The 52,017-nt window shown below is 34.4% G+C and carries 36 protein-coding genes, 1 tRNA gene and 2 other annotated features; of the genes, 32 read left to right on the forward strand and 5 right to left on the reverse strand.

Annotation, left to right across the window (positions count from 1 at the left end):
• Nucleotides 1–63 precede the first annotated feature (63 nt).
• The 5 genes from ACW2QF_RS00585 (at nucleotide 64) to ACW2QF_RS00605 (ending at nucleotide 9,941) form a co-directional block, all read left to right on the forward strand.
• Nucleotides 64–939 carry a carbohydrate ABC transporter permease gene (locus ACW2QF_RS00585; protein ID WP_455714044.1) on the forward strand — a complete coding sequence of 292 codons (876 nt, stop codon included), beginning with the start codon at nucleotides 64–66 and terminating at the stop codon, nucleotides 937–939.
• Between the two features lie 17 nt (nucleotides 940–956).
• Entirely contained in the window at nucleotides 957–3,320 is a 2,364-nt protein-coding gene (locus tag ACW2QF_RS00590; RefSeq protein WP_455714045.1) for a TIM-barrel domain-containing protein, read from the forward strand.
• 37 nt (nucleotides 3,321–3,357) lie between these two features.
• Entirely contained in the window at nucleotides 3,358–5,253 is a 1,896-nt protein-coding gene (locus tag ACW2QF_RS00595; protein WP_455714046.1) for an alpha-amylase family glycosyl hydrolase, read from the forward strand.
• Nucleotides 5,254–5,389: 136 nt separating this feature from the next.
• Nucleotides 5,390–5,639: a binding site (T-box leader), on the forward strand.
• Nucleotides 5,640–6,222: 583 nt separating this feature from the next.
• A complete protein-coding gene (gene thrS / locus ACW2QF_RS00600) occupies nucleotides 6,223–8,202 on the forward strand; it encodes a threonine--tRNA ligase (protein WP_455714047.1) in 1,980 nt (659 codons plus the stop codon).
• 149 nt (nucleotides 8,203–8,351) lie between these two features.
• Nucleotides 8,352–9,941, forward strand: a complete 1,590-nt coding sequence (locus ACW2QF_RS00605; protein WP_455714048.1) for a peptide chain release factor 3 — start codon at nucleotides 8,352–8,354, stop codon at nucleotides 9,939–9,941.
• Between the two features lie 122 nt (nucleotides 9,942–10,063).
• On the opposite strand, the gene ACW2QF_RS00610 is transcribed toward ACW2QF_RS00605, so the two are convergent.
• A complete protein-coding gene (locus ACW2QF_RS00610; RefSeq protein ID WP_455714049.1) occupies nucleotides 10,064–11,851 on the reverse strand; it encodes a methyl-accepting chemotaxis protein in 1,788 nt (595 codons plus the stop codon).
• Nucleotides 11,852–12,263: 412 nt separating this feature from the next.
• Here ACW2QF_RS00610 and infC point away from each other — a divergent pair, with 412 nt between their 5' ends.
• The 4 genes from infC (at nucleotide 12,264) to ACW2QF_RS00630 (ending at nucleotide 14,171) form a co-directional block, all read left to right on the forward strand.
• On the forward strand, nucleotides 12,264–12,758 hold the full coding sequence (gene infC / locus ACW2QF_RS00615) for a translation initiation factor IF-3 (RefSeq protein WP_455714050.1): 495 nt from the start codon (nucleotides 12,264–12,266) through the stop codon (nucleotides 12,756–12,758).
• A 209-nt stretch (nucleotides 12,759–12,967) separates the two neighbouring features.
• Nucleotides 12,968–13,165 carry a 50S ribosomal protein L35 gene (gene rpmI, locus ACW2QF_RS00620; protein ID WP_455714051.1) on the forward strand — a complete coding sequence of 66 codons (198 nt, stop codon included), beginning with the start codon at nucleotides 12,968–12,970 and terminating at the stop codon, nucleotides 13,163–13,165.
• Between the two features lie 22 nt (nucleotides 13,166–13,187).
• Nucleotides 13,188–13,544, forward strand: a complete 357-nt coding sequence (rplT, locus tag ACW2QF_RS00625) for a 50S ribosomal protein L20 (protein ID WP_455714052.1) — start codon at nucleotides 13,188–13,190, stop codon at nucleotides 13,542–13,544.
• Between the two features lie 555 nt (nucleotides 13,545–14,099).
• Nucleotides 14,100–14,171 (forward strand) — tRNA-Asn (locus tag ACW2QF_RS00630).
• A 138-nt stretch (nucleotides 14,172–14,309) separates the two neighbouring features.
• Here the strand turns inward: ACW2QF_RS00630 and ACW2QF_RS00635 are convergent.
• Nucleotides 14,310–15,143 carry a YihY/virulence factor BrkB family protein gene (locus ACW2QF_RS00635; protein ID WP_455714053.1) on the reverse strand — a complete coding sequence of 278 codons (834 nt, stop codon included), beginning with the start codon at nucleotides 15,141–15,143 and terminating at the stop codon, nucleotides 14,310–14,312.
• Nucleotides 15,144–15,347: 204 nt separating this feature from the next.
• Here ACW2QF_RS00635 and ACW2QF_RS00640 point away from each other — a divergent pair, with 204 nt between their 5' ends.
• The 12 genes from ACW2QF_RS00640 to ACW2QF_RS00695 all read left to right on the forward strand — a co-directional run bounded on the left by ACW2QF_RS00640 (nucleotide 15,348) and on the right by ACW2QF_RS00695 (nucleotide 32,269).
• Entirely contained in the window at nucleotides 15,348–15,968 is a 621-nt protein-coding gene (locus tag ACW2QF_RS00640) for a zinc-ribbon domain-containing protein (protein WP_455714054.1), read from the forward strand.
• Between the two features lie 66 nt (nucleotides 15,969–16,034).
• Nucleotides 16,035–16,283 (forward strand) — a binding site (T-box leader).
• Between the two features lie 136 nt (nucleotides 16,284–16,419).
• On the forward strand, nucleotides 16,420–17,451 hold the full coding sequence (gene pheS, locus ACW2QF_RS00645) for a phenylalanine--tRNA ligase subunit alpha (protein WP_455714055.1): 1,032 nt from the start codon (nucleotides 16,420–16,422) through the stop codon (nucleotides 17,449–17,451).
• 12 nt (nucleotides 17,452–17,463) lie between these two features.
• Entirely contained in the window at nucleotides 17,464–19,902 is a 2,439-nt protein-coding gene (gene pheT / locus ACW2QF_RS00650) for a phenylalanine--tRNA ligase subunit beta (RefSeq protein WP_455714056.1), read from the forward strand.
• 158 nt (nucleotides 19,903–20,060) lie between these two features.
• Nucleotides 20,061–22,598 carry an Ig-like domain-containing protein gene (locus ACW2QF_RS00655; RefSeq protein WP_455714057.1) on the forward strand — a complete coding sequence of 846 codons (2,538 nt, stop codon included), beginning with the start codon at nucleotides 20,061–20,063 and terminating at the stop codon, nucleotides 22,596–22,598.
• A gap of 10 nt (nucleotides 22,599–22,608) precedes the next feature.
• On the forward strand, nucleotides 22,609–25,143 hold the full coding sequence (locus ACW2QF_RS00660; protein WP_455714058.1) for an Ig-like domain-containing protein: 2,535 nt from the start codon (nucleotides 22,609–22,611) through the stop codon (nucleotides 25,141–25,143).
• Nucleotides 25,144–25,322: 179 nt separating this feature from the next.
• Nucleotides 25,323–25,796 carry a VanZ family protein gene (locus tag ACW2QF_RS00665; protein WP_455714059.1) on the forward strand — a complete coding sequence of 158 codons (474 nt, stop codon included), beginning with the start codon at nucleotides 25,323–25,325 and terminating at the stop codon, nucleotides 25,794–25,796.
• Nucleotides 25,793–26,113 (forward strand): DUF6142 family protein, encoded by a 321-nt coding sequence (locus ACW2QF_RS00670; protein WP_455714060.1) that lies wholly within the window; start codon nucleotides 25,793–25,795, stop codon nucleotides 26,111–26,113. Before ACW2QF_RS00665 ends, ACW2QF_RS00670 begins: the two co-directional genes overlap by 4 nt.
• A gap of 158 nt (nucleotides 26,114–26,271) precedes the next feature.
• A complete protein-coding gene (locus ACW2QF_RS00675; RefSeq protein ID WP_455714079.1) occupies nucleotides 26,272–26,967 on the forward strand; it encodes a response regulator transcription factor in 696 nt (231 codons plus the stop codon).
• Nucleotides 26,891–28,171, forward strand: coding sequence for a sensor histidine kinase (locus ACW2QF_RS00680; RefSeq protein WP_455714061.1), 1,281 nt, complete (start codon nucleotides 26,891–26,893; stop codon nucleotides 28,169–28,171). Before ACW2QF_RS00675 ends, ACW2QF_RS00680 begins: the two co-directional genes overlap by 77 nt.
• 34 nt (nucleotides 28,172–28,205) lie before the next feature.
• Nucleotides 28,206–30,464 (forward strand): hypothetical protein, encoded by a 2,259-nt coding sequence (locus ACW2QF_RS00685; RefSeq protein ID WP_455714062.1) that lies wholly within the window; start codon nucleotides 28,206–28,208, stop codon nucleotides 30,462–30,464.
• Between the two features lies 1 nt (nucleotide 30,465).
• Nucleotides 30,466–31,386 carry an ABC transporter ATP-binding protein gene (locus ACW2QF_RS00690; RefSeq protein WP_455714063.1) on the forward strand — a complete coding sequence of 307 codons (921 nt, stop codon included), beginning with the start codon at nucleotides 30,466–30,468 and terminating at the stop codon, nucleotides 31,384–31,386.
• 4 nt (nucleotides 31,387–31,390) lie between these two features.
• Nucleotides 31,391–32,269 (forward strand): ABC transporter permease, encoded by an 879-nt coding sequence (locus tag ACW2QF_RS00695; RefSeq protein WP_455714064.1) that lies wholly within the window; start codon nucleotides 31,391–31,393, stop codon nucleotides 32,267–32,269.
• Between the two features lie 164 nt (nucleotides 32,270–32,433).
• Here ACW2QF_RS00695 and ACW2QF_RS00700 read toward each other — a convergent pair whose 3' ends face one another.
• On the reverse strand, nucleotides 32,434–33,264 hold the full coding sequence (locus ACW2QF_RS00700) for a hypothetical protein (RefSeq protein ID WP_455714065.1): 831 nt from the start codon (nucleotides 33,262–33,264) through the stop codon (nucleotides 32,434–32,436).
• A 486-nt stretch (nucleotides 33,265–33,750) separates the two neighbouring features.
• On the opposite strand from ACW2QF_RS00700, the gene ACW2QF_RS00705 reads away from it, so the two are divergent.
• The 5 genes from ACW2QF_RS00705 to ACW2QF_RS00725 all read left to right on the forward strand — a co-directional run bounded on the left by ACW2QF_RS00705 (nucleotide 33,751) and on the right by ACW2QF_RS00725 (nucleotide 41,423).
• Complete coding sequence (locus tag ACW2QF_RS00705; protein ID WP_455714066.1) at nucleotides 33,751–34,731, forward strand: cell wall hydrolase; 981 nt, start codon at nucleotides 33,751–33,753, stop codon at nucleotides 34,729–34,731.
• A gap of 206 nt (nucleotides 34,732–34,937) precedes the next feature.
• Nucleotides 34,938–36,431 (forward strand): threonine synthase, encoded by a 1,494-nt coding sequence (gene thrC, locus ACW2QF_RS00710; protein WP_455714067.1) that lies wholly within the window; start codon nucleotides 34,938–34,940, stop codon nucleotides 36,429–36,431.
• Between the two features lie 530 nt (nucleotides 36,432–36,961).
• Nucleotides 36,962–37,930, forward strand: a complete 969-nt coding sequence (locus ACW2QF_RS00715) for a hypothetical protein (protein ID WP_455714068.1) — start codon at nucleotides 36,962–36,964, stop codon at nucleotides 37,928–37,930.
• A gap of 417 nt (nucleotides 37,931–38,347) precedes the next feature.
• Nucleotides 38,348–39,394 carry a hypothetical protein gene (locus ACW2QF_RS00720; RefSeq protein ID WP_455714069.1) on the forward strand — a complete coding sequence of 349 codons (1,047 nt, stop codon included), beginning with the start codon at nucleotides 38,348–38,350 and terminating at the stop codon, nucleotides 39,392–39,394.
• 190 nt (nucleotides 39,395–39,584) lie between these two features.
• Complete coding sequence (locus ACW2QF_RS00725; protein ID WP_455714070.1) at nucleotides 39,585–41,423, forward strand: O-antigen ligase family protein; 1,839 nt, start codon at nucleotides 39,585–39,587, stop codon at nucleotides 41,421–41,423.
• Nucleotides 41,424–41,750: 327 nt separating this feature from the next.
• Here ACW2QF_RS00725 and ACW2QF_RS00730 read toward each other — a convergent pair whose 3' ends face one another.
• Together ACW2QF_RS00730 and ACW2QF_RS00735 are read right to left on the reverse strand one after the other, a co-directional pair.
• Nucleotides 41,751–44,186 (reverse strand): hypothetical protein, encoded by a 2,436-nt coding sequence (locus ACW2QF_RS00730; protein WP_455714071.1) that lies wholly within the window; start codon nucleotides 44,184–44,186, stop codon nucleotides 41,751–41,753.
• Nucleotides 44,187–44,552: 366 nt separating this feature from the next.
• Nucleotides 44,553–45,788 (reverse strand): tyrosine-type recombinase/integrase, encoded by a 1,236-nt coding sequence (locus ACW2QF_RS00735; RefSeq protein WP_455714072.1) that lies wholly within the window; start codon nucleotides 45,786–45,788, stop codon nucleotides 44,553–44,555.
• Nucleotides 45,789–46,053: 265 nt separating this feature from the next.
• On the opposite strand from ACW2QF_RS00735, the gene ACW2QF_RS00740 reads away from it, so the two are divergent.
• From ACW2QF_RS00740 to ACW2QF_RS00765, 6 genes are all read left to right on the forward strand, one after another.
• Complete coding sequence (locus ACW2QF_RS00740) at nucleotides 46,054–46,749, forward strand: ABC transporter ATP-binding protein (protein ID WP_455714073.1); 696 nt, start codon at nucleotides 46,054–46,056, stop codon at nucleotides 46,747–46,749.
• Nucleotides 46,749–48,314, forward strand: coding sequence for a putative ABC exporter domain-containing protein (locus tag ACW2QF_RS00745; protein ID WP_455714074.1), 1,566 nt, complete (start codon nucleotides 46,749–46,751; stop codon nucleotides 48,312–48,314). The genes ACW2QF_RS00740 and ACW2QF_RS00745 overlap by 1 nt, the downstream gene beginning before the upstream one ends.
• Before the next feature lie 158 nt (nucleotides 48,315–48,472).
• A complete protein-coding gene (locus ACW2QF_RS00750; RefSeq protein ID WP_455714075.1) occupies nucleotides 48,473–49,153 on the forward strand; it encodes a sugar transferase in 681 nt (226 codons plus the stop codon).
• 14 nt (nucleotides 49,154–49,167) lie between these two features.
• Entirely contained in the window at nucleotides 49,168–49,971 is an 804-nt protein-coding gene (locus ACW2QF_RS00755) for an NAD-dependent epimerase/dehydratase family protein (protein WP_455714076.1), read from the forward strand.
• Nucleotides 49,964–51,112: a glycosyltransferase family 4 protein gene (locus ACW2QF_RS00760; protein WP_455714077.1), complete on the forward strand. Its 1,149-nt coding sequence runs from the start codon at nucleotides 49,964–49,966 to the stop codon at nucleotides 51,110–51,112. The genes ACW2QF_RS00755 and ACW2QF_RS00760 overlap by 8 nt, the downstream gene beginning before the upstream one ends.
• Nucleotides 51,113–51,202: 90 nt before the next feature.
• Nucleotides 51,203–52,017, forward strand: an 815-nt coding sequence (locus ACW2QF_RS00765) for a glycosyltransferase family 2 protein (protein ID WP_455714078.1), incomplete at its 3' end; no start/stop codon positions are given.

A 52,017-nucleotide genomic window follows, 5' to 3' on the forward strand; every position in this document is an offset into this window, starting at 1 on the left:
TAGAGGATGCACAGTTTTGGAGATCCTTTATAATCTCTGTAATAAGGGTTGTACTATATTACTATGCATAAAAAAGTAAAAGTATCCGATGTCATAATATTTCTAGTGGTGCTATTGTTAGGATTATCTTGTTTACTTCCTTTACTTAATGTTGTTGCTGTCTCTCTTAGTGATAGTGCTTCTGCCACTGCCAATCGAGTATCGTTTTTACCAGTTAATTTTAATCTGAATGCATATAAGAAGATATTAGAGGATGCACAGTTTTGGAGATCCTTTATAATCTCTGTAATAAGGGTTGTACTTGGTACGGGAATCAATATGCTCCTTACTATTCTTATGGCATATCCTTTGTCAAAGAGCAAGAGAGAATTCCGTGCACAAGGAATTTATATGAAGTTGGCAATATTTACAATGCTATTTCCAGCAGGTATGATTCCGTTATTCATGGTAGTAAAGCAAGTAGGTTTGATGGATAGTATCTGGTCACTAATCATACCAGCGGCAGTGCCAATTGGTAATGTAATTCTTTTGATGAACTTTTTTAGAGCAGTACCAAAATCCTTAGAGGAGGCAGCAGAAATTGATGGGGCCTCTCCATTCAAGATTTTATGGAAGGTTATGATTCCAATGTCCCTACCTTGTTTAGCTACCTTATCCTTGTTTTGTATTGTAGGTCATTGGAATGACTATTTTACAGCAATATTATATATCAACAGAACGGTTAATTATCCACTGCAAACCTATATCAGACAGGTTACCGCATCCTTTGATATGTCGAAGATTAATAATATTGAGCTATTACGACAGTATCTCCAAGTATCATCAAGAAATCTAAACTGTGCGAAAATCGTTGTATCTGTAATACCATTAATTATCATCTATCCATTTCTTCAGCGGTATTTTGTATCTGGTATTGTAATGGGGGCTGTTAAAGAATAAGAAAAGAGTGTGAGACGATGAAAGAACAAGCAAAAGTAAGGGAAAATCAGATTATTGGTCCTTCCTATCGAATAACTATGATTACGCCACGCATGGTTCGATTGGAATATCAACAAGATGGAAAGTTTCAAGACGAATTAACACAAGTGGTAAGAAATCGAGAGTTTTCTACCTGTGAATTTCGTCTCATAGAAAAAGAAGAACAACTAGAAATAATAACAGACTATATTCATGTAATATATAATAAGAAAGAATTCTCAAATCAAGGTTTGTCAATCAAAGTAAGAGGAAATCTTACTGTATATCATAGTACTTGGAATTATGGAGATTCAATAGAAGATTTGAGAGGAACGGCTAGGACTCTAGATTTAGCAGACGGTGAGGTAGAGATTGATCAGGGAATTCTATCTTGGAATGGATTTTCCGTATTAGATGATAGCCATTCCTTTGGTGTTGACAAAGAAGGAAGGCTTACGCCCCCAGTGAAAAATTATATAGATTTCTACTTTTTTGGTTATGGAAGAGAATACATAGATGCACTTAAAGATTATTATCACTTAACAGGAAATACACCGTTATTACCTCGTTATGCATTAGGAAACTGGTGGAGTCGTTATTACCGATATACACAGGAGTCTTACAAGGATTTAATTGATAAGTTTGAGGAAAAGAAGGTACCGTTAGCAGTGGCTGTTATAGATATGGATTGGCATTTAGTTGATATTGATTCGCGCTATGGTAGTGGCTGGACGGGATATACGTGGAATGAAGAATTATTTCCTGATTATAAAGAGTTCTTACAATGGCTTCACAATAGAAATCTACATGTTACGTTGAATGTTCACCCAGCAGAAGGGGTTCGTGGGCATGAAATTATGTATCAGGATATGGCAAACGAATTAGGCATAGATAGTACTCACGAGGACCCAATCGCATTCGATATTACGGATTCTAATTTTGTTGAGGCATATTTTAAGCACATTCATCATGCATATGAGAAAGATGGGGTTGATTTTTGGTGGTTAGATTGGCAACAAGGAAGTACATCAAAGATCGAAGGATTAGATCCGTTGTGGTTATTGAATTATTATCATTACAAAGATAGCTGCAGGAACGGGAAGAGAGGATTAATTCTATCTCGTTATGCAGGTCCAGGAAGTCATAGATATCCAATAGGCTTTTCAGGAGATACAGTTATGTCGTGGAGATCATTGGATTTTCAGCCGTTCTTTACTGCCAATGCTTCGAATATTGGGTACACATGGTGGAGCCATGATATCGGTGGACATATGTTAGGAGTTAGAAGTGAAGAATTAGCAGTTCGTTGGCTGCAGTTTGGTGTGTTTTCTCCTATTATGAGATTGCACAGTTCAGCAAGTCCATTTAATCGGAAAGAGCCTTGGACTTATCGTGTAATGACGGAACAGATTATGATTTACTATCTTCAATTACGCCATCGTTTATTGCCATATCTATATACAATGAATTATAGATGTCATAAAGAAGGGGAGCCATTGATACAGCCTATGTATTATCACAACCCAGAGTGTAGAGAAGCATATGATGTTAAGAATGAATATTATTTTGGTACAGAACTTATTGTTAGTCCGATTACGAAAAAGGGAAATGAAACGATCCTTCTTGGGTGTTCCCAGGTTTGGCTGCCTGAAGGGATATATATCGATTGTATGACAGGTCTCATATACAAAGGCGGTAGGAGTCTATGGATGTATCGACCAATTGAACAACTGCCTGTATTGGCGAAAGCTGGTACAATTATTCCGATGGCGGTGTTAGAAGGAGCAAAGGATAGTGTCAACAATCCAGAGAAGATGGATATCTATATCTATGCAGGTGCAGATGGTAGCTTTTCGTTGTATGAGGATGATGGAATTACATATGCATATCAAGATGGAAATTATGCGATAACGAATATGGAATGGAATTATGAAGAAGGCATATTTACGATTCATCCAGTTGATGGTGAATGTAATTGTATACCACCAGAGAGAGAATATAGAATACATATCATCGGATTTAAAAGTTGTGAGGGAGTCTGTGTAGGTAGGAAAGATAATTCCGATATGGATTTGGTTACTTATGATGAAGATAAGGGGGAATACATAACGGAGTTCTATCCGGTAGCTGTTAACCAGGGACAGGAGTTCTATATATGCGCAGAGATGCATTTGGCCAAAAATCCAGTGTTAAAGAAAGTCTTTGAATTGTTAGATCGTGCGGAGATTGAAACCTTAACAAAAGAAAGAATCTATGATGAGTTGAAAAAGGACGAATCACCATATTCCTTAAGTAGTCTTATGCAACTTAATTTAGAAGAAGATTTATTTCGGGCCATTAGTGAAATTATATTGGCGTATTAATAATATAGGATTGAACTTGAAAGGGAGGCGTTAAGATATGAAGGAGTGGTTGAATAGTGTTTACTCAGATGGAAGCAGATATTATGTAAGTAATCCATTGCCGGATAAAGGAGAAACCATTCGAATCTCGTTACGATGTATTGACAATAAGGAGGTAAAGAATGTAATCCTACGTGCAAAAATCAATGGAGCAGAACAATTATTTACCATGAAAAAAGATGGTATTATTAATGGATTAGTATACTATTCCTGTGAAGTTACAGTATGGGAAGATGAGTTCCGATACCAATTCTATATTGTTACCGATTCAGAAATCTTCTATTATACCCAATATCGGATAACAGATTATGTTCCTGATGAAATCTATGATTTTTGTATCCTGACCAATTATAAGCAACCAGAGTGGGTAAAGAAAGCCGTATTCTATCAAATCTTCCCTGATCGGTTTTGTAATGGAGATAAGACGAATGACGTTAAGAATGGTGAGTATCAATTTGAAGGGCATAACACCATTCATGTAGATCAATGGAATGAAGAACCCAAAGAATATTCACAGGTGTATGGCTTAGATTTCTATGGTGGAGATCTGAAAGGAATTCAAAGTAAAATTCCGTATCTAAAAGAACTGGGTGTAACAGCATTATATATCAATCCAATCTTCAAAGCTGCCACCGTTCACCGTTATGATTGTATCGATTATTTTGAAATTGATGAGCACCTTGGAGGAAATCAAGCTTTAGCTGAATTATCTAAAGCATTACATGACAATGGGATGAAAATCATACTTGATATCTCTATTAATCATACAGGAACTGCTCACAAATGGTTTAACAAGTGTGGAACTTTTTATCCAGAATCAGTAGGAGCATATCACAATAAGAATGCAAACGAGAGATCGTATTATTTCTTTCATGATGATAATCAGTATGATACTTGGTTCAATGTGGATACACTTCCGACTCTTAATTATACGAATAATGAATTAAGGGATATCGTGTATCGTGCGAAAGATTCTGTGATTAAAAAGTGGCTGAAAGAACCATACAACATTGATGGTTGGAGATTTGATGTTGCTGATGTTATGGCTAGGAATAATAAAGTTCAGTTGCATAAAGAGGTTTGGCCAGAGATTCGTAAGAGTATTAGGGCTGAGAAGGAAGATGCATATATTGTTGGAGAGGATTGGTCAGACTGTGTAGAGCATCTTAAGGGAGACGAGTGGGATGCTACAATGAATTATTTCGCTTGTGCAAGACCAATTCGAGAATTTGCTGGAGAAATAGATTTGTTTCAACAAAGAAAAAGCGAATTACAGTTTCATCTAAAAAAGATGACTGCATGTAATTTGAAAAAACGAATCACGCAATACTTAGGTAAACTCCCATTTGTTATGCAAGAGGTGCAATTTAACTTATTAGATAGTCATGATGTGAGCCGATTGCATAATAATAGTATAGTTTCTTATGAGGATTACAAAACAGCAGTTGTATTATATTTTACATTACCAGGGACGCCAAGTATCTATTATGGTGACGAGGCAGGAATTGCAGGCCGTATACAAGATGTGGAGGGATGCAGATATCCAATGCCTTGGCAGGGAGATATGGAGAAATCCATTTATTACAAACTTTATCAAAGGGTAGCGGAATTGAAGACGAGTAAGGAATCACTATCCTATGGTGGGCTTCAATTCATATCTAGTGATGATTATGTGCTGGTATATGCTAGATGTACAGATACAGAGGTTTTGTTTGTTGTGGCTTCAGTTGATGATGAAGATAGGGTGATTGAAATACCATATACATATTATGGATACACATGTTTTAAACAGGTAGTAGATCTGCTAGGTTCACAGGTTGACTGGAGTATAAGTCAGGATAAAGTCTTGGTTAACATTCCACCACATAGTAATTTTTTGTTAGAATTAAGATAAATGGGGTGTCATAAGGTCTTACTTCTAAAATAATGTTTAGAATGAAAGATTTCTATATTGACAATACTAATGCAGATGATATAATGAAATACAGCAAAAGTTGTTATTATATAAAACAATAATAACAATAAATATCATGAACACTATGACGAGACGAGTACGATATGGAATAATGCAGAGAGAGATATGTATGCTGTGAATATCTTATTATGAAATATCTGAAAACTACCTCTGAGTGACCCCAATCCGGTCCGGTGATTCCGTTATAATCTATGCCTGCAATAATGTCTAGGTTACCGTTGACATGGAGTAGGTAGAATGAAGTGGGTACGTATTAATCTATGTACCAATTAGGGTGGAACCGCGAGAATAGACTCGTCCCTTTCGATTTACATTGTGAATCGGAAGGGGCTTTTTTTATGAAATAACTTGTAGGACGGAAGGCAAAACTCTGGGAGTTTATCGAAGTTTCTTAGTTAACGTACTATAGCACGAAATACGCTATGTACCTAAGTACTTCTAACGTGTGTACGGTAGGTGTAGTAAATGGTACGGAAGCGCCTTCGATTCGGCTCCTGCCTCCCTAGTGCGATGACATAAAGGTAATCTAAAGCTAGTAATTTCTACATCGCACGGCTGGCTCGGCTTCCATGCCTCGCCTTCCTAGGTTACTCAGTACACACGAAGAAGTACTAAGGTACTTCGCTATTGTTTCTTAGTCATAGTACGTTAGCTAAGAAGCGGGCGAAAGTAGTGAGAGTTTTGCTTTCCTGGTTATTCAAGTAGTGAATTAGTGTGCAATGCGAGGTATTTATGTAAAGAGGTTATTATGTAAAAAAGGTCCCTTAGGTAGGCATATGGCTATGGAGAAAGTTATAATAGACGTTACTAACCTAGATCACAATGTTATAGAAATGATATATAAAGTAATAATAAAAAGAAAAATTGATATGAAAGGAAACAAAAACGATGAAAATCACATTAAAAGATGGCTCTATAAAAGAGTACGAAAGTGCAATGTCAGTAATTGATATTGCTAAAGATATTAGTGAAGGCCTTGCTAGAATGGCTTGTGCTGGAGAAGTTGATGGTAAGGTTGTAGATCTTAGAACTGTTGTTGATTCTGATTGTGAATTAAGTATCTTAACATTTAACGATGAAGCTGGAAAGGCTGCTTATAGACATACAGCATCACACGTACTTGCACAAGCAGTTAAGAGATTATATCCACATGCAAAACTTGCGATTGGACCTTCTATTGATACAGGTTTCTATTACGATTTCGATATGGAATCTTTAGACCGTGCAGCACTTGATGAATTAGAAAAAGAGATGAAAAAAATCATCAAAGAAGGTGCTGAATTAGAAAAATTCACTCTTCCTAGAGAAGAAGCTATCAAATTCATGGAAGAAAAGGGTGAATCTTATAAGGTTGAATTAATTGAAGATTTACCAGAAGACGAAGAGATTTCCTTCTATAGACAAGGAGATTTTGTTGACTTATGTTGTGGACCTCACTTAATGAGTACGAAACCATTAAAAGCAATTAAATTGATTTCTTCTTCAGGTGCTTACTGGAGAGGTAGCGAGAAGAACAAGATGTTAGTAAGAGTATATGGAACTGCATTTACTAAGAATGCAGATTTAGATGCTTACATGCAACACCTTGAAGAAATCAAAAAACGTGACCATAACAAATTAGGTCGTGAGATGGAATTATTCGCAACAGTAGACGTTATTGGTCAAGGTCTTCCACTTCTTATGCCAAAAGGTGCTAAGATGATTCAAACTCTTCAAAGATGGATTGAAGATGAAGAAGAGAGACGTGGATATATGCGTACGAAGACTCCTTTAATGGCTAAGAAAGATTTGTATGTAATCTCAGATCACTGGGGACATTATAAAGATGGTATGTTTGTACTTGGCGATGAAGAAGATGAGAATTCAGAAGTTTTTGCACTTCGTCCAATGACTTGCCCATTCCAATACTATGTATATAAACAAAGTCAAAAGAGTTATAGAGATCTTCCATGCCGTTACGGTGAAACTTCAACACTATTCAGAAATGAAGATTCAGGTGAGATGCACGGACTTACTCGTGTAAGACAGTTTACTATCTCAGAAGGTCATTTAATTGTAACTCCAGAACAAGTTGAAGAAGAATTTGCTGGATGTCTTGACTTAGTAAGATATTGTTTACAAACACTTGGAGTAGAAGAAGATGTAACATATCGTCTATCAAAATGGGATCCAAACAATAAAGAAAAATATCTTGGTGATGAAGAACATTGGGATAAGACTCAAAACAAGATGAGAGAAATCTTAGATCACCTTGGAGTTACTTATACAGAAGAAGAAGGCGAAGCTGCATTCTACGGACCAAAACTTGATATCCAAGCTAAGAACGTTTATGGTAAAGAAGATACGATGATTACAATTCAGTTAGACTTCGTATTAGCTGAAAGATTTGATATGTTCTACATTGATCAAAACGGCGAAAAGAAACGTCCATTTATCATTCATAGAACTTCAATCGGATGTTATGAAAGAACACTTGCTTGGTTAATTGAAAAATATGCAGGTTTATTCCCAACTTGGATATGCCCAGAACAAGTTAGAATTCTTCCAATCTCTGAAAAATATCATGACTATGCAAACAAAGTAAGAGAAGAGCTTCAACAAAACGGCGTGCTTGTTACAGTAGATGAAAGAGCAGAAAAGATTGGTTACAAGATTCGTGAAACAAGACTTGATCGTGTTCCTTACATGCTAGTTGTAGGTCAAAAGGAAGAAGAAGAAGGCCTTGTATCAGTAAGAAGCCGTTATCTTGGAGATGAAGGTCAAAAACCAGTTAATCAATTTGTTGATGAAATCTGTAAAGAAATCAGAACGAAAGAAATTCGTAAGATTGAAGTACAGGAAGAAGAGGGTAAGAACAAGGGAAAATAAGATTTGCTATGACTATTCAAGAAGTGTAGATTGATACGAATATAAACACTTGTATAGAAAAAAGAGCAGATAAATATAGTAGAATAAGATAGAAAAACATTTTGTCCTTCGGGACAAAATGTTTTTCCATGTAAGATGGAGGAAATATTGTGGCTGATTACACAAACGAAATAAAGAAAAGAAGAACGTTTGCGATTATCTCTCACCCTGATGCAGGTAAGACGACATTAACGGAAAAGTTATTGTTATACGGGGGTGCAATTAATCTTGCGGGTTCTGTTAAAGGTAAGAAAACTGCAAAACATGCAGTATCTGACTGGATGGAAATCGAGAAGCAAAGAGGTATATCGGTTACTTCTTCGGTAATGCAGTTTAATTATGATGGTTATTGTATCAATATCCTTGATACTCCTGGGCATCAAGACTTCTCAGAAGATACCTATCGTACCTTAATGGCAGCAGATTCTGCAGTTATGGTTATCGATGCTTCTAAGGGTGTAGAGGCACAGACAAAAAAATTATTCAAAGTATGTACTATGCGTGGAATTCCAATTTTCACATTTATTAATAAGATGGACCGTGAAGCAAATGACACGTTTGAGTTATTAGATGAAATTGAGAATGTACTTGGTATTCATACCTGCCCAATCAACTGGCCAATCGGTTGTGGTAAGAACTTTAAGGGAGTATATGATCGTAATACCAATACAATTTCAAAGTTTACAGCAGCAAATAACGGACAGAAAGCAGTAGACACGGTAGAAGTAGAACTTGGTAGTCCTGAATTAGATTCGTTAATTGGTGTAGATTTGCATGAGAAATTATCAGAAGAAATTGAACTTCTAGATGGAGCTAGTAGTGAATTTGATTTGGAGCAAGTTCGTGCAGGTAAATTGACACCTGTTTTCTTTGGATCTGCTCTTACTAACTTTGGAGTTGAGACGTTCTTACAACATTTCCTTTCTATGACAACATCACCACTTCCACGTAAGGCACATGAAGGAATCGTTGATCCGTTAAAAGAAGAATTCTCAGCATTCGTATTTAAGATTCAAGCAAATATGAATAAAGCACATCGTGATCGTATCGCATTCATGAGAATATGTTCCGGTAAATTCGAAGCAGGTATGGAAGTAAATCATGTGCAAGGTGGTAAGAAAATCAAATTATCCCAACCACAACAGATGATGGCACAAGAACGTAAAATAGTAGAAGAGGCGTATGCAGGCGATATTATCGGTGTATTTGATCCGGGTATCTTCTCCATAGGTGATACCATATGTATGCCAAATAAGAAGTTTGAATACGAAGGAATTCCTACTTTTGCACCAGAGCATTTCGCTAAGGTACGTCAGGTGGATACAATGAAGAGAAAACAATTTATCAAAGGTATCTCCCAGATTGCACAAGAAGGTGCGATTCAGATTTTCCAAGAATTCAATACAGGTATGGAAGAAATCATTGTAGGGGTAGTAGGTGTACTACAATTTGATGTACTTAAGTTTAGACTTGAGTCAGAGTATGGTGTAGAGATTCGTCTTGAACCACTTCCATATGAACACATTCGCTGGATCGTAAGCAAGGATACGGATGTGTCCAAATTAAGTGTAACTTCGGATACGAAGAAAATTAAAGACTTAAAAGACAATCCACTACTTATCTTTACTCATAGCTGGAGTATTAATACAGTATTGGATCGTAATGAAGGTCTAGAATTATCAGAATTCGGTCGTTCCTAATTATTATATAGATAATAAAATATAGATGGAAATACAAAAATAATCCCTAGAAGTTGAATGTCTATAACACATATTTCATATTCGTTATAGGCCCACACCTTCTTGGGATTATTTTTAGTTACTTAAAGCTTAACTTTGCCTTTCGCAACAGCTTTTTGATAATTTGCTTCTGCTTGACGAATGAATTCTGGATCATCTCGTTTCTCCTTTGGAATATAAGGTTTTCCAGGTTCACGTTCTCTTAGTATGAAACGACCCATTGCATCCTTTAATAATGTAGCGCTATTCATAAGTTCCTCAGAGGCAGCGGCAGTTTCTTCGGAAGCAGCAGCATTGCTTTCTACTGATTCTGAGATTTGATTGATATCTGCAGTAATTGTAGTGATATGTTCGGTCTGTATATTACCTGCAGTAGCAATTTCGGAGGTTGCCATTACAATATGATCAATGCTTTCTGCAATTGTCTTAAAGGAATTGGCTGCTTCAACGGAGATTTTGTTACCAATGTTAGTCTTCTTAATGGTATCTTCAATCATTTTCTTCGTTTCGGATGCGGCTTCTACACTTTTGGCGGCAAGTTCACTTACATGATTAGCAACAACAGCAAATCCTCTACCAGCATCTCCTGCACGAGCAGCTTCGATGGAAGCATTCAAAGATAGGAGATTTGTCTGAGCTGCTATATCTTCAATTGTACGAATAATAGCAGAAATATTTTCTGAAGCAGTCTGGATATCCTCCATAGCGGCAAGTAGTTCAGCCATCTTTGTAGAACTATCAATGGTTTCATCTTTGATTTTGTTGGAGATTGCAGTAGCTTCTTTTATTTTGGCAGAGCTTGCTTGTATTAGTTCATAAGTTTCACCAATTGCATTTTTAAAGGCGATAACAGTAGTGGCTTGCACACTGCAACTTTCTGCGAGGGAATTACTTGCATCGGAGATTCCTTGTGCTTCGTTTGATACTGTATTTGCAATTCTGCTTATCTCAGCAAACATGATATCGTTGGATTGTACCATGTGATAAAGGTTCTTACCGAGACTATCGGTAGAAGAGTGAATTTCTACATAGGCTGTTAAGTCGCCATCTGCGACGCGTTTTACAACATCTACATTATGTTGAATGTTGTTTGCAAGACGCTGAAATGCGTGAACCATCATATCGACTTCAATAAGTTCGTTCTCCATGTGATCTTTTGTAAAGGAAACAGAATCAACACCTTGTGACAATTGCTCAGACCAATACACAAACATGTTAATTGGTTTGATAAGACTTTCCGCAGTTCGGTTACTGACCTTTTGAGAGAAGATAATAGCACCAATGGCCAGAATGATATTTAAGAAGAAAGCGAATATCGTTAGTGTACGAATAATGATTATATTAGTAATTAATTGGTTACCATAATAGTCAGATAACATATGAAGATAAGAGGAGAAATCATTAAGTAACGGACGAACTTGAGAGGTTATTAGATTAGAGGCTTCTGTGGGATTTGTCTGACTTAGGGTAAGTGCTTCTGATGCTAAGGTATGAATTTGAGTATGTAATGCTGTTGCTTTGTTTATACTAGTTTTCGCACTTGAATTAAGATGATAGGAAATAGATTTTATAGTTTTCTCTGCTGTACAATTATTTATTTCATTATTTGTAGGAGTGTTGCTTATGATATCGTTAGCTAAAGAAGTTATTAAATTTTGTTCTTTTGTAACAATTTCATTGGCGGTGGATTGTAATTGTGAGAATTTAAGTTGTTTCGATTGATACATAAATATAAGGAGCAAGCTTAAACTTGTTAAGCCTACAATTATTAACATGATACTGATTAAACCCTTATTGTTGCGGTATATTTTACCTCGGATTGTATTTTTATCATGATTTAAAGCATTGCTATCTTGTGAATTTGACCCCATAATGATTATCCTCTCCTTTAAAAATTCATAAAATTCCATATATATCTATTTTATAGTATAAATATGTAAAAATCAACAATATTCAGAGTGAAATATTATGTAAATATATGCTATAAAAAAGATAGCAATATTTCTTGACAAATGAATTTGATCTGTGTTACAATTAAAAAGCTGTGACACGAACCGATGAAATCGGAAGTGAGTTGCAGAAAACAGTGAAGCAGAGTATCCACTCTCACCTTAGCACGAACGAATGTGACTTGGGTTATTATTTCAAGAGAATTTAGTAGAACTTACTGAATATAGATCGAACTTGAAGACGTGGATAGATTTGCTATCTGCGTTTTTTTTGTGTAGTATATAAATTTATGTTGTAACAAACCTATGGAGGTGTACCGTTATTAGCGATTTAATGATTAATGAGCAAATCAGAGACAAAGAGGTTCGTCTTATTGGCGAAGATGGAGAACAGTTAGGAGTTGTGTCTTCTAAAGATGCAATGAAATTAGCAAAGGAAGCGAATCTAGATTTAGTAAAGATTGCTCCGACAGCTAAACCACCTGTTTGTAAAATTATTGATTATGGCAAATACAGATATGAATTGGCTAGAAAAGAAAAAGAAGCTAAGAAAAAGCAAAAAGTAACAGATGTAAAAGAAATTCGTTTATCACCAAACATTGATGAGAATGACCTTAATACTAAGGCTAATCAAGCAAGAAAATTCATCACAAAAGGTGATAAAGTTAAAGTATCTCTACGTTTCCGTGGTAGAGAGATGGCCCACATGGGTACAAGTAAACAAATCCTTGATTCTTTCTTTGAACGTCTTGAAGATGTAGCAGTTGTTGAAAAACCTGCTAAATTAGAAGGAAGAAGTATGATTATGTTCTTGGCTGAAAAACGCTAAGAGTAAGCAGTATTAAACTGCAACAGGATAGAAGCAATTTAATTCACGACAACAAAGCTACGATTACGTAGCTGGTTGTTCTGATATGGGGTATCTCGTAGGTAGTTACGTAGGAAAGTCCCCATGGATAGATATGTTAGTGGCATATTGTGATGGACATTATGTCACAAATAATAACAGATGGAAGATATTATTAAGGAGGAACTATCATGCCAAAAATGAAAACAAGCAGAGCAGCAGCTAAGCGTTTCAAAAAAACAGGAACAGGTCAATTAAAGAGAATGAAAGCTTACAAGAGCCATATCTTAACTAAGAAATCAACTAAGAGAAAAAGAAATCTTAGAAAAGCTACTTTAGTAGATTCAAGTAACGTTAAAAACATGAAGAAAATTTTACCATATTTATAGGATATAAGGAGGGAACTAGGAAATGGCAAGAATTAAAGGCGGAATGAACGCTAGAAAAAAACACAATAGAGTATTAAAGCTAGCTAAAGGTTATAGAGGCGCTAGATCAAAACAATATAGAGTGGCAAAACAATCTGTAATGAGAGCATTAACTTCTTCATTCGCAGGTAGAAAAGAAAGAAAAAGACAATTCAGAAGATTATGGATTGCCAGAATCAATGCCGCTGCTAGAATCAATGGTCTTTCTTATAGCAAATTCATGTATGGTTTAAAATTAGCTGGTGTTGAAGTTAATAGAAAAATGTTATCTGAAATGGCTATCAACGATGCAGAAGGTTTTGCAGCATTAGTTGAAGTTGCAAAAGCTAAATTAGCTTAATCAGAGCGAATATTAGGACAAACGTAGTTTGTTTTATAGAGTGCCAAGACAATTCATTGTCTTGGCATTTTTTGTATTGGTACATTGATGTACTTGTGTATTTTAGGTAGTGAATGCAAAACTCTATTTACGTTTTCGTAGCTTCTTAGCTGACGTACTATGACACGAAACACGCTACACATCTAAGTACTTCTAAGTGTGTACAATACAGGTTTCAAAATGATACGGAAGCGCCTTCGATTCGGCATCCTGCCTCAGCTCAGGCTTGCTCGGCTTCCATGCCTCGCATTCCTAGGATATACCGTACACACTAAGAAGTACTATAGATGTTACGCTATCGTTTCTTAGTCATAGTACGTCAGCTAAGAAGTAAATCTATGCAATTAAGAGTTTTGCTTTTCTTATTTATAGATACACAAGTACAGGCAAGGTAGTGAATGGATAATATTTTGAATGGCACAGACTATATATAAAATCATATGATTCCTTTTTCCTAATTAAGTAGAATTTGCTTGACAACACTTGACCACTGTAATACAATAAACATGTAAATTTTCCTCGATAGCTCAATGGTAGAGCACACGGCTGTTAACCGTGGTGTTGCAGGTTCGAGCCCCGCTCGGGGAGTTAATAAAGCAATGAAATAGAACGTAAAAACACTCCCAAGAAGGTGTGTCCTATGTAGAATATGTGAGTCATAGGCGCTAGACTTCTTGGGAGTGTTTTTTTGCATGTAAAATACTATAAATTCGAAACATCATCATTTTATTTTTTATTGAACGGCCAAATCTTCGGTAACAATACATTAATCTCTGCACCAATAAACAGAATATACATACAGAAGTACAACCATAGCATTAACAATACAAAGGCAGTAAGACTTCCGTACATAGTTGAGAATTTACCAAAGTTATCAATATAGATCGAATACAAGAAGGAGAATAACATCCAACCTGCAGCGGCGATAACAGCACCAGGAAGTTCGTTAAAGAACTTTGTCTTGCGGTTTGGAATTACAACATATAGTAGCAGGAAGAATATCGTATATATAGCTAATGAGGCGATCGTGCGTAATCCAATAATAGCTACAGCTAAATCGTTAACCAGTGGAAACTGAGCGCTAATGAATAAGTAGATACGATTTCCAAATACAAGTAAACCAAGTGATACAACAATAATTATAGCAAATGCTAAAGTATAGATTGCAGAAGTCATACGTAATTTGAAATAATTACGACTCTCATTAATTCCATAAACCGTGTTAAGGCCTTTAACGATTGCTAAGAAACCTCTTGATGCAGACCAAAGAGTGGTAATGGCTGTAATAGAGATAATAGTTGTAGCCGGTTGTACATATACGTCAGAGATGAGAGAGACAACATAAGTATTAATTCCGCTAGGGAAAAAGTTTCTGATTAACATATACAATTCACTCTCTTTTAAGGGTAAGAACTGTATCAATGTTAATAAGAACATAGTAAATGGAAAGAAGGAAATAATTATATAAAACGCGGCTTGTGCAGAAAAGGTAGGTACGTAGTCACTTGCTATTTTGCGACAAGTCATTCGGATTGTTTGAATTAAGGTTATTAATTTCATAGTCACTCCAATCTTTTCATGAATAGTTACCTATCATTGATAATATATGTACTAATGGTAAGATATATTTCAAAAAAAAGCAAGGTTGAATATAAAAAATATAGATACGATTGACAGAAAGAGAGAATATCTATAAAATGGATATATGTGGTACGAAATTACGTATAATTTTGTACACATATAATAGAATGGGAGGAATTACATATGTCAGAAAACAAATTTTGCACAAAGTGCGGTGCGCCTTTAAGAGATGGTGTACAATTTTGTACGGAATGTGGTACTAGGGTTGGAGGAGATGCTACACAAACTGTTCAACCAACAGCAAGTGTGAATCCAAATGTAGGTGTTAATTCAACAAATCAACCACAATATTCTGCTCCAGTTTATAGCCCAATTCCAGATGAAAATCAAAAAATGAAGAATGATAAGCAAGGAAAAATAATTGCGGGAGTATTTGGCCTGATAGCAGTCTTAGCAATTGTATTTCTTGTTTACAAAGGATTTTTTTCATATCCAAGTAAACCAGCAGATGTAGCTGAAAAATTTATTAATGCAGTAATGGTTGATTTTGATGCAAAAAGTGCTCAAAAATATATTGTATCAGAAGTAGATGATTATGATGAGATTAAAGAAATATGTGAAGCTATTGAAGATAGCGGTATTAAAGTAAAGAAAGTAAAAGTTTCAGATACAGAAGTAGATGGGGATTATGCGGAAGTGACACTAAGCATAACTGTTTCTTTGTTGGGACAAACAGAAACCCAAGATGCAGATGTATCTCTAGAGAAAATAAATGGTAAATGGAAGGTTATTGATTTTGATTAGAGTTCACTCTAATCAAATCCCTACTTGACAAAAAAAATGCATATGCTAGAATAGTACGTGATAATGATAAAAGCAATGAATGTGTTAGTAGATAATTGTATTCTTTCAGAGAGAAGAAGTCACCGGCTGTAAGCTTCTTTAAGTTCAGGCAATTATTGAATTTCCCACAGGAGCTGCATATTGGAATTGTAGACTTATAGAAGAACTACTTAGTAGAATATGCCGGGTAATGACCGTTATTCATCAAAGAAGAGCTTATTGCGTATGTGATAAGAAGCAGGGTGGTACCGCGGATTAGAATATTTCGTCCCTTATATAACAGACTGATGTGTGTTGTATAAGGGATTTTTTATTGGATTTGAAAAGGTCCAATTAATTTGAATATCAATTAATACGCATTAGTTAGAGTATAATTATACCACATGTGAGAAACTGAAAGGAGCTTCGCAAAATGAAAGAAAAATTGAAAGCGATTGTAGATGAGGCGTTATCTCAGATTAATGCTTCGGAACAATTAGAAAAATTAAATGAAATTAAAGTAGCCTTCCTTGGTAAAAAAGGTGAATTAACTTCAGTATTAAAATCTATGAAAGATGTTGCACCAGAAGATAGACCGATGGTAGGTCAGATGGTAAACGAAGCAAGAGAAAAATTAGAAAGTTGCTTAGAAGAAAAGAAAGCGGCTTTTATGAAGAAACTTCGTGAAGAGCAAATCAAGAAGGAAACAATTGATGTAACATTACCAGCGACAAAACCAATGGTAGGACATCGTCATCCAAATACAATTGCATTAGAAGAAGTAGAGAGAATTTTCATCGGTATGGGATATGAAGTAGTAGAAGGACCAGAAGTAGAATATGACTACTATAACTTCGAAGCACTTAATATTCCAGCAAACCACCCAGCAAAAGATGAACAAGATACTTTCTATGTAAGCTCAGACGCGCATAGCAATATCGTACTTCGTACACAAACATCATCAATTCAAGTACATGAGATGGAAAAAGGAAAACTTCCAATTCGTATGATTGCTCCAGGTAGAGCTTTCCGTTCTGATGAAGTAGATGCAACACATTCTCCTTCTTTCCACCAAATCGAAGGTCTTGTTATTGATAAGAATATTACATTTGCAGACTTAAAGGGAACGTTAGAAGTATTCGCTAAGGAAATCTTCGGCGAAGATACAAAAGTTAAGTTCCGTCCACATCACTTCCCATTCACTGAGCCAAGTGCAGAGATGGATGTATCTTGTTTCAAATGTGGAGGTAGTGGCTGCCGTTTCTGTAAGGGAGAAGGTTGGATTGAAATCTTAGGTTGTGGTATGGTTCATCCTCACGTACTTGAAATGAGTGGAATTGATCCAGAAGAATATACAGGATTTGCATTCGGTGTAGGTCTTGAACGTATTGCATTATTAAAATACGAAATTGACGATATGAGATTATTATACGAAAATGATACTCGTTTCTTAAAACAGTTCTAGGAGGTAAGAAGAATGAATACACCATTATCTTGGATTAAAGCTTATGTGCCAGAACTTGATGTAACAGCACAGGAATACACAGATGCCATGACATTATCAGGTTCTAAGGTAGAAGGATATGAAAAATTAGATGCTGACTTAGAAAAAATCGTAGTTGGTAAGATCTTAAAAATAGAAAAGCACCCAGATGCAGATAAATTGATCATCTGTCAGGTACAAATCTCAGAAGAAGGAGATCAAGTACAGATCGTAACAGGTGCTCCTAATGTGGAGGAAGGCGACGTAATTCCAGTAGTTCTTGATGGAGGACGTGTAGCAGGTGGCCATGATGGAGAAAAAACTGCTGGTGGAATCAAAATCAAAAAAGGTAAACTTCGTGGTGTTGAATCATGTGGTATGATGTGCTCGATCGAAGAACTTGGTTCAACAAAAGAAATGTACCCAGATGCACCAGAGAACGGAATCTACATCTTTAGTGATAATCCGGAATATGCAGATTTGAAAATCGGATCAAGTGCAATTGAAGCATTAGGACTTAATGATGTGGTATTCGAATATGAGATTACATCAAACCGTGTTGACTGTTTTGGAGTACTTGGTATTGCTAGAGAAGCAGCTGCTACATTCGGTAAAAAATTCGTACCACCAGTAGTAGAAGTGAAAGAAAATGATGAGAAAGCTTCTGATTACATTAGTGTAGAAGTAGAAGCAAAAGACCTTTGTCCACGTTTTATTGGAAGGGTAGTTAAGAATATTAAAATTGGACCATCTCCAAAATGGATGCAAAGAAGACTTGCAGCCTGTGGAATTCGTCCAATCAACAACTTAGTGGATATTACAAACTATGTTATGGAAGAATATGCGCAACCAATGCATGCATACGATCTAGATCAAGTTTCAGGAAACAAGATTGTAGTACGTCGTGCAAAAGACGGAGAAGTATTCCAGACATTAGATGGTCAAGAAAGAAAACTAGATTCTTCTATATTAATGATTTGTGATGCGGATAAACCAATCGGCCTTGCAGGTATTATGGGTGGAGAAAACTCTAAGATTACAGATGATGTTAAGACAGTATTATTCGAAGCAGCTTGTTTTGATGGAACGAATATTCGTCTATCAAGTAAGAAAGTTGGTTTAAGAACAGATGCTTCTGGCAAATTTGAAAAAGGACTTGATCCAAACAACGCAATGGAAGCAATTAACCGCGCATGTCAATTAATTAATGAATTAGGCGTTGGTGAAGTTGTTGGTGGATGCGTTGATGTATACGATGAGGTTCGTAAACCAAATCGTGTAGCTTTTGAACCAGACAGAATTAACAAATTACTTGGAACTGACCTAGATGCAGAAACTATGATTGGTTACTTCAAAGCTATTGATTTAGATTATGATGAGAAGACAAAAGAAGTAGTTGTTCCAACTTGGAGACAAGATATTCATCGTATGGCAGATCTAGCAGAAGAAGTTGCACGTTTCTATGGATATGATAAAATCGGTTCAACACTTCCAACAGGAGAAGCTACTACAGGTAAATTATCATTTAAGATGAGAATTGAGAATGTAGCTAGAGATATCGCAGAACATTTTGGATTTAATGAAGCTATGACATATTCTTTCGAAAGTCCAAAAGTATTTGATAAATTATTAATTCCAGCTGATGATGAACTTCGTAAGACTGTAGTAATCTCAAATCCACTTGGTGAAGATTACAGTATTATGAGAACAATATCTCTTAATGGTATGCTTACTTCTTTATCAACAAACTACAATAGAAGAAACAAAGATGTTCGTCTATACGAAATCGGTAACATCTATATACCAAAAGCATTACCATTAACAGAGCTTCCAGATGAAAGAACACAAGTTACACTTGGTATGTATGGTGCAGGTGATTTCTTCGATCTAAAAGGTGTTATTGAAGAGTACCTAGAGAAAATTGGGCTAAAAGCAATTAAGACATATGATCCAAATGCAGGTAAAACTTTCTTACATCCAGGAAGACAAGCAAATATCATCTATGATGGTGTTGTGATTGGATATCTTGGTGAAGTTCATCCAGATGTACTTGATAATTATGATATCGGCGAGAAAGCTTATGTTGCAGTACTTGATATGCCTGAAGTTGAGGCTCGTGCAGGATTTGCAGTGAAATATGAAGGAATTGCTAAATACCCAGCTGTAACTCGTGATATCAGTATGGTAATGGAAAAATCAATCCTAGCAGGTGATGTAGAAGCAATTATTCGTAAGAATGGTGGTAAGATACTTGAATCTGTTACATTATTCGATATCTATGAAGGTGCACAGATTAAAGAAGGTTATAAATCTATGGCATATTCCATTAGCTTCCGTGCCAAAGATCGTACGTTAGAAGATAAAGACGTTAATGAAATTATGACGAAGATCTTAAATGGTCTTTCTAAGATCGGAATTGAACTTCGTCAATAAAGGAAATCATATTACAACTTTTATGGGTCGAATGCCATATGTGAATAGCCACATATGGCATTCAGCTACAAAAGTTGTCTATTTGACTCTAACAAACTTTTGACAAATATCTGTGATAATCTACCAATAACGATTACAATTATGATAGGAGGGTATTTATGAAGAAACTAGTAAAGAAAATTGCCTTATTTATGGCTGTATTACTAATAGCTTCTACTTTTGCAGTACCAAAGTACTCAGAAGCGGCGACAGCAGTGCCAAAGTTAAGTGTATCGAAGAAAACACTTACTGGTGTAGGGACAAAATATAAACTAACAGTTAAGAACCAAAGATCAGGTAGTAAGTATGCATGGAAATCCTCTAATACTAAAGTTGCTACAGTAAAAGCAAGTAAAGGGAGTGCTACTGTAACAGCGGTTTCTAAAGGAACAGCAAAGATATCATGTACAATTACATATTCATCAGGAACAAAACGTGTTCTTACTAGTCAGATCACCGTTAAAGTGCCAGCAACAGCAGTTAAAATCAGTAATGCCAAGCTAGAAAACAATGTGCATGTGGTTGAGATGGGAGATACTTATGATTTTAATCGTAAACTTACCCCTTCTAAAGCATCCGATAAAACATACTGGAGTGTAGAACCAGAAGAATATGGAACAATTGATAAGAATGGTGTATTCACACCTGCTAAAGTAGGAACATTCAATATCGTTGCTACAGCAGCAGATTCAAAATCAAAAGCAGCTAAAAGTACAGTAAAAGATAGCATATTAGTTAGGGTAGTAGAGAAAACAGCGGAGGTTTCTTCTGTAGCGCTTAAAGGTGCAGATGAATTAGTTATTACATTTAGCTCAGCGGTTGATCCTTTAACAGTACTAGATACAAAAACAAATCAGTTAACATCAGCAATTGTTATAGCAGCTGGTAAAGATTCAAAGGGAAATCAAGCTAGTGATTTTGGTTCTTTAACAGGAACACTTTCTAGTGATCAAAAAGTGTTAACAATCAAAGCAACGAATACATTCAATGGTGTATATACCATTAATATCTCAAGTGATGTCTTGACAAAAGAGGGAATTGCAATTACTCCTTATGTTAAATCAATATCCCTAATTGATAATGTGGCACCTACATACTTGGGTTCAGCCATTGATGATTCTGGTTTGAAAACAACAATTAATTTCAGTGAAGCAATTGATGTAAGTAGTATGGCAGTTGCATATACACAAAGCACTACGAGTACAGCAACAGCAGTAGAAACTGCATTATTGACGACAGCTTCTAATTATGTCTTATCAAGCGATAAGAAGTCATTGACAATCGATTTATCAAGTATAGCACCAAGTAACGCTTCAAAAACATATACAGTTACATTACAAGGTGTGAAAGATATTGCAGGTAATTATTCCGAACAAAACTTCATTTCTGTATTTGTATATTATGATACAAGTACGAAACCACAAGCGACTGTAGTAAACATTAGTCGTACAGCTTATGAAACGGTTACAGTAGAATTTAATCGTTCTATTACGCCATATGGAACTGGTGTGTTAACAGTGAACGAGACACCTATTTATTCAGCTAGTGTTGATGCGGATAATAATAAGTTGGTTCACTTTACATTACCAACTGAAGTTGCTGCACTATCAGGAAATCAAACAGTGTCTATAAAAGGTTGGAACGCATATAATGTAGCTTCAACAGACAAAACATCAGCTACTGCTGTGTCTAGAGTGGTTAATTTCTCACCAGATACAAAAGCACCAACAATTAAAAGTTCCGAGTTAACAAGCACAGATGGAGTATATACATTAACCTTAGAATACACAGAACCTGTAACAGTTGTAACAACTAAGGGAACATTAACAGCGAAAATAGTTACAGATAATGATGATATCTATCCAGCTAATAATATTAATTATGTAGCTACTGTTGACAATAAAACAGTTAGCTTAAAGTTAGAAAGCAAGCAAATGACAGTGTCAGGTAAGTATGAAATTGCAATCCCAACAGGATTTGTAAGAGATGCTTATTATAATAAAAGCGCAAAAACAACCGTAAATGTTAAATCTAATGCAACTTCTGATACCACATTGCCAGCACCATCTTCCATTGCGCAATCAACGGAAGATGCAAGCGTGATTAGTATCAAGTTTGATCATAAATTAGATTTAGAGACTGCACAAAATGTATCAAATTATACAGTAGCAGGTGCAGTAATAACGAAAGCAGAATTGGTAACAAATACAACTTCATTAGCAGAAATACATTTAACATTAGCTGCTGGAAGTATCAAGTACAATGCCAATTATCCAGTCACAATCAAGGGAGTTAAAGGCTACAATAATTCGTATAATGCAATAACAAATTATACACAGACAATAGTGCTAAAAGAAAATGTAGCACCAACCATTGTGTCTGCTAAATTAACCACTGCTAAAGATGGAGTTGTTCTTACCTTTAACGAAGCAGTAACAGGAACTGCTAAATTTAGTGTATATATGAATGGTACATTATATCGAGATTCTGCGGCTACATATGTAGCATATGATACAACCAATAAAACAATTACAATCTACTTTGGTAGCGTTGTAAACTCTTCTTCAGGATTAACATTATTACCAGCAGCAGATAACAGCCTAAAAGATGCAAACGGTAATGCCGCTCAAATCAATTCAACGGTGTATGTATATTAGGAGGAAATGAATGAAACATAAGAGACGAAAGAAAATAGCCTATTTACTAATCGTGCTCTTACTGGTACAGGTAATTCAACCTCTTGGCTTATCGCTCCAAGCTGCAGCAGCTCCAAAGCTTAATAAATCAGTGCTTACCTTGGTTAATAAGGGTGATACCTATAACTTAAGTGTTAAGAACAAGAGAAGTGGATCAAAATACAGTTGGTCCACTTCTAACAAAAAAGTTGCTACAGTTAATAAAAATGGTGTAGTAAAAGCGGTTGATGGAGGAAGTGCAACAATTCGTTGCAAGATTACATTACCATCTAAGAAAACGAGGACACTTACGTGTGCAGTAACAGTACGTGTTCCAGCAACTAACGTAACAATTAGTAATAAGAAACTGAATTCAAACAATTGCCAAACTCTTGAAGTAGGAAAGCAGTATGATTTTAACAGAAAGTTAACACCTACAAAATCTACAGATCGTACATATTGGACAGTTGAAGATACTTCCATAGCTACAGTAGATTCAAAAGGTGTTGTTACCGCTAAGAAACAAGGGCTAACAAGATTAATAGCTACAACCGGGACAAGTCGATCAAATGCAAATAATGGTATTGTGAATGATGCTATGAATTTGTATGTAGTAGGTGATACAGCAGAGGTCATCAGTGTGAATCAAGTAAGTGCAACGGTGATTCAGATTGCATTCAGTGATCCAATCAATCCAGATACCGTATTCAATCTTGATGGATCTAATACATTGCTAGATAATATCTCCTTCCTTGTACTAAGAGATGATTATGGTAAGCAAGCGAATGCTTATGGCAAGATTACAGGAGAATTCTCAACAGATTGTACTTTATTAACATTAACCAGTGAGATGCCGTTTAAAGGGAAATATGAGATAACAATTAAAAACCTTGGAACAAAATCAGAGAAACTAGTTAATAAATACGTAAAGACAGTAGAACTAGAGGATACGGAAGCACCTAAATACATTAATACAACGGTAGATGAAACAGGTTTACTAGCTTCCATCAATTTTAACGAACCAATTGCACTTACGGGAATGACCATTGAATCTGTTTCTCGAGCAGATGGCGTTTCTATGAATGCACTTTCAACAGCGGTATTAAAGAATAAATCCATCTATCAGTTGTCAGAAGATAGAACATCAATCATAGTGAATATGAATAACATTAATACCAATGATAAGAATAAGGTAATTTATGTATTAGTAAAAGGCATTGAAGATCTGGCGGGCAACAAGACGAATCCTGAATCCATATCCATGCAAGTAATTAGCGATACAACTACGAAACCACAAGCTAAACTACTGAATATTGAGCGTACTTCATACTACACAATAACAGCAACTTATGATCGTGCAATTGAAAAGCCAGGTACGCTATATGTACAAGGTTATTCTTGTACAGGTAAAGTGGATTCCAAAGATAAGAAAGTAGTAACCTATACGATTCCATCTTATGTAGCGACATTAACAGGAGGACAGTCAGTAACTGTAACAGGCTTTAGTGGATACAATGTATCAAGTTCAGAGCAATATACCAATGTAACACGAACAATTAGCTTTACAATTCGTGAAATGTCAGAAGCACCAAAGCTAGTCGATTACGTAACGGATAGTAAGACTAACATGATTACGTTGAACTATTCAGAAAATGTCAAGCTAGCACTAAGTAAAGGTACATTGTCAGGAACGGTTACAGTAACTTACACAGGTACAACATATACCTCTACGTATTCAATAACAATTCCTTATCAAGCATTTGTAACGGACAATGTTGTTAAGGTTATACTTGATGCGGATAGTATGAGTCAAGTAGGAACGTATGTAGTAACATTACCAGCTGCATTCGTAACGGATGAAGATGATATACCGAATAATACGGCAGAAACAATTGCGATTATTAAGACAGAAACCTCAACGACACCAAGTGGTAACGCATTGCCAGCACCAACAAGTGTAACCCAGGCTACGAACGACAATAGTGTTATTGATGTAGTATTTGGAAATAAGCTAGATGTGGCTACAGCAACGAAAGCAAGTAATTATACCTTTAATAACGGTGTAGTGGTTGAGTCAGCAACATTGACACAGAATGATAAAGATAAGGCAGTTGTACAATTAAAGGTATCGATTGCTTCAATTGCAAGTACAGGAAAATATGAATTGACAATTGGTAATGTTATGGGTTATGGAGGAAGTTATGGTTCTATTACATCAAATCCAATTCAAGTAACATTAAAAGAAAATAATCCGCCTACTATTGTGTCAGCTGTATTGACATCCAATTCAACGATTGTATTAACATTCACTGAGGCTGTAAGAGGAAATCTAAGCTGTAGCGTAACGCAGAATGGAAATGTTCTCTCACAAGCTGGTAGCCCGGCAGTTTCAGATGTATACGTGACAATCTCGTTAAACTCAGCCCTATCAGGAACTAGTGGAATTTATCTTTTAATCAACAGTAATTTAGTTGATTCTGCTGGAAATCCAGCTATTATTTCTGATTCGGCAATTGCAGTTAGGTAGAAAGAAATTATTTCCTCTTTACCTTTGTGAAGCAATGATTTATAATTAATATGTTTCTATAATTACATCCTTCCAGTATTTACTAGAAGGATGTAATTGCGTATAAGGGTCGATATATTATGCAATATTTGAATGATTTTATAATAATATCGTCCAATAAGGTGAGGAGTGTGAAATCCTTGAATAGGAAGACAAAGGAAGTTATTAGAGTCTTGCTGTGGATTTTCTTTATTATATATATGGTTGCCTTGACATATTTTTTGTTCTTTAGTGAACGATTTGGTAGAGTCATGGGAGGAGAATATCGATATAATTTACAGCTATTTAAAGAGATAAAGAGATTTATTGTATATAGAAGAGAAGTAGGTTTTACAAGTTTCATGATTAATATTGTTGGAAATGTTGTAGCCTTCATACCATTTGGATTTATCCTTCCAGCTATAAGTCCACGAAATCGAAAGTTTTTAAATATTGCATTATTAAGTTTTGAACTTACTTTATTCATTGAGATTATGCAGCTAATTCTACAGGTGGGGACTTTTGATGTAGATGATATATTCATGAATCTAATGGGTGGAATAATTGGATATATTTTGTTTGCAATCGGTCATAAATGTATTAGTGCCTTATCTAATAGGAGGAGACGAACATGAGAAAGAAAAAGAAAGATGAATTCAAGTTCTCGGACAAGTACCATCCTTTGCAAGGAATAATAGGAGTTATATTAGCTTTCGTTGTATTAATTGCTATGAGCATCCTGTTCTATATCTCAAGCACAAGTGAAGGTAACGCTGGGATATGGATCGGTCTTGTTGGACTTGGAATGTTTGTAATTAATATAATAGGATTCGTACTTTCTGTTCTTGCATTCCATAAGCAGGAGATCTATTATCGTTTTCCTATTGCAGGAATATTATTAAATGGTTGTTTTTTAATCGTGTTTCTTCTATTATATATAGTAGGAATTTAAATAGGTCGACGGTGTCAAATTGGTATCGTCGACCTATTTAAATAAAGGAATATTGTAAGGAAAAAGTAAGACTTGTACAATTAATTTTATGATATGATGAGATTATAAATATACTAGTGAACTGATATTGTTGGGATATAGATACGATTTAGAGAGGGATAAAAATGACAATACTTATAGTAGATGATGATAAAGAGATAGCAGATTTGGTTGAGATTCATCTGGTAGCAGAAGACTATCAAGTTTTTAAAGCATATCATGCAAGAGAGGCGTTAGATGTACTTGAAAAGGAAGAAGTGCATCTTGTAATATTGGATATTATGATGCCAGGAATAGATGGAATTCAGTTATGCAAAATGATTCGAGAAGATAATGCGGTACCAATCATTATGCTTAGTGCAAAGTCAACAGATACGGATAAGATTATGGGACTAGCAACTGGAGCAGATGATTATGTAATAAAACCATTCAATCCACTAGAATTGATTGCAAGAGTAAAATCCCAACTACGTAGATATACGCAATTGAATAATGGGCAAGCTGGTGATAAGCAAGAAAAAATCATTCAATTACCAAATCTATTTATTAATAGAGAGACACATTCTGTTAAGGCTTATGAACGAGATGTGAAATTGACACCAATTGAATTTGAGATTTTGTATTTATTAGCATCGAATAAAGGAAAAGTTTTCAGTACAGAAGAGATTTTCGAGCGGGTATGGAACGAAAAAATATTGGAAGCAAATAATACAGTAATGGTACATATAAGAAGAATACGTGAAAAAGTTGAGTTGGATTCTAGAGAAACACAGATTATCAAAACTGTATGGGGAGTGGGATACAAAATTGATTAACTTTGTGAAAAAATATAATAAAGAAGAAAGTTTTCAAGCTAGAATTATTCGTTATGCAATACTTAGTCTAATGATTACAATACTGATAGAAATGATGGTATTTGGTATCTTTCACTTAGGAGGGTATATATTTAGGCCGAAACAATCTGGTAATGAGATGAAAATTGATGTGACCCAAGAAGAGAAGAAGTATACTATATTGAATAATAACTCAACCATAGGAGAAATTAACCCAGAAGAAGAGAGGCCAAATACAACTCTTGGTAATAACAGTACGTTTGTGATAGCAGCTATTTGTTTGGTGTCAGGAGCAGTTTTGTTTACTTTCCTATTTATATACTACATTAAGAGATATTATCGATACATAGAAGAGATTACAGAAGGAATTAGCCGAATTGCAGGGGGGGATTTTGAAACTAAGATACCCATTCGTTATAAGGATGAATTATCTTCTGTAGCGGATACCGTAAATTGTTTATCTGTAAATATACAGCAGATGATAGCCATTCAAAAAGAGAATGAGCGATCAAAGAATGAATTGATTACTAGTATTGCCCACGATTTAAGAACTCCATTAACTTCAATAATTGGATATCTCGATCTTGTCCGATTAGGCAAAGGAACAGATGAGGAGATGAAGAAGAATTATGTGAATATTGCTTATCATAAAGCAAAACGATTACAGAGTCTTATAGAAGATTTGTTTGCGTATACCCAATATAGTTTTGGGAAGGTTACAATACGAAACTGTGATCTTGATATGGTAAAACTGCTTGAACAAATAGCAGAAGAGTTTTATCCGATATTTAAAGAATCTAACTTAGAATATTCATTTCATACCAAAGTAGCAAAAGCTGTTGTATGTGGAGATGGTGATTTGCTAGCACGAGTATTTGCTAATCTATATGGAAATGCAGCAAAATATGGAAAAGCAGGGGAAAAAGTAGAAGTATATTTAGAAGAAAAAGAAGATACATATGAGATCCGTATTACAAATTACGGACAATTAATACCAGAAGATGATATTGAACATATATTTGAACGATTTTATCGTGTAGATAGTTCTAGATCAGGCGAGACAGGGGGAACTGGTTTAGGATTAGCAATCGCTAGAAATATTGTAGTGATGCACGGTGGATCAATTACAGCAACGAGTAACATAGGTGGGACAACATTTACCGTAACTCTGAATAAAGCGATATAGTAATTTATCCAATAGTTTAAGTTAGGAGATAGATATGTGGTCAAGGAAGAAACGATATAGCATACTGTTGTGTATTGTAACATTGTTACTCACAAGTTGTAGTGTGTTTACACGAAAAGAATCTTTAACAAATACAAGTGATAATCTGACATATAATTATCCTGTAGTTCTTAAGGATGAGGAAGAAAATGTTCAAATTAAAGTAACTTACGGGCTAAATCACTATGCTAAAATAGGGAAAGAAATGCACGTAAATATTGAGGTACATACGCAGGAAAAACCTTTTGAAGGGTATCTACAAATTGAAGTTCCTTATGATAATACATCGACTAAGTATAATCAGAAGGTTTCAGTAGATTCGAATTCACATATTGAATATGAGACGCAGATACCTGTGGTTTATGAGAATATGAAGTTCCTAGTTCATTTGTTAGATAAGGAGCAAGATATACAAGTTTCTCAGATAGCAGATGTAGAAGCGAGTAGAATCTATGATGTTCAGTATATTGGCATACTTGATGAGAATATGCAAACAGAGACAGTTGTAAGCAAAGGGAAAATGCAAGTGTTCCAGTTATATTCAGATGAATTAGCGGATCCATTTGACAACCTTAATCTAATTGATTGTATTTTCCTTAATGAAGAAGAGATAAAACATCTAGAAGAATCGGTGGTATCAAAACTAGATAATTGGTTACAAAATGGAGGAACTTTATTAATAGAAGAGCCAGTAGATTACAAGGATAGTACAGGGGATTATGGATTTGGAAGATATATTACTGTTCCAAAGATGAAAAACATAAGTAAGCTAACGGAATATGTTGAAGAGCTTGGTATAAACCCAAAATTATTTTTATCAGGACCAACAGATGACTTGGTAAAGACTAGTATCAATGCAGAAGTTGTATCGAAGACACCAGATATGTCCAAATATATAATCGTGTTTCTTCTATATATAATAGTAATCGGACCTGTGTTGTATGGCATTTTGAAAAGGAAAAATCGTCGAGTTTGGTATCTGGGAATTGTACCTGTGATATCGGCTGTATTTTTAGTTATTGTTTATGGATTAGGAAAGTCTACTCGGGTTGAAGATGCTTATCTAAGATATGTGAAAGTTACTCAGATAGCACAGGATGGGTATACCAATGAAGCAACATATTTTGCAGTAGTAAATCCCACCAAAACGACAGTAACAGTTCAAGCAGATAATTCTAAAAATCTTCAACCACTATTTACACAAAGTGATTATTATCAATTATCTACCGATAACAATCGTTCAAATATGGAGTTTTCTATGAATGTAGAAAGTTCTACAGATGAAGAAAACATTACAAATAAAAGTTCTACTAGAGCCTTTCAACCACTTTATTTAAAAATTGATAATTCATATCTACCAGAAGATATAGAAGTAAAGCAATCGTCAGAATTATTAACATGTGCAAATTATAGAATATTAGGTATATTTACCAACAATACAGGGATGGATTTGAGTAATGCTTGTATCGTTAGCAATCAAATGCTTATTTATATTGGTGATTTGTTAGATGGAGAATCAATAGAACTTAAAGATTGTCAGTATGAATATATTCCATCTTATGATTTACTTTATACAAATGGATTGGATAGTCGTATCAAGAATCTTACAAAAGTAATTAACAATAGGTTTGAATATGATGAAATCCAGTCGAATGTAAAATATGATTTAATTCAGTATGTAATGAGTGAATGGCTAATAACGAATCCGGAAGGAAGTTATTTGATGGCATTTACAGAAGAATCGAATGGGGATTCTATATTAGACAATAGTGATATTAGTCAGGTTGAGCTTAGCTCTCATTTGATTGTTAAAGATCTTCCAGTGGACTATAATATCGGCAACGGAGATGTTTTTCAGCCATCGATCAAACAGTATATGTCTGTTGTGAGTGGCGACTACTATCAAGAGATGGATATTATGGAATCCGATAGTCTTATAGTTGATTACGATTTTGGAAATGAGGATATAAAGCAAATTGAATATTCAAAGTACTATAATACGGAGTTTTATGTAGATGATACAAATATAAATGATCTATGGATGGGATTTTACGGAACAGCATATTTCTATAATAGAAGGACTGGGGAATATGATAAGGTAATAACAAGTGGGGAAGAAACCAGAATGGATCACTTAGAAGACTACCTAGGCGACTCGAATGTTTTAAGAGTTCGTTATGAAGTATCTCAAAATAGTGCGAATAGCAATTCAATAACAATTCCAAAACTAACGGCCATTAAGAAAGGAAATTAAGATGCTAGAACTTCAAGATCTATGTAAGAAATATGGAAGACATACGGTGCTTGATAACATGAATCTACATATAGAAAAAGGTCAGCTATTCGGATTAGTGGGACCTAATGGGGCAGGTAAGACAACATTGATTAAGATAATAGCGGGATTGCTAGAACTTGATTATGGTTCTGTTCTAGTAGATGGTAAGCAAACAAGTACCAAAGAAAGAAGATCACATACTAAGATCGGTTATATGCCAGATTATTTTGGGGTATATCAAAATCTGAAAGTATATGAGTATATGGACTTTTATACACAAATGTACGGATATAAAGGAAAAGAGGCGAAGAATAAGGTAGAAGAAAACTTAGAATTAGTGAACTTGCTTTCTAGGAAAGATGAATATGTAGATGATTTATCAAGAGGTATTAAGCAACGGCTTTGTCTTGCTAGATGTTTGCTCTCTGAACCAGAATTACTTCTATTAGATGAACCTACTTCTGGTCTTGATCCAAGAGGCCGTAATGATATAAGAAACATTCTTAATATCTTACAAGGAAAAGGCATGACCATAATAATTAGTTCCCATATACTTCAGGATCTTTCTCAGATGTGCTCACATATTGGAATTGTAGATAATGGAAAGATGGTAACACAAGGACCTGTAGAAGATATATTACAGATGGAGGAGCAATCAAAACCATTACGAATCCGATTTACAGAGGTGAATTCCAGTTTGTTAAAATACCTAGGTTCTCATGTGCTAATTAGTAACCTAACAATTGATGGGACTCAAACAACCATGAGATTTGAAGGTGATTCAATGGAAGAAGCAAAACTATTGACAACATTGATACAAAATGGTGCTAGAATCTGCTATTTTGCAAGAGAAGAAGGTAATCTTGAAAAATTATTTTTACGAATAACGAAGGGAGAGTAGGTGAATGAATAATCCGATTTTCAAAAAGGAACAAAAGGTTCGGGCTCGTTCTCCTAAGCTGATGCTACTTATTGTAGGATACAATCTGGGACTTGTCATCTTAGTTGCAATTGCATTCTTATCAACCTACGGTGCAAAACATAGCACAGCAAAATATCATGATACACTGTTGCTATACATATTAATTGGGGTTTTTCAGTTTGCTTTATTATTACTAATTATACCAGCATTTACAGCAGGAACCATAACAGGAGAGAAAGAAAGACAGACTTTCGATGTGTTAATAACAACCAGTAAGAATCCTTTAACAATTATAATTGGTAAACTAAGTGCTTCTGTTAGCACCATGGTATTGTTGATCGTATCAAGTTTGCCAATAACAGCGGTAGTATTTAGTGTGGGTGGTTTATCATTAATTGATATTGTTCTTTATGTGATTGTATGTTTCTTGGAAGCTATCTTTATTGGAAGTATAGGTTTGTTCTTCTCATCGTATAGTGAGAATACTGCTAAATCAACGGTGATGACATATGTAACAATTCTTCTTTTAGTCATCGGAACTGCAATTGTGCTGGGAATTCTCTATCTTATTGTTAGTAAACAGATTAATTATGATGAATTTGCTACAGAAGCAATTACAATTGTAACGGATCTTAAGAACGCTGTTTGGATCTTGTTAATCAACCCGTTGGTCACGGTAGTTGCATTGTTGATGGAACAGACAGGGAATGGAAGTTTGTTTACTAGTTATGTTAATAAAGTGGGAAGTTGTAATTCCTTTGTATTAGAACATTGGGTAATAACTAGTGTAGTGATACAGATGGTAATTGGAATAGTATTGATACACCTAAGTGCAAAGAATATTGATCGAATAAAAAAATAAGTTTAATTACATAAAAAAATCACCAAGTGTAGGAAGATACACTTGGTGATTCGCATTCATTCAATGAAAACTCATAAATAGTCTCATTGTTAGAACTATGAAAATGGAAGAAGAAAAAATATAATTTAATTATAACACATAATTTAAAAAAAGATAGTAGTAAATTAAAAATTTACAAAATTATTTAGGCCATTGGACTCAGCAACAAAAGAACGTAGATTTTTACTAATCCGCACACGATTGTACATGGCGGCATAAGCAATCTCATCAAGCTCTTCAATATAGTTTGTGACAAAATTCTTTTTCATTCCGTGCTCTTTCAAGAAGTTAACTGCTTTGTTATATGCAACTGCAGCTTCAATCTCAGTAGGATATCTTCCTACAATAAAATCACCTTTTATATGAATTTTGGTTATATACTGATAAAGGCCATTTATCAATTCTCTACGTACTCCCATGTAACGATTTATAATCTCTATGTTTCCGTATCGGTAATCTGTGCTATCACCATTTGCAAATTGATAATCCCTACCAGCAACCGAAAAACTATGAATCCCATATCGGGAAAGAATACTTACTTGCATACCATAGTCAGCTACAAATAAATGATTTCCACGTTTCATGATTTTGTGATTAGAATAATAGAACAAATCATCAACATCAAACTTAAGTACTTCAGTGTGACTTAGGTAATATAGAAAGTATCGATCCTTAAGGTATATTGGATTTTTGAAGTATAATCCATTATCTCGAAAATTTATAAGTACAACCCATTTATCAAAGGATAGGATATGCTCTTGTTGAATATAGGAATCTAATGTAATAGAAGAATCTTTTGTAATAGCAACAGCTTCTAGGTAAGCGGCATGTGATTCTTCAGGGGTAAGGTAGCTTCCAAGACTTATATGTTTATTCTTGTAAGTAAAAGAAGTACGATAATAAATTGATCCATCTTTTTTAGTTGCCTGATACACACCAGGAAGTATTGGCATCATAATCACCTCAATCAGAGTATAGCATAACATAAGGAGTAGGACAAGAAAGTCCAAGAATAACAGTAATAAAATTCACTTGAAAGTATCATAAAATCAAAAAATTATGAATATAATTATTAACAAATTGTTAAATGAAGCAGGAGGTGGTAAAGGGAAGAAAATAAAGAAAAAGCTTGTAAAAACGCAACTTTTTGCTATTAAAATAATAAAAAACACTTAAAAATTGAATAAAAACTAAAAATGTCACATAAAATAGTTAATAACTAATTAATGAATTGTTAAATAATCTACCGTGAAATGAAACAAAAATAACAGTTGCTTAACAATTTTAATTAGCGAATTTTACACTTGATTTTTTGAAACCAAGGGAAGTAGATATCCTATTCTCCAAAATATAGAAGGAGTTATTGACATCAAATTACTAGATGATATAATGCAAATGTGCTTAGGCGGGGCACAAAAAAAATAAGAAAAGAGGTAGTATGCATGCTAAAAATACACTCGTTTCTTCACCGCATAAAGGATAATATGAAATACTCTGGTGTTGAATGCTATAAATCATGTCTTATGATTACAGCATATGCAATGGCAGCAGTTATATTAGTACTTTATGTAGACAGCTCATTTGCTAAAGGCAAAAAGATGCCAGAAGCATACGCGAAAGCAGCATCTGTAACACATGAAGCTTTCGAGGAAGCAAAGGAAGAGACAGCAAAAAAAGCACAACTACAAGCCGAGAATGAAAACGTCAATATATTAGCACAGAACGTGCTAGGAGGAGAAGTCGCAGACAATACAGAAAACTACAGCTTAGAAATCGTAAATCGTACGATTATTGCAGCAGATAAGCGAGCAGCACTTATGGGACAAACCGTAATGAAAGAATTTTCGAGAAGTGTTGCATCAGAGAACGTAGTTGATAAGAATGATAAAGAAGCAGAAGATAGTAAGAGCGAAGATGAACAGGCGGTTGTAGCGAAAAAAGCTACGACAAAGAATCAGGATAGTGAGAAAAAGGATAAGAAAGAGAAGAAAGCAGCTGCAAGCAAAAAGGAAAAAGAAAAAACAGTTCAAACAATAAGTTTAGGATCTGATCAAAAAAAAGTATTACTTAGAATAGTAGAAGCCGAAGCGACAGGCGAAGACATTAAAGGTAAAATGCTAGTAGCTAATGTAATACTGAATCGTGTGAAGAGTAACCAATTCCCTGATACGGTGAAGGAGGTAGTATTCCAAAAAAATGGTGATACGTATCAATTCTCCCCTATTGCAGATGGGAGGTACTGGTCCGTTGATATCTCTAGTTCAACTAGAAAAGCAGTGGAACGAGTATTAAGTGGTGAAGATGAATCACAAGGGGCATTATATTTCTCGGCAAGAAGTAAGGCCAACAAGAGTAACATGAATTGGTTTGATACCCATTTGACATGGTTATTCAAATATGGAGGCCACGAATTTTATAAGTAAGAGAATTACGGTAAGGAATAGTATCCTTACCGTTTTCTCATATTTAGCACTTTACTGTGATAGCGCGATATGTTATAATGCAGTTTAAGTATGATGTGTATCATAGCGACAGATACCTCGTAACTACATAATTAAGATTAAGAACTACATGGAATTTAAATTCTGTATGTCTTACTATAAAATAATAAGAAAAGGAATGAGCGAAGATGAATCTCTTATACAAAAGTACAAGAAATGAAGATGTAACAGTAACAGCATCAGAGGCAATTTTAAAGGGTTTAGCAGATGATGGAGGGTTATTCGTACCAACTTCCATACCTAAATTAACTATGCCACTTGCCGAATTAGCAAAACTTAGCTATCAAGAAACTGCCTATGAAGTTATGAGATTATTCCTGACTGATTTTACAGATGAAGAATTAAAGAATTGTATTAATAAAGCGTATGATTCAAAGTTTGACACAGAAGAGATCGCACCATTAGTAAAAGCAGATGGAGCATATTATCTTGAATTATTCCATGGATCAACAATTGCATTCAAAGATATGGCGTTATCCATCTTACCACATCTATTAACTACTTCAGCAAGAAAGAATGATGTCAAGAATGATATCGTAATCTTAACAGCTACATCAGGGGATACTGGTAAAGCTGCTTTAGCTGGCTTTGCAGATGTAGAAGGAACTAGGATTATCGTATTCTATCCAAAAGATGGAGTAAGTCCAATTCAAGAAAAACAAATGGTTACTCAAAAAGGTGACAATACATATGTAGTTGGAATCAAAGGAAATTTCGATGATGCTCAAAGTGGTGTAAAAGCCATGTTTAATAATAGAGACCTTGCAAAAACAATGGGTGAAGCTGGTTATCAATTCTCATCAGCAAATTCAATTAACATTGGCCGACTAGTACCACAAATCGTTTATTATGTATATGCTTATAGTCGCTTATTAGCAAATGGTGAGATTACAGATGGAGAAAAGATGAATGTAGTTGTACCTACAGGTAACTTTGGAAACATCTTAGCTGCATACTATGCAAAGAACATGGGATTGCCAATTGGTAAGTTGATCTGTGCATCTAACGATAACAAAGTATTGTATGATTTCTTCAAAACAGGAACTTATGATAGAAATAGAGATTTCATCTTAACAACATCTCCATCTATGGATATCTTAATCTCTAGTAACTTAGAGAGATTGATCTATAAAATAGCTGGAAATGACGCTACAAAGACTAAAGATCTTATGACAGCATTATCAAGTGAGGGTGTATATGATATTACGGATGATATGAAAGCGGAGCTTGCAGATTTCATCGGTGGATATGCAGATGAAGCAAAAACTGCATCAACAATTCATGATTTATATGAAAAAACGGGTTATGTAATTGATACGCATACCGCAGTTGCAGCAGCTGTATATAAAGATTATGTAGAAACTAGTAAAGATGAAACGAAGACAGTAATTGCATCGACAGCTAGTCCATACAAGTTTACCAGAAGTGTAATGGAAGCAATCGATGAAAAATATGCTTCTATGACAGACTTTGAATTAGTAGATGAGCTAAGTACTATTGCTAAAGTAAAAGTACCTCAAGCAATTGAAGATATTAGAAGTGCAAAAGTTCTTCATGATACAGTTTGTGATACTGATAAGATGCAAGACACAGTTGAGACAATTTTGAACTTAACAAAATAGAGATTTGTATTAATTATATTATTATAGAAGAAAGTGGTATGACATAAGAGTTGCAGTATGTTATACCACTTTTTAGTTCTATTTTCGTTAAAATGTTGTTAATTGCCCAGAAATAAAAATAATCCACTTATGACAAATGCGTGACATAAATTTGACACAAAGAAAGTGCATTATATAAGCATGTTGAGGATACAACGAATCACATCTCGAACAGGAATGTTCAATAAGTGTCCTTAACCTGGATATAATCTTTACAAGAAACGAAGGAAAGTTCTTAAAATGAGCGTAGTTGTTGCATTTGGGAACATATTGCAAAATATGACAATAAGTAAAAATATTGGAAAAATACTTGACCTTTATATTGAATATTGTTATAATCAACTTGTTATTGGAAAGATTATATTTCATTGTGTTTTATAGATTGAGGGAACACTTACATATGCAAGTAGATTAATGTTAAATGCACCAATATCTGTGAAACATGGAAAATATAATACTCAACCATATATATTTAAGGAGGAAGAATTAATATGAAGAAGAATTTCGTTAAGAAAACGCTTGCAACTACACTTGCATTAGCAATGGTAGCTACATCAGCGCCAGCAGCGTTAACTGCATCAGCAGCTAAAGCTCCTGCATTAAACAAGAAAGCAAAAACACTTTACATCAATGAGAATGAGATTGGAAGCTCATACAACTTCAATGTAAAGAACACTGTTAAAGGTTCTAAATACAAATGGACTACATCTAACAAATCAGTTGTTAAAGTTAACTCTGCAAACGGTGTTGTAAAAGCTGGTACTAAGACTGGTAAAGCAACAATCACTTGCAAAATTACTTTCAAAACTAAGAAAACTAAAACTTTAAAAGCTACTGTAACAGTTAAAGAAAATGCTACTAAAGTTTGGATCAAGAATGCTCCAGAAACAACTGTAGGTATTGGCGAAAAAGCTTACGATTTCAACAGCTCATTCTCAACAGCTTCAGGTGCTAAAGCAACTGACTACAGAACTTGGGAAATCGATAAAGATAGCAACACAGCTGGTGCAACTATCAATGCTAAAACTGGTGTTGTAGCTACTACTAAAACTGGTGAATTCAAAGTTAGAGTTAGAGCTTACCAAAACAAAGCTAAATTAGCTGCAAACGATACTGTAGATTCAGATTGGTTAACAGTTAAAGTTGTTTCTTCAGTTAAGACTGTAGCTCAATCAGCTACAAGCAAAGTATTAGTTACTTTCGATGATAACATGAAAGAAACTGTAAAAGCTGAAAACTTTACAGTAACTAATAAGAAAACTAATGCTGTAAATGGAGTTAAAGAGATTTCATTCTCTGAGGATGGAAAACAAGTTACAGTAACAACTTATGGTAAATTTGAAGATGCTGGAACATATGTATTAACTTACGGCGGTAAAGATTTCGAGTTCACTACTTCAATCGGTGCTGTTGAAACAATTGAATTAGCAACTACAACAGTTTATCCAAACGAAGCTTAAGAAATCAAATATGTATTAAAGAATGCTAACGGCGTAGATATCACTGATACAGTTGATGCTTCACAAGTTGAATTTACAGAAGTTGAAAACAAGAGTGGTTTCTTCAATTCATCAAACAAAGAACTTACTCTATTTGAAAAAGGTTCTACAGCTAAATTCAAACTTACTTATCATTCACAAAAATATAACACTACTACAGGTGCAGAAGAAGGTAATAAGACTGTAGAAGCTGTTATTACATGTGTTGATAAAACTGCAGCTACTTATGGCACATTTGAGAAATATACACTTGTAAAAGAAAGTGAAACTTCAATTGACTGGGCAAAAGTAACAACTACTACTAAAACACTTAACGTAAACGATGTTAAAAATCTTTTCGTTAAAGCAAAAGATTCTACTGGAAAAGATGCTACTGGTTTGAAATTCAAATCATCAAATGATAATGTAGTATTAGTAGATGATAAAGGCGATTACGCTAAATTAAAAGCAGTTAAAGAAGGAACAGCAAATGTTAACGTATACACAAGTAACGATGTTTATCTTTGGTCTTTACCAGTAGAAGTAAAAGCTGAAGGAAAAGCTTCTTACCTTGTTTTAGACAAAACTAGTGTTAATGTAGCTAAATCTTCATCAGTAGAAACACTAATTAATGTCACAGTTAAGAATCAACATAATGAAACTATGACTGGTGACAATTTATTCGAAGTTACAGCACTTGATGGTGCGCCTTCAATTGTAACTGCAAAAGATGGATCTCTTTCTATTACAGCTACTACAGCTACAGAAGTTGGAAAAACTTACAAATACAAAGTAGCATTAAAAAATGATACTACAAAATATGTTACTTTATCAGTAACAGTTAAAGATGCTGGCGTTGAAACTGGTATTAGTCTACAAGTTTCTAAAACTACACTTGATACTACACTTTCTTCAAGTTCAAAGAAATCTGATTTAGACCTTAACATCAAAGTTGTGACAGTAGACGCTAATGGACTTGCTGTGAAAGATGTTACTAATACTGCAACAATTACAGTTGAAGGACCTTCAGGATTTGACAAACAAACAGTAAAGAATGGTGTATTCAGCGCTTACACTACTTCAGGTACTTCAATTGTTAAAATTCCTACAGGAACATACAAAGTAACTGCTCAATATACTATCAAAGATGCAAGCGGAAAAGACGTTACAAAATATGATGGTAAGACATTTACTATTACAGATTCACAAGCTGCACCTTCAAAAAATGTAACTAAGAAATCATCTTCTGCAACTACTATCGCAGCTGCAATTGCTGATTGTGTTGAAGTTAAGTTAAATGGTGAAGTACTAAACATCGTATCAAGTGATTATGTAGATTTCGGAAATAGCATAAGCGTAAAAAATGTTTATGTTGAACAAAAATTTGCTGATGTTACTCTTCTTCATAAAGTTGCAGTAGGCGAAACTATTACTTACAATAAATAATTGATTTGTTTTAATATCGAAAACGCCCTTTGGTAAATCCAAAGGGCGTTTTTTTAGGTTCATGTATTTTCTATCCCATGTAAACTGAGAAGAGTATATGACTAGAGAATAAGGAAGTGCTTGGACAGTTGCAGAATTTAAGGAAATCGCGTATAATTAGATTAAAAAAATTATGAATGGAGTCTAAAAAATGTCTAATGTTTCACACTCAAAAAAACATAATAAGATAAATAGTCTTTTGATCCCGCTGGCTATTATAATTATTATAGTACCACTTATAGTTTACGAATATAACTTTACACCTTCTATTGCAAATGAAGCGTGGTTTCCAGATGCTAATACAGCCAGTGATTTCTTCTTATTCTATAAAAGTATAATAGTAATTGGAATCGGTTTTTTATTAATGGCGATTTTACTGTATAAGCAATTTGCAAGTAAACAAAAACCATTTACAAATTTCCAATTATGGCAGATTCCTTTAGCAGTCTATGCGATATTTGTTTTGGTAAGCTCCTTTACATCATCTTATAGTGACGTAGCTTGGAACGGTACATATGAACAGTTTGAAACTGCTTTAGTGTTAATAGCATATTGTATCCTGTTATTTTATTCTTATTATATTGTAAAAAAGGAAGACGATATACAAGCAATACTTCGATTTCTATTAATAGGAATTGCACTTATAACATTTATTGGATTACTTCAAGTTTTAGGTCTTGACCCAATAGCAACTACCGTTGGTAAATACTTAATCTCAGCGAATAAATCCAAAGAAGCGATTGATGCAATGCAATTCACATTTGAAAAGAACCGTGTTTATATGACATTGCTAAATCCAAACTATGTTGGGGTATATGCATCTATGCTATTCCCGATAACTATGGGGTTAGTAATTCTTTCAAAAGATAATCGCAAAAGAATATTTAGTGGAATATTAACCATATTACTAGCTGTCGCAGTATTTGGTTCACAGTCGAAAACAGGTCTCATAACCCTTGCTGGTACTAGTGTTTTAGTTATTATCTCTTTACGTAAAAAGATTTTTACGAATAAAAAGATTGCGATAGTTATAGCGGGTGCTTTTGTAGTTCTTATAGCTGGGTTCTTTACAATTAATGCTATGCAAAATAATGCCTACTTAAACAGTATAAAGAACGCATTATCAGTAAAAAACCAAACGCATACTCTTGAATCAATTCAAACGAAACATGATTATGTAGAAATCAAATATAATGGAAAAACAGTACTTCTACGATGTGAATTAGATGAGGAAGGAAAAATTGATTTTAGCGTAACAGACGAAGAGGGTAATAATATTAAAGCTAATTATGATCAAACTACAATGACTTTTACATTAGAAGATGAAAGTTTTAATTCTTTAAGTGTTAAACCAGTTTATTTAAGTGAAGATGGTATCTTCGGTTGCGAAGTTATTATTGATAATAATACCTGGTATTTTAAAAGCAAAACAGAGACAGAAGGTTATAGTTATATGAATAAGTATGGACGATTTGATCAAATTAAGGATCAAGATTCTAGCTTATTAACAAACTATGGTCAATTATTCACTGGTAGAGGTTACTTATGGTCTAGAACAATACCGTTATTAAAAGACTATATTCTAGTAGGAGAAGGACCTAGTACATTCGTATATGTATTCCCACAGAATGACTACGTAGGTAAATACAATAACGGCTTCGATTCTCAGATTGTTACGAAACCACATAATTTATACCTTCAGATGGCTGTTGAGACAGGCGTAATATCTTCAATCGCATTTATCGTATTATGCTTAATGTTTATTATTCAAAGCATCATGACATATCGTAAGTCAGCATTAGATAACTTAATAGAGCAAACTGGCGTATTAATCTGTGTTGCCGTAATTGGCTATATGGTATCTGGTCTTATTAATGACTCGAATGTTGGTGTCGCACCTATATTCTGGATTTTACTAGGTGTTGGATTTGCATGTAATAGAATTATTAAGGAAACACGAGAACGTAAGAAAAAATTAGAATCTTTATAAGGATTTATTATAATTAGTTAACATAAAACTTCTATCAGCAATAGAAAACACTTTGCTGATGGAAGTTTTTGTTTTACATTCCTATACTAATTGCTGTATCACCTTTATACTGGGCATTAATTGGCATCAGGTTAGGTATGATTGAATAATAAAGAAAAATGGATAAAAGGCAAAAATACAAGCTTACAGATACAACACCTATAACCTAATACCTCCGCTTACTTGTGTTGTACTAACCAAATTAAAAAAATATCCCCTAGACAGAGGAATTATTCTTGTCTAGGGGATATTCATTTACTCGCAAATAATTAAAATTATTGACTTTAATTATTTGATTGTAATAGTTTTACCAACTGTTACAGTGTGTTCGTAGTAGTTAGCACCGAATTGTTCTTTAACTGTTACAGTTTTAACGTATACAGAAGAACCATTATCTGTGTAGTCTACAGCAACGATTCCAACACCGTCAGCAACTTTTAATTCTTTACCAGCAGCGTTTTTAACTGTTGAATTTTCTTGCATAGCAGCTAATACAACTGATCCAGTTACAGTTCCAGCGTAAGTAGCCTTGTTAAGAGTTACTGTTGGAGCTACTTGAGAATCACTTACAACGATTGCAGTTTTAGCGATAGTTTTTCCATCTTTTTCAGCAGTAATTGTGTAAGTACCTTTTGCTAACTTAGTGATAGTTCCGTTAGAAACTGTTACATAGTCAAAGCTAAAGTTGTCTTGATAAGTTTCTTTGTAGTTGTTTGGTCCAGTTACAGTGATTGTAGCTTTAGAGTGTTCAACTGGAAGACCAGAAGCGTATCCAACTACTTTAACAGCTACAGATTTAGTTTCAGTTGTATCTTCATCAACTACAGTGTCTACAGTGTTTGTAGATAAGTCTAATTTATAAGAGTTAACAGCTGTATTAGGGTTTTCTTTAACAACTACTGTTAATACAGTAAGTTTGTTAGCATCGCTAGTTAAGGCTACTTTGTATTGGTAAGTACCTGCATCAGCAGTTCTAGCATCTACAGAAATCTTATTTGCATCTGTTGCATCAATGTCAACAACAGGTCCGTTTGTATATGTTTTAACAGCTTCTGGTTTAGAGAAGTTTCCTACTACTGCAAAATCATCACCATGTTGATCTTTGATTTTAACTTCAATTGTATCTGTAGCGATATCAGTACCAGTTACTAATGTAGTTGAGCTCTTAGCTAATGTGATAGTGTTAGCTTTTCTTTCAGCTTTGATTACTACTGGTAAAGTCCAAAGAACAGAACCTTTTTCATTCTTAACAACTACTACAGTTGATCCTTCTTTAACAGCTTTTAATACAGCGTGATCACCATTTGTAGTTACTAATAAGATGTTATCGTTACCTGATTCAAAAGTAAGACCAGTTACATCATTTTTTTCTGAATCAAGAGCTTTTAAGTATAAGTTCTTTTCTTCACCAACAGCGATTACATTTTTATTTTCAGTTACTTTATCCCAGTTAGGTGCTTTATCAGCGATAACATAGTTTTTGTATGCACCGATTGTAGCTGCAGTTTCTTCAATTGCAGTAATAGTAGCTTCTACAGATACAGCGCCTTCTTCCTTACCAGCTGTGTCATATTTGTAAGTGTGGTAAGTAACTTTTAACTTAGCTACGCTTCCTTTGTTGAAGATAGTAAGTTTTCCGTCAGTTGTGTTATACCAACCATCTTTATTTTCAACTTCTTCGATAGTTACAGAAGATTTTTTAGCGTCAGTGATATCTACACCGTTAGCATTTCTTAATACATATTCAATTTCAGTAGCTTTGTTTTCAACTACTGTAGTAGTTTTAACTTCGATTGTTGCAACTTCACCAATTGAAGTAGTGAAATCGAATTCTTTATCTCCATATGTTAATACATAAGTTGCTCCATCAGCGTATGTTGCATAAGTCTCAACAGTAACAACTTTACCGTCTTCAGAGAATTCAATTCCTTTAACAGCAGAAACTACATTAGTAGCTTTGTTCTTGATTGAGAAGTTTTCAGCTTTAACTGTATCTTTCATGTTATCATCGAAAGTTACAGCAACTTTAGTTGTAGCTGTTTGAGCAACTGATTTTACAGCTGGAACAACTTTGATAGTCATCCATTCTGAATCTACTGTATCGTTAGCTGCTAACTTAGTTTTGTTTTGGTAAGCTCTTACTCTAACTTTGAATTCACCAGCTTTAGTAGTTGATACTACACCATCTTTTTTACCGATTGTAGCACCAGCAGTGTTGCTAGCTTCATCGATTTCCCACATTCTGTAGTCAGTTGCTTTTGCACCTGAAGCAGTTGAGAATGAACTGTTGAAATCGAATACATTTTCGCCAATTCCTACAGTATTGTTTTCTGGAGCATTCTTAGCCCAAACTTTTGTAGCGTTTTCTTTAACTGTTACAGTAGCTTTTAAAGTTTTAGTTTTCTTAGTTGGTAAAGTGATTTTACAAGAGATTGTAGCTTCACCAGTTTTAGTACCAGCTTTAGTTAAACCTTTTGAGTTAACTGTAGCAATAGCTTTGTTTGAAGTAGTCCATTTGTATTTAGAACCCTTAACTTTGTTACTGATGTTGAAATCGAATTTGCTACCGATTTCATTATCATTAATATAAATTGTTTTAGATGTTCTGTTGAATGCAGGTGCTTTAGCTGCAGATGCAGTAGTGAAAGCTCCTGGCATTGCTGTTGCTACCATTGCTAATGCAAGTGTAGATGCAAGACTTTTCTTTACGAAATTCTTTTTCATGTTCTTTCTTCCTCCTAACTTTTGCATAAGTAACTTAAATAGTATAATTATGTAAGTTACTCAATTACATTTACATAGTTGCTTCGAATGTTCGATACTAACGCAGAATAATCCCCTTTAAAAATTGGTGTCAAACACAATCAATTTTATTTTCATAGACTCTATAAATACTAGGTTTTAAGGAGCTTTTTGGAGATATTTTTCTTTAATTAGATGGTCCCGAAACATTATGAAATATTATCTTTCAAAATGCTTAGATTTGGAGTTGAAAACCCTTGTTATATAAGGGGTTGCAAGATTGGTGATTTCGATAAAAAATTGGTAATTACACCAATTTTACACCACTTGCATTAGAAACACTTGACTTTAGTTAAATAAGTGATATAGTTTTTCCATCTCATGAACCTTAACATCTTGCGTAACATGTGTGTATAGGTTCATGGTTAGATTAATATTGCTATGCCCTAATAGTTCTTGTACTGTCTTTGGTGCAAGGCCATTTTCAAAGGCTCTTGTAGCAAAAGAGTGCCTAAGTGTATGAGGCGTAATCTTTACAAAGGGAACTGGATCGCGTTTTTCATATAAGGCTTGATGATATTCCAATCGATTGATTTTATCTGTAATAGTATTCAAACATTTAACCACATAAACTTCTTGAATAGGAGTGCCATTCTTAGTTGTAAAAACTAAGTTGTCCATATTTGTAAGTGGTGTCCAGAAAGGACCTCTAGCGATTTGGAGTACATGTTGGTACTTCTGTTGTTCTTTAAGTAAGATAGCAAGAGAAGGTATTAATGGTATGGTTCGTTTACTGGAGCGACTTTTAGGTGTTTGGAATTGAAAACAAAAGTGTCCAGTTTGGCGATCTTTCATATACAAAAGTGTTCGAAAGATTGAAATTGTTGAAGTCTTAAAATCAATATCCTCCCACTTGAGGCCAAGAAGTTCGCCAATACGTAGTCCTGTACCTAACGCAACCTTTAACAAAGGTTCATAATAATTGCCACGGATATTCTCTAAGAAAATCTCTTGTTCTGTGGCTGTTAATACGCGGGGCTCTTTCTTTTCTTCTCTTGGTATCTCAGCACTGACACATGGATTTTTTACTAAGATGTCATTCTTAAGAGCCAATTTGAAGATATTGAATAAAACTGCGTGGACAATTTGTATGGTTCCTACACTTAAACCGCTTTTTTGTAAGTCGTTATAAAGTTTTTGAATGTGTATTGTACGAATATCCTGTAGCTTATAATTACCCAGAGCATCTGTGATGTAACGTTCGTAGCTAGTCGTATATAATAGAAGTGTTGAGTTTTTAACAACTACACTTTTGTATTCTTCTAACCAAGTCTGATACCAACTGTTCAGCGTAATCTGACCTCCAGTACAGTAATATCCGTGTTCAGCTTCATATTTGGCATCTGCTAGACGCTTCTTCAGTAAACGTAAATTCTTATCATAAAGCGTGTAGCGCTTGCCATTAATGGTAAATCTGCCTTGATAACGTCCATCTTTTCTCCTTGTAATTCCTGGAGGGAGTTTTTGCTTTGTAGTAGTAGCTAGTTGTGTATCCGTCTGTAATTGTATACATTCTTCGGACATGTTGTATTACCTCCAATTAATAAAAATAATAGTAAATGTAATGTTATCATGCCCAATTCTGTGAAATTTATAGAAAACATAGGAGTACAATCTACCATAAAATGGTTGGAATTACAATGGGAAAAAAGTGACACCAATTGTGACACCAAGAATGAAACTTAATGGATTATTTATTGTTTCTGTACCAATCTTTCTGTATAATAAAATTGCATACATATAATTATAGGGAGTAAAAATACATAAAGTAAAATATGAGGAGGACAGTATGTTAACAATTAATCAACTTTCAAAGAAATTTGGAAAATTACTTGCAGTAGATCAGATAGATCTAACTATACCAGATGGAACTGTGGGAATTCTTCTTGGTCCCAATGGAGCTGGTAAATCTACAGTTATTAAAAGCATAGCAGGATTATTAAGATATAATGGGAATATCACAATTCAGAACCTGCCTGCTCGTACGGTAAAAGCAAAGAAATTGTTCGCCTACGTTCCAGAATTTCCAGCATTATATGATAACCTAACAGTAAGAGAACATCTTACATTCATCTGCAAGGCATATGGTGTGCAAGACGAAGTTGATTACATCGATTATCTGTTAAACCGATTTGAATTATTTGATAAGCAAGATAAATTAGGCAATGAATTATCTAAGGGTATGATGCAAAAAGTAAGTATCTGCTGTGCATTAGCCACTAAACCTAAAGTGATATTGTTTGATGAGCCAATGGTTGGTCTTGATCCCAAGGCAATTAAGGAATTAAAGGATGTCATACTAGAATTAAAAGAAGATGGTGTTACCGTACTTCTCAGTACACATATGCTTGAGATGGTAAAAGAACTATGGGATGTTATGTTTGTTATGAATAAAGGGAAAATACTTGTTACATATACGAGAGAACAAGCGAAACATCAAGATATTGAAGAATTATTCTTCCAAGTGACAGGTGGTGAAGAGTAATGGAGGCTATTAAATACCTATATAAGACTTCCTTTAAAAATCAATTGAAGAAATCAGTGAAGAAACCAGTAACGGTAATTTATTGCATACTTACCATAGCATATCTAGTATGGATGTATCACGTATTCCAAGACATAGTAATTAAGATGAAGATTGATACACCAGAAGGACTTGTTACGGTGTTATCAGTAGTTGCATTATTCTTTCTGCCAGGAAATCTTATAACATTCGCAAAACGCAAAGGACTTATTTTTAGAAAAAGTGATGTGCATCTATTATTTGCATCACCGGTAACGCCTAAATCCATTTTAGTTTATGCATACCTTAAAAATATAATTATGAGCATTGTTTTTGGCATCATTCTTATACCAATCGGAATCCTTTGGTTTCACGTACCAGTATATAAGGTGCTCTTGTATTTCTTAGTGAGTTCTGTTGTGGAGAATGTACTAGAAATTAGTTTAATGGTAATTCTGTATGGTAATGAAAGTTTGAGTAAGAGAACCTTGAATATATTTAGAAAGGTTTTGTTATTGTTTATTGTGGCAATTGGAGTAATCGGTGTCTATCTATACTTTGATTATGATAAGAGTTTAGCGTTCGTTGGCTCATTTCTAAGCAATCCATATCTGCAGATGGTTCCGATTATTGGTTGGAGTATTGCTTGTTATCGATTACTATTCCTAGGGGCAACAACACTCAACATAATCTGTACTTGTCTATATCTAATATCGGCGGTCTTGTTGTTTATTATTGCATACCGTATGTCGTGTACAGGATTGTATTACCAAGATGCGATGAAATTCGCAGATGACTATGAAGAAGCAAGAAAGCGTGGTCAGAAAGGTGAAGTTGCAATTGTTGGTGGAAAGAAGGCAAAATTAAAGGCAGCCACAATAGAATACAAGGGAAATTATGCGAAGGCAATCTTTTATAGGCAAATTCTTGAGTATAAGAAGAAGCGTTTCTTTATCTTTGGTGCATATAACCTGCTATGCCTTGGGATTGGAATTGTAATTGCTTATTTGTCAAAGGATATGAAAGTTAGAGACTATGCAATCTTTATTGCAGCTGGTGCAGGTGCTTACTGCACATTTATCTTCTCAGGATTTGCAACGAAATGGTCAAAAGAGCTGGGAAAACCATATACGTATCTAATACCAGATTCCCCATTAAAGAAGTTATGGTATGCAACAGTTATCGAACATATTAGAGCAATTATAGATGGTTTACTAATTGTATTACCTGTAGCAATCGTTACTAAGATGAATATAGTAGCAGTAATCTTAAGTGTATTCTGTTATGTATGTTTACAAGCCAACAAGCTCTATCTAACTGTATTAAGCGAGGCATTGTTAGGTGTTACCGTTGGAGAAGTGGGAAAGCAATGGCTACGTATGTTTGGAATGTCTATATGTATTGCAGCAGCTATATTCGCAGCGGTAATATTAGAAAAATTCGCTGGTCTAGAAGTGGCGTTTCTAGGAATGATTATAGTGGAGGTTGTGATTACAGCAATCATTGCGGTAGCGGCCTCTGTATTATTTAAGAAAATGGAGACGTAGAGAATAAAATAGTAGTAATTAATTGACGAAGATATAATAATGTTGTAAAATTAAAAAAGATAAAATTGAGGGAAATAGTAGGATTAGCTGAGGTAATACTAGTTAATTCTACTTTTCTATGTGAAGATTGGATAGGATTTCAGGAAGGAAATAAGCTTATGATTTATAGACATCATATCAAACGTGTTTTGGACATTATTATAGCAGCGTTAGCAATAGTAGTGTTATCATGGCTTTTTATTATACTTGCGATTATTATCAAATGCACTTCTAAAGGGCCGATATTCTTCAAACAAAAACGTGTTGGTAAAGATAAATCATACTTTAATATATTGAAGTTCCGTACTATGAGAACGGACACACCGAAAGATGTACCAACACATCTACTAACTGATCCAGAGAAATACATAACACCGATTGGTCGATTCTTACGTAAAACAAGTCTAGATGAATTACCACAACTTTTCAATATCTTTATAGGTGATATGGCTATTGTTGGGCCAAGACCTGCACTCTGGAATCAGGAAGATTTAATAACGGAAAGAGATTTATATAGAGCAAATGCGGTGCGTCCTGGGTTAACGGGATTAGCTCAGGTTAGTGGCAGAGATGAACTTCCGATTCCTGTTAAAGCAAGGTATGATGGGGAATATGTGGATAATATTACTTTCGTTAAGGACTTCATGTTGATACTTCGTACGATTGGTTCTGTAGTGAAGCATGATGGAGTTAAGGAAGGCGGAACTGGTGTTGTTAACGAACAAAAAGATCAAAGTAGAGAATCTGATTTAGTGATGCAGGAATATGCTGTGACGAAAGACGATGCGGATTCTATATAGAAAGAGTATAATCCATGAAAAAGATATTGATCATAGGTGCCAATAGTTATATTGGTAATGAATTTGAAAAATATGTACGAAATAAGAATGTGAATCTTAGTGAAGTACAGTCAAAGAATGAGATACTTATCGAAAAGGTACATGCATCTAATGGTGATTGGAAGTGTTTGAATTATGAAGGGTATGATGTGGTACTTCTAGTAGCTGCTATCGTGCATCAAAAAGAAACTGTTAGTATGGCAGAGTTATATCATGAGGTTAATTGTAATATGCCAGTAGAAATTGCAGGAAAAGCAAAACAAGCAGGAGTCAAACAATTGGTCTTTATGAGTACTGCTGCTGTGTATGGATCTTCAATTACCCATATTACTAAAGATACGGTACCAAATCCAGATACGCTATATGGTAAGTCGAAACTAGCGGCAGAAATGAAGCTGAAAGAGATGGAAACAGAAGAATTCCGTGTAGCAATTGTTCGACCGCCTATGGTATATGGCGAAGGTTGCAAAGGAAATTATACAAGATTAGTTAAACTCGCTACATATAATCCGATTTATCCTAAGATTCATAATAGGAGGAGTGTGATACATATAGAGCAACTCTGTTCATATATAGAGGGAATTATTGAGAATGAAAGTAGCGGGATATATTTACCTCAAAATAAAGAGTATTCGGACACAATTATGACAATAAAACAAATTAGAATGGCTCAAGGAAAAAGAACGATTTTTGTACCAGGGACTGCTTGGTTGGTGAAATGTGTGATGAAGCGTGCCTCGGTGGTAAGGAAGATGTTTGGGGATTGGTATTATGAGTGAGAAGAAGAAAGCCTTATTAGTTACTACGATAAGTGGATTTGTACCACAATTTGAGATGAACAATGTGAAGATATTACAGGATATGGGCTATGAGGTTCATTATGCAGCAAATTATAATACTCCAGTATATACAGATAATAATGATCGATTAAACGGAACGGGAATAGTAAGACATCAAGTTGATTTTATTAGATCCCCCTTTAGACTTATAAAAAATATTAAAGCTTATAGGCAATTAAAAGAAGTAATGAAGAAAGATCAATACGATTTAGTACATTGTCATACACCTATGGGTGGAGTTATTGGTAGAATTGCCGCGAAACAAGCTGAAATCCCATATATTATATATACAGCTCATGGATTCCACTTTTTTAAAGGTGCTCCTTTAATAAATTGGCTGTTTTTTTATCCGGTTGAAAGGATGTTAGCAAGAGTAACTGATGTATTGATTACTATAAATAAGGAAGATTATAAAATTGCACAGAAATTTCATATGCATAATAAAGGTTTAATAAAATTAACACCGGGAGTGGGTATAGATACAGAAATAAAAAAAACAGAATTAACAGAAAATCTAAAAAGCTCGTTAGGAATTGATAATGAGAGCTATATAGTTACTAGCGTCGGTGAATTAACTAAGCGTAAAAATCATCAAGTTATAGTTAAAGCTATGGAAATAGTGGTTAAGGAAAGGCCTGATATTGTATATCTGATTTGTGGCTCGGGTGAATTAGAATATAGTTTAATGAGATTAGTTGATAAACTGAATTTAAAAAAGAATGTAAAATTCTTGGGGTACCGAACTGACGTTGAAGAGATACTAAGTATATCTGATTGTTTTATCTTCCCTTCTTTACAAGAAGGATTGCCAGTTGCAATACTTGAAGCTATGGTAAGTGGACTTCCGATTATTTGTTCCGATATTCGAGGTAATAGAGATTTAATTAAGGATGGAGAAAGTGGTTATGTTATTGAACACCAATCTATTAAGAAATATGCTGAATGTATAATTAAGATTTTTAGTGATACTAAAAATGCAAAATATTTTGGTAATTATAATAAAGCTAGAGTTAAGAAATATGATAGAAGGGTTGTAGAGCAGATAATGATGGAAGTATACATGAAGAATTTAAGATATTAGATGATTATATAATTACAAATCATGATCAAATGATGATTATGTTTGTTAATAAGGAGTTTGTTGATAATGATATTGATGATGAGAGATTAAATGGGAAAAACAAAAAAAAAGGTACTTGTTTTATTATCTACATATAATGGTGAACAGTATATCATAGAACAACTGGATAGCATTATGAATCAAAGTTATCCTAATATTGAAGTCTTGGTTAGAGATGATGGTTCAAGTGATAATACGGTTAGCATTATTAAAGAATATATAAAATCACATAATCGTGTTAGATTATATTGTGGAACTAATTTGGGTGTACAAGGAAGCTTTTTTGACTTACTAAAAAAAGCCCCGATAGATAGAGATTACTACGCATTTTGTGATCAAGATGATGTATGGCTAGAAGAAAAAGTGGAGAAGGCCGTGACTATTTTAGAACAGTATGATAGAGATTTTGGTTTTAATGAACCAAAGCTTTATTGTTCGAAAGTACAATGTGTAAATAATGAATTACAACCTATATCTACAGGTATTTCATATAAAAGAGTCAGAATTTCATTAGGGAATGCGCTTGTAGAAAATATGTGTATCGGTTGTACTAGTATGTTAAACCAAGCGTTAGTTTTGAAGATACTCCATGATCTACCGTCGTTCTCAATAATGCATGATTTTTGGATTTACTTGGTTGCATCAACTTTTGGAAGAGTAATTTATGATGATAATGCCTACATCTTATATCGACAGCATGAAAATAATGTAGTAGGAATGTCTTCTACTAAGTATAAAAACTATTTAAGAAGAATTCATAATTATAGAAAACATCAAGGTCAATTGACTAAGCAGGCGCAAGAATTCTTAGATCTGTACGATGATATACCTAATGAAAAAGTGGAGCTAATTAAATTGTTGTTAAG

It is taken from the genome of Anaerosporobacter sp., assembly GCF_965301125.1.

Excerpts from the sequence above, each read along its gene's own strand:
- ACW2QF_RS00585 (WP_455714044.1), top strand. The coding sequence starts at position 64 with ATGCATAAAAAAGTAAAAGTATCCGATGTCATAATATTTCTAGTGGTG.
- ACW2QF_RS00590 (WP_455714045.1), top strand. The coding sequence starts at position 957 with ATGAAAGAACAAGCAAAAGTAAGGGAAAATCAGATTATTGGTCCTTCC.
- ACW2QF_RS00595 (WP_455714046.1), top strand. The coding sequence starts at position 3,358 with ATGAAGGAGTGGTTGAATAGTGTTTACTCAGATGGAAGCAGATATTAT.
- thrS (WP_455714047.1), top strand. The coding sequence starts at position 6,223 with ATGAAAATCACATTAAAAGATGGCTCTATAAAAGAGTACGAAAGTGCA.
- ACW2QF_RS00610 (WP_455714049.1), bottom strand. The coding sequence starts at position 11,851 with ATGGGGTCAAATTCACAAGATAGCAATGCTTTAAATCATGATAAAAAT.
- infC (WP_455714050.1), top strand. The coding sequence starts at position 12,264 with ATGATTAATGAGCAAATCAGAGACAAAGAGGTTCGTCTTATTGGCGAA.
- rpmI (WP_455714051.1), top strand. The coding sequence starts at position 12,968 with ATGCCAAAAATGAAAACAAGCAGAGCAGCAGCTAAGCGTTTCAAAAAA.
- rplT (WP_455714052.1), top strand. The coding sequence starts at position 13,188 with ATGGCAAGAATTAAAGGCGGAATGAACGCTAGAAAAAAACACAATAGA.
- ACW2QF_RS00635 (WP_455714053.1), bottom strand. The coding sequence starts at position 15,143 with ATGAAATTAATAACCTTAATTCAAACAATCCGAATGACTTGTCGCAAA.
- ACW2QF_RS00640 (WP_455714054.1), top strand. The coding sequence starts at position 15,348 with ATGTCAGAAAACAAATTTTGCACAAAGTGCGGTGCGCCTTTAAGAGAT.
- pheS (WP_455714055.1), top strand. The coding sequence starts at position 16,420 with ATGAAAGAAAAATTGAAAGCGATTGTAGATGAGGCGTTATCTCAGATT.
- pheT (WP_455714056.1), top strand. The coding sequence starts at position 17,464 with ATGAATACACCATTATCTTGGATTAAAGCTTATGTGCCAGAACTTGAT.
- ACW2QF_RS00655 (WP_455714057.1), top strand. The coding sequence starts at position 20,061 with ATGAAGAAACTAGTAAAGAAAATTGCCTTATTTATGGCTGTATTACTA.
- ACW2QF_RS00660 (WP_455714058.1), top strand. The coding sequence starts at position 22,609 with ATGAAACATAAGAGACGAAAGAAAATAGCCTATTTACTAATCGTGCTC.
- ACW2QF_RS00670 (WP_455714060.1), top strand. The coding sequence starts at position 25,793 with ATGAGAAAGAAAAAGAAAGATGAATTCAAGTTCTCGGACAAGTACCAT.
- ACW2QF_RS00685 (WP_455714062.1), top strand. The coding sequence starts at position 28,206 with ATGTGGTCAAGGAAGAAACGATATAGCATACTGTTGTGTATTGTAACA.
- ACW2QF_RS00690 (WP_455714063.1), top strand. The coding sequence starts at position 30,466 with ATGCTAGAACTTCAAGATCTATGTAAGAAATATGGAAGACATACGGTG.
- ACW2QF_RS00695 (WP_455714064.1), top strand. The coding sequence starts at position 31,391 with ATGAATAATCCGATTTTCAAAAAGGAACAAAAGGTTCGGGCTCGTTCT.
- ACW2QF_RS00700 (WP_455714065.1), bottom strand. The coding sequence starts at position 33,264 with ATGATGCCAATACTTCCTGGTGTGTATCAGGCAACTAAAAAAGATGGA.
- ACW2QF_RS00705 (WP_455714066.1), top strand. The coding sequence starts at position 33,751 with ATGCTAAAAATACACTCGTTTCTTCACCGCATAAAGGATAATATGAAA.
- thrC (WP_455714067.1), top strand. The coding sequence starts at position 34,938 with ATGAATCTCTTATACAAAAGTACAAGAAATGAAGATGTAACAGTAACA.
- ACW2QF_RS00715 (WP_455714068.1), top strand. The coding sequence starts at position 36,962 with ATGAAGAAGAATTTCGTTAAGAAAACGCTTGCAACTACACTTGCATTA.
- ACW2QF_RS00725 (WP_455714070.1), top strand. The coding sequence starts at position 39,585 with ATGTCTAATGTTTCACACTCAAAAAAACATAATAAGATAAATAGTCTT.
- ACW2QF_RS00730 (WP_455714071.1), bottom strand. The coding sequence starts at position 44,186 with ATGAAAAAGAATTTCGTAAAGAAAAGTCTTGCATCTACACTTGCATTA.
- ACW2QF_RS00735 (WP_455714072.1), bottom strand. The coding sequence starts at position 45,788 with ATGTCCGAAGAATGTATACAATTACAGACGGATACACAACTAGCTACT.
- ACW2QF_RS00740 (WP_455714073.1), top strand. The coding sequence starts at position 46,054 with ATGTTAACAATTAATCAACTTTCAAAGAAATTTGGAAAATTACTTGCA.
- ACW2QF_RS00745 (WP_455714074.1), top strand. The coding sequence starts at position 46,749 with ATGGAGGCTATTAAATACCTATATAAGACTTCCTTTAAAAATCAATTG.
- ACW2QF_RS00750 (WP_455714075.1), top strand. The coding sequence starts at position 48,473 with ATGATTTATAGACATCATATCAAACGTGTTTTGGACATTATTATAGCA.
- ACW2QF_RS00755 (WP_455714076.1), top strand. The coding sequence starts at position 49,168 with ATGAAAAAGATATTGATCATAGGTGCCAATAGTTATATTGGTAATGAA.
- ACW2QF_RS00760 (WP_455714077.1), top strand. The coding sequence starts at position 49,964 with ATGAGTGAGAAGAAGAAAGCCTTATTAGTTACTACGATAAGTGGATTT.